Raw genomic sequence first — 43,704 nt, 5'->3', positions numbered from 1 at the left:
CTTGGCGATTCCCCCGTTGACTGACGCTGGCTGCTCGCTTCGCCGGTTACCCGACCTCGGCCATAGCGGGCGCCGGGGCGGCGGTGACCTCGCGGATCGGCGCGCCGGTCCCGTTCCGGCCCGGTGCCGTCGGCCCGCCGCAGCTTCCGTACGGCCCGCGGTTCGCTCAGCCCGCTTTCGCGCCCTACGGCGGATATCAAGCCAAGAAGTCGAACGGCGGGGTGATCGCGGCGGTCGCGATCGTCGCCGTGATGGCGGTCATGGGCGGGTTGCTCATGGTGATCACCATCGCGAACGGCAAGTCGAAACACGTCGCGGACGTCGGCTACTCCAGCTATCCGGCAACCTCCACTTCGGACTACACGACGACCAGCGATACAGCTTCGTCGACGACGACGGCCACCAGTTCGCGTGATTCGACCGGCACGCGCGAGACGTCGGCCGGCTCGACCCGGGAGACGTCCGCCAGCCGCGCCCCGTCCGGCCCGCAGCCGCACCACAAGCTGGCGGACAACCCGCTGTGGCTCGATTCCCAGGTCGGCCTCCCGAACCAGCCGTGCAACCTCTCGCGCTGGGCGAACAACCCGGACGCGGCGGCGGCGTTCTTCGAAAGCGCGCGGCCGTGCCTGGACAGCGTCTGGCAGCAGGTCATGAACTACTCGAAACTGCCGTTCCGGGTCCCGACCGTGAAGTACCCGTCCGGCAAGAACTGGTCGAGCCCGTGCGGTGACGCCAGCGGCGGCTCGGTGGCGGCGTTCTACTGCTCACAGAACGAGACGCTGTACATGCCGTACGAAGGCCTTCAGGTCTCTCAGTACGGCAACCGGCCCGGGGTCTATCTGGCGGTCTTCGCCCACGAGTACGCGCATCACATCCAGGCGCTTTCGGGGATCTCGGAGGCCTACTGGGACGCACGGTACGAAGCGGGCACGGACTCGGCGGCGGGTCTGGAGATGTCGCGGCGCAACGAGCTTTCGGCGCAGTGTCTTTCCGGGACGTTCCTGGGTTCGACGGTGGGGCGCGGCGGCTCGGTCGATCAGGCGATGTACCGCGACGCCTGGCAGACACAGGACCGCGGCGACCACAACGGCGGCCCGCGCGACCACGGCTCCGACGCGCACGCCGTCTCGTGGTGGCAGCACGGCGCGCAGAAGAACCGGATGTTCCAGTGCAACACGTGGGCGGCGAAGTCGGCCGACGTTTCCTGATGCGCGACTGTCCGTGCAGGACCGTGCGGCGGCGGGTTCGCGTGACCAGCGGGACGACACACGTGACTGGACGGACGACACGCGTGACTGGGCGGACGACACACGGTGGCACCCCGGCCGCGCGAGTGTCGTCCGTCTGGCCGCGTGGGTCGTGAGTGGCAACTGTCGTTCTAACGCTCTTTACCACTCACGACCCACCCGAGCGGCGGCTATGCGACGTTGCCGGTCAGCCCGGAGGCGCGAAGGGGTTTTCCGGGGCCGGTTCCGCGGGCGGTTGCGGCTGGGCGACCGGGGCGGGGGCGGCAGGCTGCGAATAGGGCTGCACGGCAGGCGGCCCGTACTGGACCGCCGGCTGCAGCTTCGCCTGGTCCCGTCGCCGCCGCTCGGCCAGCACCGCCGACAGGTACGCCCAGGACGGCACTCCCGGCGGCACCGGCGCGCCGATCGCCGCCGCGACCTGCTGCGCGAGCCCGTACCCGAGCGCTTCGGCCGCTTCGGGGCGAAGCTCGCTCGTGCGGCCCAGGTACTGACGGACGGCCAGCGCGAGATCGTTCGGCAGCCGGGTCAGGTCCAGCTGCGAAGCCCAGTACGCCAGCTGCGGCGGCATCCCGACGTACGGCGTCCGCGCCGCGGGCATGCGTTCCCGGATCACCAGCGTGCCGGCGAGGTAGTCGCCGACGCGACGGCCGTTGGGTGACAGCAGCGACGTGACCACCGCCACGACGCCGAGCATGCCCAGCGCCCAGAAGTCGATGAAGAATCCGGCGAGCCCGCGGACCAGCGCGTGCCGGAACCGCACCGGGCCGCCGTCGGTGCGGACCACCCGCAGGCCGAGCGCCATCTTCCCGAGCGTGCGGCCGCGGCTCAGTGTCTCGAAGATCACCGGGTAGCCGACCATGATCAGCACGACGGTCACCAGGAACAGGGTCAGCGCCAGCGCCTCGTCACCGAACACGGCGACCTGGCTCAACACCAGCATCGTGACGAACAGGACGATCAGCTGGAGGGCGACGTCGACCATCATGGCGAGCCCGCGGCTGGCCAGTTTCGCCGCGCGCACGTCCAGGACGACGGCCTCGCCGGTGACGAGTTCGGACTCTTGTTCCACCCGGCAAGCGTAGTGACGAATAGGCTGGGCGACCAAGGACGATCGCCGGGAGGGCTCCGAGTTGGACGTGGACGTGTTCGTCGCCGCGCACCAGGCCGAATGGAACCGGCTGCGTGACCTCGTCGGCCGCGCCGGGAAGCTCAGCGGCCCGGACGCCGACGAGCTGGTGACGCTGTACCAGCGCGTCGCGACGCATCTTTCGATCATCCGCTCGGTCGCGCCCGACCCGGTGCTCGTGGCGCAGTTGTCCGGCCTCGTCGCGAAGGCGCGCTCGGCCGTCACCGGATCGCACAGTCCCGCCTGGCGCGAGGTCGGCCTGTTCTTCACCCATCGGTTCCCGGCGGCGCTGTACCTGAGCCGTCGCTGGTGGCTGGCGTCGGCGGCGGCGTCGATCGCGGTGATGGCGATCGCGGCGGTGTGGATCGCCGGGGATCCACAGGTGCTCGCGTCGCTGGCCTCGCCCGAGGAGTTCAAGGACCTGACCGCGCCGGGCGGGAAATACGAGACGTACTACTCGTCCGATCCCGCGGGTTCCTTCGCCGCGCGTGTCTGGACCAACAACGCGTGGGTGGCCGCGACCTGCCTGTTCCTCGGCGTGGTGCTGGGCGTCCCGGTGATCTACGCGCTCTGGGCGAACTCCCTGAACCTCGCGATCGGCGCGGCGCTCATGTCCTCCGCCGGACGGCTCGACGTGTTCTTCGGGCTGATCCTGCCCCACGGCCTGCTGGAGCTGACCGCGGTGTTCGTCGCGGCCGGGACGGGGCTGAAGCTCGGCTGGACGGTCATCGACCCGGGACGCCGATCCCGGACGGCGGCGCTCGGCGAGCAAGGGCGATCGGTCGTGGTGATGGCGCTGGGGCTGACCGTGGTGCTGTTGATCTCCGGGGTGATCGAGGGTTTCGTGACGCCGTCGGGCCTGCCGACCTGGGCGAGGATAGGAATCGGAGTAGTCGCCGAGGTCGCATTCTTGCTTTACGTGTTCATTGTCGGGCGTCGCGCCGCGAAAGCGGGCGAAGTGGGTGATGTCGACTGGCGATACGCTGGAGATTCTCGACCGGAAGCGGGCTGACCTGGTTAGCTCCTTTCATGGGGAGAAAACGGTTACGCGCCTTCGCGATCGTCGTCCTGTCCGTACTCGCCTCGACGCTCCTCGTCGGCGCGTCCCAGGCCAGGACCGTGTCCGCGCCGTCGGGCAAGCTGAACTGGGTGGTGAGCGTCGGCGGCTTCCGGACCGACGCCGACCGCAATTACGTCCGCCTCGGCTATCTCGTGTTCAACCCGGCCGACAACACCGTCGCGCACAACTTCTGGACCTGGAGCCAGGCGGGCTTCCCCGTCCCGGTCGACAGCGGCGACGTCTACTACTGCGGTGACTGGGCGCCGGGTACCAATCCCCGCAACAACTGCCCGATCAAGACCGCGCCCGGTTTCACCGGCGCTCCGAACGGTCACTTCACTGGCACCTACGCCGAGAACTCCGGTCAGGTGGCCATCACCTGGACCAGCAGCACCGTCGACGGCACCACCACCGCCGTGAACCTCACGGAGACTTGGGCCGTCTCGGAGACACGGCCCGGTCTCGGACGTCTGCAACTGGCGAGCGACAACTACTCGATCACCAGCGGCATCGCCTACGGCAGCAACGCCTCCCTCGCGCAGACCAGCAAGGCACCGATGAGTTCGGTCCGCGCGACCCAGCGGTCGTACCTGCTCGAAGGGCAGGGCGTGAACCGCCGCGCGATCACGAACTGGACCCGCGGCGGTAGCGGCGCGCTCGGCGTCGGCCCGGGGTGGAACAAGTGCGACGACGGCTCATGCCTCGGGTACGTGCAGTACGACTCCGGATGCGACCCGACCTCCTGTTGCCTCCCCGGCGCCGGATACGAGGCCTGCGCGAAGAAGATCATCGACACCGGCGACAGGCGGTTCTACTACCTGAGCGACGCCTTCGGCGGACGGCGCAACAGCTACGAGTTCTGGTGCGAATGCCTGTCCTACAACGGTTGCTACCTCGGCAACAGTCACGTCCGCCCGCTGCTGCAGGTGATCGACGACGCGGGCGCGTTCCAGGGCTGGGTCGGCGCCGAGGTCAGCCCGGACCGGAGCGGTTCGCGGGATCCGTCGGCTGAGTACTACTCGAGTTTCGCGCTGGTGGCTTAGGTCCGCGTGGGCCGGGTTGGTCGTGAGTGGCGTTTCGGGTTCTAACCCGAAACGCCACTCACGACCAACCCGGCCGAAGCTCAGCAGGTGCAGCTGCCCTCGAAGGTGATGCTGTTCCCGTCCTCCAGGCTCGCGCTGCCGGTGAACCGGATCTCGAACTCGCCCGGTTCGGTCAGCACGATCTTCGGGCTGGTCGCCGAACCGTCGGCGCCGGTCTTGGCCGCCGCCGTCTCGGAGCCGCCTTCGAAGACCAGCACGTTCTTCGGCCGTGCCGCGCGGACGAAGAAGTTCACCGGCACGTCCGCCGCGGGCTGGCCGTTCTCGCCGATCACGCGCACCACGAACGGCTGGCCGGGCGTCTTCGTGGACAGCCGCTGCCCGTTCCCCGACAGGATCGCGAGTGTCCGCACCCCCGCCGCCCAGGTGTTGGACAGCCCCGGTAGCGAACAGACCTCCTGGTACAGACGCGATCCGACGGCGGGCGCCTCCGCGGTCAGGCAGCGCGCGGTCGCCACGTTCGCCAGCAGAACCAGCCCGGGCAGCCCGGCGTTGCGGCGCCACTGCTGGTGGCGGTCCTTGCCGTCGCACGCCACGAGTTTGACGCCGACGCCGTCGACGGGGCTGATCGCCGTCAGGCACTGTCCACTCGCGACATGCTTGTACGACAACGCCGCCTTGTCGTACACCCATTGCGCGTTGGCGTCCTTCGCGTCCGCGAGCGAGAGCTTGCCGTCGGCCGCGGCCAAGGAGACGGTTCCGCCCCCGTCGGCGAGGTAGACGGGCTTCCCGGCGGGCTGCGCGGAAGCGGGTGACACGAGCAGCACCACCGGAAGCACCGCGAGGAACAGCACGAGCTTGCGCAAACCTGGCCCCATCCTGTCGGTCCGGATCTCCTTCCGAGCTAACCGTCCGCGCCCCCGCCCGCCAACCGGCACCACTCCATCGGGTTCAGCCGAACCGCACGTGCGTCTGCCACAGCTTGAACAGATCAAGATCACCGACGACGTCCTCGGCGTCCTCGCGCTGGTAGAGCGCCAGCAACAGATTCGTCAGCGAGCCACGCACGGTCACGGCGGCCCCGCGCCGACCCCGCTCCCAGGTGACGACCGGGCCGTCGAGGCCGAGGAACCACACATGCTCCCCCGACTCGAAACCGACGGACCGGCCGGAACCGAGGATCTCCCGCTTCTCCGGCCTGAACTCGAAATGCAGCGGGAGCGATTCGAGTTCCATCCACTCGTCGATCGCGTCGAGCACGACTTCGGGCGAAGCGCGGAACTCCAGGCCCGCGGCCAGCGTCGCGTCGGCGCGGTGAACCAGCGTCTCGTGGGTGAAACGGCGGGCGTAGAACGACGCGGTCCGGTAGTGGAACGGCACCCAGACTTCGGCGTCAGGCCCCGCGTCCCGCAGCGCCGACGCCAGCGCGGAAGCACCGTCCACCAGCCAAGACGCGGGCAATGGGCCGGAATCGTCGCCGTCCACCCGGCGCACCTGGTCGTCGGGAACCGGCGCCGTCGCCCGGCTCCGGACGATCTCGGCCGCCCAGTGGTGCCCGCCGCCGAGATGCCGCACCAGCGCGCCCAGCGTCCAGCCGGGACAGGACGGCACGGGCGTCGTCAGGTCGGCGTCCGCCAGTTCGGTCGCGAGTAGTTCGGCCTGAGTGACGATCTCCGCGCAGTGCCGGTCGAAATCCATCGTGTCCTCCTGGTGATCGGTTCACCAGGAGGTCGGAGCCGGCGCGCGGCTCTCGACATCAAAGCCGTCCGGCGGCCTTCAGCGCGAGATACCGGTCCGCCAGCCGCGGCGGCAGATCCTCGGGCACGGCGTCGACGACCTCGACCCCGTGCCGGGCCAGCCGCGCGGTGACCTGGCGCCGTTCGGCCAGCACCCGCTCGGCCGCCGCCGCGTCGTAGACGGCTTCCGCGTCGCCACGGCCCGCCGCCATCTCGGCGACCCGCGGGTCCGCAACCGAAGCGATCATCAGCTGGTGCCGCGAAGTCAGCTTCGACAGCACCGGGAACAGTCCTTCTTCCAGCGGTGCCGCGTCCAGTCCGGTCAAGAGGACGACCAGCGCGCGCCGCCGGGTCCGCCGCAGCACCTCCGCGACCATGCCCCGCGCGTCGGTCTCGACCAGCGACGGTTCGAGCGGCGCCATCGCGTTCACCAAGGCGGGCAACAGATCCGTCGATCCCTGGACCGCCGCGTGGACCTGCCGGTCATACGCCAGCAGGTCGACGCGGTCACCCGCCCGGGCGGCGAGCACGGCCAGCAGCAGGGCCGCGTCCATCGCCGCGTCGAGCCGCGGCGCGTCCCCGACCCGGCCCGCCGAAACGCGGCCGGTGTCGAGCACCAGCACCACGTGCCGGTCGCGTTCGGGACGCCACGTCCGCACCATGACATCGGACGCGCGCGCCGAAGCCCGCCAGTCGATCGACCGGACGTCGTCGCCGATCACGTACTCGCGCAACGAGTCGAATTCCGTGCCCTGGCCCCGGATCAGCACCGCGTTGCGGCCATCGAGCTGCTGCAGCCGCGCCAGCCGCGACGGCAGATGCTTGCGGCTGTGGAACGGCGGCAGCACCCGCACGGTCCACGGCACGTCGTGCGAACCCTGCCGGGCGGCGAGCCCCAGCGGCCCGGTCGACCGGACGGTGACCCGGACCGCCGTCCGGTCACCGCGACGGGTCGGCAGGAGTCGTGTGGTCACGACACGGCGTTCGCCCGCGGGCAAGGTGAGGCGGTGCCGGTCCTCCGCGCCGGCGCTGGGCGGCCAGGCGTCGCGGAGCCACGCGCGCACCGGGCGGCCGCCGGGATTGGCCACGGTCAGCGTGACCTCGCACTCCTCCCCCAGCCGCACGGACGTCGCGCCGGACCGCGCGAACTGAAGCCGTCGCACGCTCCCGGCGAGCAGGAGATCCAACACCACCACCAGCAGCAGCACCGCCGCGGCCAGCCCGATCCCGGCCCACGAGGGCAGCAGGAAACCGACCACCGGCGCCGCGAGGAGCGCCAGCAGCCCGAGCCGCCCGGTGACGGCCATCAGCGCGGAACGGGCACGGACGCGAGGACGCGGTCCAGCACGCCGTCGGCGGTCGCGCCTTCGAGTTCGGCCTCGGGCCGCAGGTCGAGACGGTGCCGCAAAGACGGCCGTGCCAAGGCTTTGACGTCGTCCGGGGTGGCGTAGTCACGCCCCGCGAGCCACGCCCACGCCCGCGTCGCCGCCAGCAGCGCGGTCGCGCCACGCGGGGAGACGCCGAGCCGCACGGACGGCATCGACCGCGTCGCCCGGCAGACGTCGACGATGTAGGCGAGCACCTCGGGCCGCACGGTGACCCCGGCGACGGCGCGCCGCGCGGCGTCGAGCTGGGCGATCCCGGCGACCGGCGTGACCCCGGCCGCGCCGAGGTCACGCGGGTCGAAACCCTGCGCGTGCCGGGCGAGGATGCCGAATTCGTCCTCGCGGGACGGCATCGGCATGGTCAGCTTCAGCAGGAACCGGTCCAGCTGCGCCTCGGGCAGCGGGTACGTGCCTTCGTATTCGACCGGGTTCTGCGTCGCGATGACGATGAACGGGTCGGGCAGCGGCCGCGTCTTGCCGTCACTGGACACCTGACGCTCTTCCATCGCCTCCAGCAGCGAAGACTGCGTTTTCGGCGGCGTGCGGTTGATCTCGTCGGCCAGCAACAGGTTCGTGAACACCGGGCCCTCGCGGAAGGAGAACTCGCCGCTGTGCGCGTCATAGACGATCGAGCCGGTGATGTCGCCCGGCATGAGGTCCGGCGTGAACTGAACCCGCGTCGTCTCCAGGTCCAGCGCGGCCGCCAACGCCCGCACCAGCAATGTCTTCGCCACCCCGGGAACGCCTTCGAGCAGCACGTGTCCCCGGCACAGCAACGCGATGATGAGCCCGGTGACGGCCGCGTCGTTGCCCACCACGGCCTTCCCGACCTCGGCGCGCAGGGCGATCAGCGCCGCCCGGGCTTCGGCCGCACCGTCCCGTGTGTCCAAATCGGACTGCTCGCTACTCAAGACCGCTCCACCTCTCGTTCCACGACATCGAGTCCGTCCGCCAGCCGCACCAGTGCGGCGTCATCCGCGGGCGGGTCCCCGTACAACAGCGCGCCGATCTCCGCGGGCGCCCGGCCGGTCCGCGCGGCGACGGATTCCACCAACGCCGCCGGTTCGGCGTCGCGGGTGAGCCCCAGCAACGGCCGGAGCCGCGCGCGGGCCGCCTCACGCAAGGTTTCCCCGGCGTGCGCGGCGGCCTTCGCCTTGCGATACAACCTCGCCCTGCCCTCGGTGGCCTCGGCCGCGCGGACCACGACCGGGATCGGCTCGGTCACCACCGGACCCAGCCGCCGCGAGCGCCACAACGCCAGCAGTACCACCGCGACCCCGGCCTGCAACGCCGCGTACGACCAGCCCGCCGGAATCAGTTCGGACAGCGGCTTCTTCTCGGTCTCCAACGACGGGTCGGCGGGCGTCGGCAGGTACCAGACGAGCCGCTCGTGCTTGCCGAGCATCCGCATCGCCAGTGCCGCGTTGCCCTCGTCGGCCAGCCACTCGTTGGTCAGCGGGGCGGGGGTGCCGAGCACGGTCACCGTCCCTTGTGGACCGGGGACCTCGAGATACGAGCCGCCGTAGCAGTCCAGCGCCCGTGGCTGCGTGGCCGAATACTTCAGCCCGCCCATCGTCGCGCTCCCCGCCGCCACGGGATCCGAGGCCTCGCACTCGGGTGTGCGGGTCTCGATCTCGGCCTGGCCGCTCACCCGCACTCCGGGAAGGACTTCCTCGACCGTGCCCGGGCTCGGCTGCACCAGCACGACGTGCTCGGCGTTCTGCCTGATCTCCGCGAAGGCGCTCTTGGGCACATACTCGGGCTTGGTGATCAAGACCGTCGCGTCCCTCGCGACTCCCTTGGCCTCGGCGGCGGTGCGCACGATCGGGATCTTGACGCCTTCCCGTTCCAGCAACGTCGCCAGCGCGCGGCCGCCGCCGGGCTCGTAGGAACCCGGTTCGAGCGCGCCGGTGGTCTGCTCGCCCTGGAAGAGCACGAGCAGCGTGCCGGTCAGCACGATCAGGAGGACGACCGCGAGCGGGAGCCGCACCCCGCGCCAGATCCGGCGGGCGTCGGGCGAAACCGAGGTCATCCGGCCACCAAGGCGACCGGCCTGGCACGACGGCAGCGTTCGTCCAAATCGGACAGTGACCGATAGCCGTCCGCCGTGGCGGGGATGTCTCCATAGTGGACGTCGTCGAACAGCCGGGCGCCGGCGCGCAGGGGCTCGGCGACGCCGGGAAGCAGCCGTCCGGCTTCGAGGGCGGCCTCGTCGGCGGTCCGCCCGGACTTCTCGTCGAGCAGTGCCCGCTCCTCCAAGGACCGCACCACGGCACGGAACCGCTCACGCACGGCGTCGTCGAAGTCGCCCCGCGCCGCGGCTTCCTCGGCCGCCTTGCGATGTTCGCCGGAAGCCTTGCGCTGCCCGGCGAACACGGCGCGCCCGCTCTTGGCCGAGGTCGCCAAGGGCCCGGACTTCAGCCGGATCACCACGACCAGCACGATCAGCACGACGGCCAGCAGCACCACGGCGAAGATCCCGCCGGGCACGACACCGTCGACCGTTTCGAGGAAGCCCAGCAGTTTCTCGACCACCCAGGTGAACGCCTCGGACAGCCAGCTCGGTTTCGCGGCCTGGTAGGCCTGTCCCGAGAGCTCCTCGGCGGCGCGCAGCCGGGCGGTGTCCCGGTCGATGTCGACCGGGACCTCGGTGAGGAAGCGCGTCACCATGCCTGCGGCGGAGGCGGCGTCTGGATGCCGGCCGCGCGGGCCAGTTCGATGTCCATGCCCTCGCGGCGCATCCGCTGGTCGATGTAGAGGATCACGGTGACCAGCGCGGTGAACGGGCCGACGATCGTCTGGGCGATCACCGTGCCCACCGACTGCAGGATCAGGTCACCGGTCGACGGGACGTAGATCTGGTCCAGGTTGCCGAAGATCGACAGGAAGGCGCTGAAGCTGAACGGGATCGTGATGATCGAGGCCAGGAACGACGAGATCACGTACGCCAGCAACAGGATCCCGAAGACCCGCCAGAACATGCCGGAGACCAGCTTCACCGACCGGCGGAACGCCTCCATCACGGTGCCGCGTTCGAGGATGAACGCCGGGCTGGCCAGCGCCCAGAAGGTGTAGGGGATGATCGCGGGCAGCAGGCAGAAGATCGCCCCGACCAGGATCGCCAGCGTGTAGAGCACGGTCAGCCCGAGCAGCGGCAGCAGCCGGGGCGCCGCCTCCTTCGCGGCCTCTTTGAACGTGACCGGTTTGCCGAGGACGGCCTTGCCCATCAGGACGGTCAGGAATCCGGTCAGGACGGTCGTCCCGAGCAGGGTGGCGACGAGGGTGATGAACGACGTCGCCAGCGTCCCGCCGAGGATGCCGACCATCTGGTTCATCAGTTCCTGATCGGTGGCCGCCGGGCCGAGATCGCGGACCTGTTCGAGGTCGCCGGTCGTGTCGACCAGCAGCAGTCCGACCAGGTTGATGGCCGCGGTGAGCACGGCGGTGACCGCGGCGGCGCCGAAGACCATCCGCCAGTACTTGCGCATGGCCGTGACCGCGCCGTCGAGGATGTCGGTCAGGTTCAGCGGGCGCAGCGGGATGACGCCGGGCCTGCCGAGGCCGACCTTCCAGTTCGGATACTGCTGCTGCGGTGGGGGCTGGTACGACGGCAGCGGAGGCGGCGGCGTCGCCCCGGCGGGTGACTGCCACTGCTGCGCCGCTTGCCCCTGCGGCGGCGTCGGCGTGTCCGACCGCGGCTGTGCCGGTGTATCCGCCTGCGGCTGTGTCGATTCCCCCGCCTGCGGCTTCGGCGTCTCGGTGCCTTCCGGCCCGGACGGTCCGCCGGTCTCCGTCATGCGACAGCCCCTTACCCGTTCACGTTGCTTACGAACACTCTTCCAGAGGGTCCGACACCCAGCCAGAGCTGGGGGGACGACACTGATGGGTGACCGCTCGCCTCACGCTGGATACCCTCTGCAGCCGAGCTGTGGGTGGGGACGCCGTTAGCTCGTTATGCTGAACATCGGACCGGGTGCCCCCGGTTCGCCCCTAGAACCACCGGGACCGACTTGATGACGCAACCGCCCCACGGCCAGTGGCCGCCACGCGGCGCCGTCCAGCCACCGCCGGTGCACGGCCAGCCCCCTGCCCAGTGGCAGGGCGCGCCGCACCACTTCCCGCCTCCGCCGCCGCGCCGGTCCGTTGGCGCGATCGTCGCCATCTGCCTCGGCGCGGTCGCCGTGCTGGTCCTCGGCCTGGTCGCGATCGTTTCACTCAATCGTGACGACTCCGATCACGTAGCGAATGCGGGCTACAGCACCCTCCCGAACACGCCTTCGCAGGCGGGACTGCCGCCGAGCGGGTCTTCGTCGCCCTCGTCGTCGACGGACCCGTTCCCGTCGTCACCGACCAACGCGCCGTCCTCGTCGAGCGGGCCGCAGAAGATCCTCAAACTCGGTGACCACCCGATCCTCCAGGACCCGAACGCCGGCCTGCGGAACCGGGTCTGCACGCTGCCGCAGTGGCAGAGCAGCCAGCAGGCCGCTGAGGCGTTCTTCACCGCGGCGGGCAAATGCCTCGACAACGCGTGGGGCCCGTTCCTCGACGCCTACGACCTGCCGTTCACCCCGCCCGCCCTGCACTTCCCGACCGGGGCCAGCTTCGAAACAGAATGCGGCACCATCCAGGTCGGCATCGCGACGGCGGCGTACTACTGCGAGAACAACCTCTACGTGCCGTTCCGCGGTCTGCAGACCGACCAGTACGGCAACAACCCCGGCGTCTACCTGGCCCTTTTCGCGCACGAGTACGGACATCACGTGCAGGAGGTCGCCGGACTGATGGACGCGGCCTGGCAGAAGATCTACGACGCCGGCCAGAACAGCCCGGCCGGGCTGGAGATGTCGCGGCGCAAGGAACTGCAGGCGCAGTGCTTCTCCGGGATGTTCCTCGGCGCGCACGTCGACCAGGGCGGCACGGTCAGCCGGGACATGTACAACAAGGCCTGGAACGACCAGGAGACCCGCGGCGACAACACCTCGCGCAGCCAGGACCACGGGACGAACGCGCACTACGCGTCGTGGTGGCGGGCCGGTGCGAGCAACAACAGGATCGCCGACTGCAACACCTTCTCGGCTCCTTCGAGCGCCGTTTCCTGAGTCACGAAAGTACGTGAAGGCCCCCTTCATTGCGCTAGACGCCAGGGTCCCGGCAAAGTCGCCTAAGCGCTGGCCGGTACCGCTCTCGGCGAACGGCGGATGGCAGGGGGTTCACCTGGTTTCCATCCGCAAAGGGCGCCGACAGGCGGGTAAAGGTCCGTTTGATATTCATTTGTACGGTTTCCGAGCGGGGTCGTGAGTGGCGATTGTCGTTAGAACGACGGGGGTCTCAAGTACCTACGCGGAGCACGGCTGCGGCTGATCCAACCTGCGTCAGTAGGCACTAGCGGAGTGGTGTGGGCTGAAGGCTCCCTTCACCGAGTCTGACGCGACGAAAGGAGCCTTCGCCCCCGGCCGGCTACGGGAGCGGTGGTTCGGTCGCAGGTGCCGCCTCGTGAGTGTTTTGGGTCGTTAGAACGACCAAAAACACTCACGACCACCCCGGAAAACGCCCAAACCGGGCATGGCAGCCTTGGCGGTGTCCCCTGTGGACGGTCGAGCGATGTGGGGGATCAGTGTGACGAGCCTCCCTTGGTCGCCGCTTGACCAGTGCTTATGCGACTTTGCCGGGCCCCTGGCGCAAGACGCAGTGAAGGGGCCTTCACGTACTTGGAGGTGGGGTGCCGCTCGCCGACGAATGCGGTGCCGTGGGCGATTCCGGCTTGCCCGGTGCGGCCGATCGCGCCAGGACGCCGACTGTGTGGATTTTGGGGCGTTGGATGACCAGAAATCCACACAGTCCCCCATGACCGGTCCGGTCACGACGGGGTGTGTGGAAGTAGGGACATTGAACGTCTCTATTTCCACACACCCCTCACCCGCGGTAACGCTCACGCGCTCTCGACCACGTCGAGTAGCCATAGGAGGCAGCGCGTCGGGTCTTAGCGGCCACTCACGAGCCAGGGATCAGGCCGTCACCGGAACCCGAGGCCCGCGCAACACCAGGAAGACGTACATCCCGCCCGCGAAGCAGCTGAACACCAGCAGCGCCAGCCCGAGCGGCCGCCGCGCGTCGCTGGCTCCGGCCGTCGCGTCGGCCGCGTGCACCGCGATGCCGTCCCCCGAAGCCCCGTCCGGGACGACGACCTCGATGCGCTCGCCCTTGCCGTGTCCGCAGCCGTTGAGCGAGCCCTCCGTCGGCTTGCCGCCGAACTCGAACTTGACCTTCTCGGTGGCTCCGCCGCCCGTGCAGGGCGCGGGCTGAACGACCTCCGCCCGCACGGTCGTCCCCTTGGTCTCGTTCGAGATGCCGAACAGCCCCGGCCCGGCGAACCACGCCAGGAAGATCACCAGCAGGCCGACCCCGGCCGCCACGGCCAGGGAGTTCCACCCCGGGGTGAGCCCTCTGGCGGGGTCCGATCGCTTGCGCACGAACGCCATGCTCCCAGAACCTCGCGGCAAAACACAGGAGCCCGCGAGCGTGGTAGCAAAGCTCCCCTGCTACCGCTCGATCGTCTCCGCCGCGGTCACCTTGCGGATGTACAGCAGCTTGTCCCCAGGCTCGATCGCGTCCGCCTGCGGGGCGTCCACCCGGTACAGCACGCCGTCGCGGACGACACCCAGCACGATGTCCGGCAGATGCCGCGGCGACCCGCCCTCTTCGGACGGCTCCACCGGGCGTTCGGCGATCGCGAGACCGGACTCGGGGGTGAGCAGGTCCTCGACCATGTCGACCACCAGCGGCGTCGACGTCGCCATGCCGAGCAGGCGCCCGGCGGTCTCGCTCGACACCACGACCTGGTTCGCGCCCGATTGCTTCAGCAGGTGGACGTTCTCCGCTTCCCGCACCGACGCCACGATGTGCGACTTCGGCGCCAGCTCACGGGCGGTCAGCGTGACCAGCACGGCGGTGTCGTCCCGGTTCGGGGCGACGACGACGGCGCGCGCCCGCTGGACCCCGGCGACGCGCAGCACGTCGGCGCGGGTGGCCGAGCCGTGCACGGTCACCAGCCCGAGTGACGTGGCCGCTTCGAGGGCCTGCTGGTCGGTGTCGACGACGACGATGTGGTCGGGTTCGACGTTCTCGTCCCCGAGCAGCGCGTTGACCGCCGACCGGCCCTTCGTGCCGAATCCGACGACGACCGTGTGGTCACGCACTTTCGTCCTCCACTTTTGGATCTTGAAAGCCTGGCGGGAGCGCTCGGTGAGCACTTCGAGTGTGGTACCGACCAGGACGATGAGGAAGAGCACCCGCAGCGGGGTGATCACCAGGACGTTCACCAGCCGCGCGGACGGCGTCGCGGGCGCGATGTCGCCGTAACCCGTGGTCGACAGCGACACCGTCGCGTAATAGAGGCTGTCGAGGAACGTGAGCCCGTCGCCGTTCGCGTCGCGGTAACCGTCCCGGTCGAGGTAGACGATCAGCACGGTCGCGAGCAGGGCGAGCATCGCGCCGATGATCCGTTTGAGGATCGACCGCAGCGGGCTGACCGTCAGTTCCGGCATCCGGATCACACCGACGAGCTCGTGGTCCGGGCGGTCGCTCAGCCTGACCGGGAAACGCTTGAGAACCCTCATGCACAGGCTCCGGCCTGGTCCGCGTCACTCACGGTCGGGAGGATAGCCGAAGAACGTTCCGTTCAGCTCGGTATGCGAAGCTCAGGGCATGTCTTCGGATCCTCGACCGTCTCAGCGGCCCGCCCATTTCCTCGCCGGCCTGCTCGGCGCGGCCGGTGTCCTGCACTTCGTCCAGCCGAAACCGTTCGACGCCATCATCCCGAAGCAGCTTCCCGGCTCCCCTCGGGCGTGGACCTACGGCTCGGGCGTGGCCGAGCTGGGCGTCGCCGCCGCGGTCGCCAATCCGAAGACGCGGCGGCTCGGCGGGCTCGCGGCCGCGCTGCTGTTCGTCGTGGTCCTGCCTGGCAACGTGAAGATGGCCGTCGATGCCGACCGCCGGAAGGCACCGAAGCACTGGCGAGCGGCCTTCTGGGCCCGAGTCCCGCTTCAGATCCCGTTGGTGACCTGGGCACTCAAGGTCCGCGACCGCGCTTAGATCGTCGGGACGCTTCGCAGGAGCTGGCGTAGTCCTTCGGCGTCCAGCAGATCCGCCGGGCGGACGGTCTTGTCGTGTTTCACGTAGTGGAACGCCGCCCGCACCTTCTCCACGGGGATGTTCTTCAACGCCGCCCAAGCCAGCCGGTACGCCGCCAGCTGCACGGCCAGCGACTCGACCCGGTCGGCTTCCGGAACGGCGCCGGTCTTCCAGTCGACGACGGTCCAGCCGCCGTCCGCGTCGGCGAACACCGCGTCCATCCGTCCGCGCACCGTCACGCCCACGACGTCCGCCGAGAACGGCACCTCGACCGCGTGCGGCACCCGGTGCGCCCACTCGCTCTTCTCGAACGCGGTCTGCAGCGCCTCCAGCTCGGTGTCGGGTGCCTCGTCGACGTCCGCCGCCCCCGGCAGGTCGTGGATCTCCAGCAACTGCTCACCGCCGAACCGCTGCTCCAGCCAGCCGTGGAACGCCGTCCCCCGCCGCGCGTAGGTGTTGGGGCGCACGGGAAGCGGCCGCCGCAGCCGTTTGGCCAGCGCGGCGGGATCGGCCGACAGCTCGACCAGCTGGCTCACCGAGAGATGCGGCGGCAGGACGACCTGCTGTACCCGGTCCCGCGCCCGCGCCCGCTCCTCCAGCAGCACCTTGGTGTCGGAGATCCAGCCGTCCGGATCGTCCTCTTCCTCCTGCTCGGCATGCTCGGCGTCCTCCATCGCCCCGAGCACCATGTCGACGCCGTTCGTGACGCCCTCGCGCCGCGGCCACAGCGGATCGACCGGCCACCGCGACCGGCGGGAGTCGGCGACCAGCGGGTTCTCGCCGTCGGTCTCGGGCTCGTCGGCCCAGTGCTCGATCCGGCCGACCGAGTTCCCCCGCATCACCTCGCCGATTTCCAGCAAGAACTCCGACGGCCCCTTCGGCCGCGCGCTGCTCTCGTTCCACCAATGGCCGGAGATCAGCATGGTGTGCTCGGAGCGGGTCAGCGCGACGTAGCAGAGCCGCCGCTCCTCATCCGCTTCCCGCGCGACGAAGCCTTCCTCGTGCAGTTCCAGCGCTTCCTGGACTTCCTTGCGGTCCGCACCTTCGGGGATCCGCAGCTCCGGCAGGTCCTCCGAGTCCCCGCGCAACGCGGCGGGCAGCGAGGTCGACGTCCGCAGCCACGACGACGAACGCCGCCGCCCGGGGAAGACCTCCTTGACCAGATGCGGAATCGCGACGATGCGCCATTCCAGCCCCTTGGCCGAGTGCACCGTCAGCACCTGGACCCGATCCGGGACCACCTCCACCTCGCCGGGGGTGAGCCCGTCTTCCGCGTGCGCGGCCGTGTTCAGATAGTCCACAAAGGACAAGAGAGTGGCCGTCGGCGAGTTCTCGGCGAAATCCGTGACGACGTCGGCGAAAGCGTCCAGGTGCGCGCGCCCGGCCGGGCCGGGACGGGCCAGTGACTCGACGTCGAGCAGCATCGTGCGTTCCACGTCGGCGACCAGTTCGGGCAGCGATTGGTCGAGCCGCCGTCGCAACGCCGAGAGCTCGGCGCCGATCTTCCGGATACGCCGGTATCCCTCGGGCGAATAGCGTTCCGGCGTCCCGGGATCGTCGATGGCGTCGGCGAGCCCCGCCTGCTCGACCCGCTCGGTCACCAGCACCGGTTCGTCCACATCGGACTTTCCCGACGGCGGTACCGGCGACGAGAGTTCACCGGCCCGGCGCCACAACGCCGCGAGGTCGGCGGCCGCGATCCGCCAGCGCGCCCCGGTCAGCAGCCGGGCCGCCGCGCTGCCCGCGAGCGGATCGGCGAGCACCCGCAACGTGCTCACCAGATCCGCGACCTCGGGTTCGTCGAGGAGGCCACCGAGACCGACGACCTCCACCGGAAGCCCACGCGCCCGCAGCTCCGCCGCGATCGGCGCCATGTCGGCACGACGACGCACCAGAACCGCCGCGGTCGGTGGCTTTCCGGTCTCCTCCACGGTTTCGAACCAGCGTTTCGCCACCGCGTCGGCCACCCACTCGCGTTCGGCGCGGATGTCCGGCAGCAGCGCGGCGGCGATGTCGGCGGCCCCCGCGCCCTCCAGCGCGCGCAGCCGCGCGACACCGAGGCCGCGTTCCCGCAGCGGTTCCGAGATCTCGTTCGCGAGTTCGAGCACCTCGGGCGGATTGCGGAAACTGGTCAGCAGCCCGAATTCGAGGGCCGGAACGAGCCGCTCACCGTTGTCACGCGGGAAGTCCGTGGTGAACCGGGGCAGGTTCGCCGCGCTCGCGCCGCGCCAGCCGTAGATGGCCTGCGCCGGGTCGCCGACCGCGGTCACCGGCATGGGCGGATGTTCCACCCCGCCGAACAGCGAACGCAGCAGGATCCGCTGGGCGTGCCCGGTGTCCTGGTACTCGTCGAGCAGGACGGCGCCGTAGCGTTCGCGCTCCCCCGCGACCACCGCCGGATAGCTGCTGGCGAGCTGCGCGGCCAGCGACATCTGGTCGGCGAAGTCGAGCGCGCCTTCCGCTCGTTTCCGCGTGTGATACGCCTCGACCAGCGGCAGGAGCGCGAGCCGGAACCGTTGCGCCGTCATGACTTCGGCCAGCTTCTGCGGCAGCGAAGCACGCTGCCCTTTCGCCCTCGGCGCGTTCTCGATGACCTCGCACAGCCAAGACGTGTACTGCGCCAGCCGTTCGGTCTCGACGAGGTGCTCGCCGAGTTCCCCGGCCAGCGCCAGCAACTGCGCCGTCACCGTCGAGGGCACGCGATCGGTGTCGAGGTCGTTGTCCCAAGTGGACACGACGCGATGCGAGAACTGCCACGAAGACGTCTCCGAAAGCAGCCGGACGCCGGGCTGGACGGGCAGCCGCAGGCCGTGTTCGGACAGCAGCCGCCCGGCGTACGCGTGATAGGTGAGCACCGTCGGCTCGCCGGCGGTCACCGTCGCGCGCAGGTCGCCGGTCGGGTCGATCTTGTCGAGCAGCCCCGATCCCACGAGCCGCCGCAGCCGGGTGCGAACGCGTTCGCCGAGCTGACGAGCGGCCTTGCGGGTGAAGGTCAGGCCGAGCACGCGTTCCGGCGGCACGACACTGTTGGCCACCAGCCAGACGACGCGCGCGGCCATCGTCTCGGTCTTGCCCGCGCCCGCGCCCGCGACGACCAGCGACGGCTCGATGGGTGCCGCGATGACCTCGGCCTGCTCGTCGGTGGGGTTGTGCAGGCCGAGCGCGCGGGCGATCTCGCCCGGTTCGACCTGGCGGCGCTGGAGTTCGGAGATCAAGGGCCGGTCACCTGCCTGCCCTCGGGGCGCAGCGGACAGCAACCCCTTGCCGGGCAACGATCACAGTCCGGATTCTCGGTGACGCCGTACTCCGGGCCCGCGGCGGATCCGGCCGCCGAGCGCACCAGTTCGAGCCATTGCTTGCCGCCGTCCTCGTCCAGCGGCGCCTGCTCGCGCTGGGTGGATCCGGTCTTGTTGTTGGACTTCGCGACGTAGACCAGCCGCGCGCCACCGGGTTTCGAACCGCCCTCGACCGCGCCGAGCAATACGGCGAGCTGATACGCGGCCAGCTGCGGATGTTGTTCGGCATCGGCGGCGGAGATCGGGACCTTGCCGGTCTTGATGTCGATGACGACCGGACGGCCGTCCTTGTCCATCTCCACGCGGTCTACGCGGCCGCGCAGGAGCACGCGAACGTCGTCATCGCCGACGGGCAGTTCGACCTCGATGTCCTGCTCGACCCCGGCTTCGATCAGCTCCTTGCGGCTGGATTCCAGCCAGGAGATGAAGTTCCGCAGCATCTGCTCGACCCGCGACCGCTCGCGGCGCGAGAACCACGGCGCCCCGGCGTCGACCCGCACCCAGGCGTCGTCGAGGGCGGCGCGGATCTGCTCGTCGCTGCTGCCGCCGGCGACCGCCTGCGCGAGCCCGTGCACCAGCGTTCCGGTGACCGCGGCGAGCTGCGCGGGGTCACTGCCGCCGTGGCGTTCGATCAGCCAGCGCAACGGACATTTGACCAGAACCTCCACAGTGGACGGTGAGATGCGGATGAGGTCGCCCGGCCCGTGCACGGGTTCGCCGGTGGACGGTTCCAGCAGGCCGTACCAGGTGCCCGGATGCGCGCCCGGCACACCCGCGGAGGCCAGTTTCGCGAGCTGACGTGCCGCCCGCTGCCGCCGTTCCGGGTCGCTCGTCTCGTCGCAGACGACCTCACGCAGCTCACCGACGAGTTCGGCGAGCACCAGCGAACGTCCCGCCGGTTTCATCCGCGAGTCGAGCCCGCCGTCGTCCGCGCCGTTCTCCTCCAGATCGTCGATGAACCGCGAGGGCTGCTCGTCCTCCCCCGCGACCGCGCTGACCAGCAACGTCTTCCGCGCGCGGCTCGCGGCGAGGTAGAACAGCCGCCGCTCTTCGGCGAGGATCGGCGCGGTGGCGGACACCTTTTCGTCGTCGACCCCGGACATGAGGTCGACCAGCCGCTCGACGCCGAGCACGGATCCGCGCAACCGCAGATCCGGCCAGCTGCCTTCCTGGACACCGGCGATCGATACGACCGTCCATTCGCGACCCGCGGACGCGTGCGCGGTGAGCAGCGAAACGCCTTCGCTCTTCATGGCCGCGGGTGCCAGCGTGTCACCCGCGATGTTCTGTGAGGACAGGTAATCCGCGAACGAAGCGACACTCGCCTTCGGCAATCTGTCGACATAACGACCGGCCGCGTCGAAGAGCGCGACGATCGCGTCGAGATCCCGATCCGCCTGCGAACCCAGCGATCCACCACGATCGACCAACCGCAGCAAACGTTGTTCCAGCCCGCTGGCCTGCCACAGATCCCACAGCACCTGCTCGACGCCGTCACCGCGCACCACGGCCTGATGCGCCGCGTGCAGCAGACCGCCGATCCGGCGCATCGGGAGCGACTCGGCCTCGGCGAGGCCGGTGAGAACATCGTTGGCGCGTAAGGCTTCCACCAACAACTCGTCGCTGGACCGTTGTCCACCGCCCGCGAGCTCCAGCCTGCGCAAACCGCGCCGCAGCCGCCTCAGGGCGAGCGGATCCGCGCCACCCAAGGGCGAGGAGAGCAACATCTCGGCGAGGTCGACGTCGAGCAGTTCCGGATCCGCGGCGAGCCGCAGCATCGCCAGCAGAGGACGAACCGCGGGTTGTTTCGCGAGCGGCAGCTCCTCCGTGGCCGAACCGATCGGCACCCCGGCCGCGCGCAGAGCGCGTTGCAGGACAAGGAAAGTACGGGCGGGCGACCGGACGAGCACCGCCATCTCCGACCACGGCACGCCGTCGACCAGGTGCGCGCGGCGCAGCTGATCGGCGATCCAGCTCGCCTCTGAGGCCGGGGTCGGCATCAGGCGCACACGGACGACACCGCCCTCGGCGTCCGGCGCGTCGACGAGTTTGCGCTGCGGCGACGATCCGGGCAGCACGGAACCGAGTTTCGTGACGGCCGTGCGGATGACCGGCGCGAGCCGATGCGCCGTGGTCAGCAGAACCGTGCGCTCGCCGTCCTCGTCCGCGTCGGCGAACAGGCGGGGATCCGCGCCACGGAAGGAGAACACGGACTGATCGGGGTCGCCCGCGACGACGAACTCGTCGGCCGCGTGCCCGATGAGCCGGACGAGCTGGGTCTGCAGCGGGTCGAGATGCTGCGCGTCGTCGACGAACAGGTGCCGGACACGCCGCTGCTCGCGTTCACGCAGGTCAGGGTCGTCCTCCAACGCGAGCAGGGCGGAAGTGACGAGCTCCGCCGCGTCCAGCGCGGGCGCGCTCGCCACACCGAGCGCGTTGCCGCCCGCGCCCTGCAGCAGGGTGACCTCTTCGTACTGGCTCCAGAAGCGCCCGGCCGCGATCCACTCTTCGCGGCCGCGCCGCCTGCCGAGTTCGACCAGATCCTCCGGGCCGAGCCCGCGTTCGGCGGCTCGGAGCAGGAGGTCTCGCAGCTCCTCGGCGAAACCGGGCACGCCCAGCGCGGGGCGCAGCTGCTCCGGCCAGTCGAGCGCGCCTTCCTCGATGTCGCCGGCGAGCAGATCGCGGACGACGACGTCCTGCTCCGCCCCGGCCAGCAGGCGGGGTGGAGGGAGCTCGTCTGCCTGAGCCTCCATCCGCAACAGCGCGTACGCGTACGAATGCACCGTGCGCACGAGCGGCTCGCGGATCGTGCGCGGCAGCGGATCCTCTTCGGGATCGGTGGTGAGCCGATGGGTGATGTCGGCGCGCAGGGCCTCGGCCGCCTTGCGGGACGTGGTCAGGATGAGCACGCTCTCCGGATTCGCGCCCTCCGCGATACGCCGCGACGCCGCCGACGCCAGCAAGGCCGTCTTACCGGTGCCGGGGCCACCGAGGACCCTGCGGAACCCGTCCGGGGCGGCCAGCAGGCGGCGGGCGCCGGAATCCCACTGGAAGGACGGCGTGCCGGTGACCGGCGTGCGGACCAGCCGCGCGTCGGTTCCTGCCGCTGTTCGCCGCCCGTTCACGCCCACGATGGAACCACGCCCCGCCGACACAACCGCGCAGCGGCACGGCAAAGTGGTCCCATGGATGACGAACTGCACGAGCGGGTGCGCGAGGTCATCGCGAGCGTGCCCGCCGGCTCGGTCGCGACTTATGGGGATATAGCGTCGGTTTCGGGAGCGCCGTCACCGCGGCTGGTCGGCCGGATCCTCGGCGAGGACGGCCAGGACCTGCCTTGGCACCGCATCCTGCGGGCCGACGGGACGCCGGCCCCGCATTTGGTCGACGAACAGCTGCAAAGGCTGCGCGCGGAAGGCGTCATACCCGACGGACAACGCGTCGACCTGCGAAAATACCGCTGGCAACGTGATCCCGGCGACGACGCCGGTCCCGGCGCGCTCTTTTAGGTTAGCCTCCCCTAATGAGCTACATCGAGGCGAAGGTGACCGGCGTCAGGCGGCTCACCCCGCATATGAGCAGGGTGACCTTCTCGGGGGCGTCACTGGTGGACCAGGCGCCCGACCAGTACCTGAAGGTGTTCTTCCCGCAGCCCGGCCAGGCGGAACCCGTGCTGCCCGCGCCGCTGAGCGGCGACGAAGTGCTGTCCTGGTACCGGACCTACCTCGCGATGCCCGACGACGTCCGCCCGCCGATGCGCACGTACACCGTGCGCGCGCTGCGGCCGTCCGTGCAGGAGGTCGACATCGACTTCGTGCTGCACGGCGACGAAGGCCCCGCCTCCGCGTGGGCTTCGCGCGCTTCGGAGGGCGACAGGGTCGCTTTCCTCGGGCCGCACGGGCTCTACGACGTGCCTTCGGAGACGAACTGGCAGCTGCTGATCGGCGACGAGACCGCGATCCCGGCGATCGGCGCGATCGTCGAGGCGCTGCCCGCCGGAACGCGAGCACTGGTCTACATCGAGATCAGTGATCGCGAAGACCGGCAGGTCTTCGAAACGCAGGGCACCGTGGAGCTGCACTGGGTGGTGCGCGGTTCCGGCGACGTCGGCTCGGCGGTTCTGGAGGCCGTGCGGAAGGCGGAACTGCCGGGCGGGACGGCCTACGCATGGATTTCCGGCGAGGCGAACATGGTGAAGCTGGTGCGGCGGCACCTCGTGCGGGAGCGCGGGATCGACAAGCGGGCGATCTGCTTCACGGGGTACTGGCGGCAGGGGGTCAGCGAAGAGGCCGCTGGGCGTGAGGCGATGCGGCAGGCGGAGGCTGGGGAGGCTCCGGCGGCCGAGGAGGACTGAGGGGCTTCTCGCGTTGTGTCATGAAAGGGTCGTTCAGGACGTTTTATGTCCTGAACGACCCTTTCATGACATGCGGCACGCCCTGACCTGCGGAGGAGAGCAAGGGACCTTTGCTACCACCTGCGCTCGCCGAAGCCGAAACCCGAAGCGCGCTCAGTGCGGCACCCAAAGCGTCACCCGGGTCCCCCGCCCCGGATGCGAATCGATCGTCCCCCGCCCGCCGACCTCCGCCAGCCGCGCCATGATCGACTGGCTGATCCCGAAGCCCGGCGGCCGGTCCAGCATGCTGAAGCCGGTCCCCTGATCCCGCGCGATGACCGCGACGCCGCCTTCGCACTCCTCGACGCGAAGCACGACCTGTTTCGTCCCGGCGTGCTTCACAGTGTTTCGAAGCGCTTCGCGGACGGCGTCCCGGATGGCGGTCCGGCGCGCGTGCGAGAGGCGGTAGTCCTCTTCGGTCTCGGCGGCGACGAGCTGGGTGCGGAGGCCGTCGCGCGCCATTTCGGTGGCGACCTCGGCGAGATCCGCCGCGAGGCCCCGGGCCGAGGGCGCGTCGGGGCCGGTCAGTTCACGCCGGAGTTCGGCCGCCTGCGCCCGCGCCGTCGCGCGCATCTCCGCGAGCCGTTCCGAAGCGGCGGAATCGTCGTCCGGCGCTTCGAGTCCCATCGCTTCCAACGTCTGGAGCACGGAATCGTGCATCACCCGCTGGGTCCGCAGGCGTTCGGCGCGCTGCCCCCGCCGCATCCCGATGCCCAGCGCGAACCGGGTCCCGACGCCGAGCAGGATCAGGATCCCGGCCGTGGTCACCATCGCCACGACGAGCGCGACCATGCATCCCACCGACCGGCTCAGCGCGAGCGGATGATCGAGCGGGAGCCCGCCGACCCACGTCAGGAAGGCCCGGAACGGCACGGCCGCGATCAGCAGCAGACAAGCCGCGGGCAGCCCGAACGACAGCGTCCACAACGCCACCGTCCCGACCATCCACGTCCACGCGACGTCGATGGCGAACGGCTGGATCTCGGTGGGCGCCGCGGCGGCCACGATCGTCGTCAGCACCACGCCCACGGCGAGATCCGCGTACATCAGCCGTCCGGACGTCTTCGCCCGGATCCCGCGGCCGCGCACCACCCACCACACCGCGAAGACGTTGAGCAGCATCCCGAGGATCGTCGTGCTCAGCACCGGCACTATGCCCGCCGAGCCGTTCGCGACCAGGAAACCGATGTACACCTTCGGAAACGCGGCCACGCGGTAGAAGATCGGGCCCAGCGCCGAGTACCGGATCGCGCGCATCAGCAGCGTGTCCGCGGAGTCCTCGCGATAGCGCCAGTCCGGCACCGAATCCGGGTCGGGTGCTTCGTCGGCCGGGCTGGCGCCCAGTACCGAAGAGCCCTTTCGCAACATCGCGCGCACGAAGGTGACCGATTGAGACTCGGACATCCGCCGCCCTCCCCGCGTCCGATGTGTCGAGCCTGGCAAAGCGGACTTCCCGCGTCAAGACGGCCGAATGCGCAGTTCCGCGACGAGAAGTTTGACCAACGCGCCGAGCCGCTGACGTTCGGGCTGGACGGTCGGCACCCCGGCGGCTTCCAACGGCGCCGCGGTCACCGGTCCGACGCACGCGCACAGCACCGGACCTCGCAGTGCGGCAAGAAGGTCCTCACGGCGCGGGCCCGCCAGCGTGAGCAGGTTCGCCGCGGCGGGAGCGGAAGTGAAGGCCAAAGCGTGCACCCGTCCGGCGATCACGCTTTCGACGAGTTCGTGCACAGGTGTGACGTCCGCGGGCGAAAGCCAGCGATACGGCTGTGCCTGGACGACGTCCGCGCCCGCGTCCCGCAACGACGCGGTGAGCTCGGGCAGCAGGGTGCCGTGCAGCTGGACCGCGACCCGTTCGCCGCGGACCCCGGCGTCCCGCAATCCTTCGAACAGTTCGGCGTTGCTCTCCTCGGGCGCGGAAAACTCCTCCCGGAGGCCGAAACCACGCACCGCGCCCACCGCCTTCGGCCCGCGCGCGAAGATCCGCGACGCCGCCAGCCGCTCCAGCAACGGTTCGCGCAGCCCCCAGCCTTCGGCCGCCGAAAGCCAGCCACGGAATCCGGCGCCCGTGGTGACGGCGGTGAACCCGACCGGCCCGGCCAGCACGGCGTCCGTCGCCGCACGCAGTTCGGTGTCGTCGGGCAGCGGGACGATCCGGATGGTGGGCGCGTGCAGCACCGTCGCGCCCTGCCGGGTCAGCGCGCCGATGAAGTCTTCGGCCCGCCGCTCCGCGGTGATCCCGATCGTGATGCCGTCCAGGTCAGCCATAAACCGCGCCCATCTTCCTGATCTCTTCCGCCAGCCGCTCGCGCAGCTCCGGCGGTTCGAGCACTTCGAGGTTCCCGCCGAACCGCAGGAGTTCGCCGACGGCCGATTCTCCCGGTTCCACGGGCAGTTCCATCGTCAGCCAGCCGCTTTCGTCGGGCTCCGCGGGTGTTTCCCGCAACGCCCGCGCTCCGACCGCTCCGAGGTAGAACGGCAGCAGTATGCGGGCGAACTCGTTCAGCCGCACCACCGCCGTCCTTGAGTACATCCGCTTTTCGAACTGCTCCGACCATTCGTGCCAGTAGCGCGCGAGGTCGAAGTCCGACGGCCGCTCGAAGGTCTCGCCGAGATCTTCGAGTTCTTCCATACGGGAGATGCGGTACGTCCGGTCGGTTCCGTCGCACCGCGCCGCGAGATACCAGTTCCCCGCCTTGAGGATCAGGCCCAGCGGGTCGAGCACCCGGTCGACCTTCCGCTGCCCCCAGCGTTCGTACCGGACCTTGACGCGCCGCCCGTGCCAGACCGCGTCGGCCAGTTCGGACAGTCGCGGCAGGCTTTCGATCCCGCGATGCCAGCCGGGGACGTCGAGGTAGAACCGTTCGGAGATCTTGCTCGCCCCGGCACGCAGCTCCGACGGCATGGCCGCGTGCAGTTTGAGCTGAGCGGCGGCGAGGACCGTGCCGAGCCCGAGTTCGGTGGCCGCGCCGGGCAGACCCGCCAGCGAAAGCGATTGCGCCTCCTCCTCGGTCAGCCCGGTCAGCCGCGTGCGATAGCCGTCGACCAGCTGATAGCCGCCGGTGCGCCCGCGATCGGCGTACACCGGCACGCCGGCCGCGGACAGCGCCTCGACGTCGCGGTAGACCGTCCGGACCGACACCTCCAGCTCGGTCGCCAGCTCCTCGGCCGTCATCCGGCCGCGGTTCTGCAGCAGGAGGAGGACCGACAGGAGTCTGCTCGCGCGCATGAATCCAGTATCCCCTAAAACCTGACACATCCTGACAGGTATGGCTGACAGGGTGAACCCATGAACACGTTCGCCATGAAGAACTGGGAAGAATCCGTCGTCAGCGGCACGGAGGGCGCGCCGCGAGTCGCCTACGCGCACGCCACGCTCGCCTACAGCGGGCTGATCGAAGGCGAGTCGGTCCTCGACTACCTGCTGTACTACGCGGGTGAGGGTTACGACGGCGGCGACACGACCTCTCCCGGCCTCGAACGGATCGAGGGCAGCGTGGACGGACGCAAGGGAAGCTTCGTGATCAAGCACGACACCGGGTTCGACACGCAGGGGATCAGGTCGGCGTTCACGGTGGTCGAGGGCTCCGGAACGGGTGAACTCGCCGGGATCACCGGCAGCGGCACCACGACCGGCGCCCTCGGTGAGCCGACGATGTCGTACACGCTCGACTTTGAGGTGTGATTGCCAGGCACAGCCTGTCCGTTGAGGGTGGCGGCGGGGCGGGGTTCGGGTTAAGGAGGACAGGTGCTCGAGGTCGATCGCGAGCAGGTGCTGGCGTACCGGATCGCCGCGCACGGCCTGCACCGTGAGGAGACGGATCCGGCCGCGGCGGCCGTGTTCGACCTCGGGCTGCAGGATTCCGTGCGGGACACCGCCCTGCTGGGCCTCGCCGCCCGGATCGACGGCGACATCACGCCCGGCGTCTGGGACGACGACCGTTTCGTGCTCGCGTGGACGCATCGTGGCGCGCCGCATTTCCACCGCCGTGCGGAGCTGGACGCGATCCGGGCCGCTCTCGTGCCTCTCGACGAGAAGGACGCGATGGCCCGGATCCTCTGGCAGCGCAAGCAGGTCGACGACGCGGGCATGTCCGCGACGGACGCGTTGTTCACCGCGGCGAGGGCGATCCGCGAGGTCGTCACCGGCGTCCAGACCAAGGGCACGGTGAGCGGCGCGGTCACGAAGCTGATCCCCGACGGCCTGTCGTACGCCTGCCGCGGCTGCGGTGTCGTGCACATCTACGAGCAGTTGATGCGGGTCGCGTCGCTCCACGCCGGGGTCCGGCTGGAGGCGGGCGCGACCCCGGCGACGTTGGCACCACTGGAAAAGCGGGGCAGGCTCAAGACGTCGCCGGACGCCAAGGCGGCCACCCGCGTGGTCGAGGGTTACCTGCGGATCAACGGTCCCGCCGCTCCCGGCGACGCCGCCGCCTACGTCGGGACCACCCGCACCGGGGTCGACGCGATGTGGCCGGACGGCCTGGCCGAGGTCCGCGTCGACGGCAAGAAGGCCTTCCTGCCGGAAGACCGGGTGGCGCTGCTGGAGAATCCGCCGGAGCCGGACGTGGTGCGCCTGCTGCCTCCGCTCGACCCGTTCGTCCAGGCACGCGACCGTGCCGTGCTGGTGCCGGACAAGGCCCGGCAGAAGGAGGTCTGGAAGATCCTCGGCAGCCCCGGCGCGCTGCTGGCCGACGGCGAGATCGCCGGCGTGTGGCGGGCCAAGGCGAGCGGGAAGAAGCGGCTCGACTTCACCATCACCCCGTTCGACGCCCTCCGCCCGGCCGTCCGGAAGGCGGCCGAAGCGGAGGCGGCCCGTGTCGCCGCCGCCCGGGAATTCCCCGGCCACCGCGTCACCTGGTCCTGAACGCGCGGCAAGCACGCATGAGCCGGAACCCGCGGTAGCCGACAGGCTTCCAGGGGCCACAGCGGCCCGCGAACTTGTCCATGGACTTGACTTGCCCGAGTGGGGCAAGTTGCAAGATCGGGCAAGTTTTGGCGACGACAGCGATGTCCACCTGGACCATTGGCCAACAAGGCTGCCGGTGACGTCTCGGCTCATGAGGGCCTTCTTCCCTGCCTTCAGGGGCAGGGCCCCGGCAAAGCGTTCTATTGAGGAGTAAGGCAAACGTGGCCTGATGCCAAGGCGTGTCGCGAAAGCCACTATCGCGACGTCAGATGTCCCGAAAGTGGCTTTCGCGACACGGCCGCTGGGTGGTCGTGAGTGTTTCGGGTCGTTAGAACGACACATGACACTCACGACCCCAAGCGAATCTGCGTGTCCCTTGTGGACATTCAGAGCTGTCGCTCACTCCCTGCACCAGCCGGATCACCACTCATCACGACATGCCGCAGCGCCGGCACAGACCAGGCCACTACGGATGCAGGGGACCGTCTCCGCATGCGATGCGGCGAAAGTCCCCTTCAGCCCCCGTCGACGGCCAGGCGGTAGCCGCGTTTCACCACCGTCTGGACCAGTTTCGGCGTGCCCAAAGAGCTCCGCAGACGGCCGATGGCGGTCTCGACGGCGTGTTCCTCGCCGCCGTCGGGGAGCGCGGAGACCAGTTCCCGCCGGGAGAACACCCGCCCCGGCGATTCCGCCAGCGCCCGCAGCATGGCCATCGGCGCGGGCGCGATGTCGCACCACTGACCGTCGACCAGCGCCGCCTGACCCCGCAGTTCGATACTCCGCCCGCCCGCCGTCAGCCGCGGCGAACGGGCTTCGAGCGCGTCGGACACCGTCCGCGCCAATGCCCCGATCCGCGACCTCGTCGGCTGCACCGTCGGGATCCCGAGCGCGGCCAACGGTGCCGCGGTGATCGGCCCGACGCAGGCCGCCACGACCCGTTTCTCCAGTGCTCCCACGACTCCCGGCAGCCGTCCGGTCCGCTTCGCCACCGCCAGCAGGGACGCCGCCGCGGGCGCGCTGGTGAACGGCAACGCGTCCACCGAACCGTCGAGGACACCGTCCAGCAGCCGGTCCAGCGGCCCGGGATCGGACGGCCCGACCCACCGGTACACCGGCACCTCGATCACTTCGGCGCCCGCGGAACGCAGACTGTCCACAAAGTACGGAAGCGGCTCGCCGTGCAGCTGCACCGCGATCCGCTGACCGTCCACACCGGAATCGAGCAGATGTCTCAGCACCTCGGCGTTGCTCTCCGACGCGGGCGAGTAGTCCTCCGAAAGCCCGGCCGCGCGGATCGCACCCTTGGCCTTCGGGCCGCGCGCGAGCAGTGACGACTTCCCCAGTCTGTCCAGCAGTTCCTCCCCCAGGCCCCAGCCTTCGGCCGCCTCGACCCAGCCGCGGAAGCCGATCCCGGTCGTCGCGACGACGACGTCGACCCGGTCTTCCAGCAGGCGCATGGTGGCCGACCGCAGTTCGGTGTCGTCGGCGAGCGGCACGATCCGGATCGCCGGGCCGTAGCGCACGGTCGCACCCTTACGCACGAACAGCGCGCCGAGCTCGTCAGCCCGTCGCGCCGCCGTGATCCCGATGACGAATCCCGCCAGGGGAAGAACGTCCGTCACGGCGAGAATTCCACCTCCACCACACCCCCGGCGACCCGGACCCGATACGCGGCGACCGAGACTCCTTCGGCATCGAGACAGGCGCCGGTCCGCAGATCGAAGCGTTCCTTGTACACCGGCGAAGCCACCACGGGAACGCCGCCCGCGTCACCGACGATGCCTCGCGAAAGCACCGCCGCGCCGCTGATCGGGTCTACATTGGACAGCGCGTACCACCGGTCGCCGGGGAGCCGGAAGATGGCCACTTGCGTCCCGCCGTCGAGCAGGGCGGCGACACCGGACCATTCGGGGACGGCGCCCGCCGCGCAGACGGCGGTCCAGGTGCGCTCGATCGACGTCGTCACTGTTTCACCTCCGGGATGCCCAGCAGTACTGGTACGTTCTGGTCGCGTTCTCGTCGGAACGAGATCGTCGGATCCGGTGTGCCCGGCGCGTTGACGAACGAGCTGAACTTCGCCAGCTTCTCCGGATCCTCCAGCACGCCGCGCCATTCGTCGGCGTAGTCGCCGACGTGTTTCGCCATCGCCGCGTCGAGGTCCTCGCAGATGCCGAGCTTGTCGTCGACGATCACCGCGCGCAGGTGGTCGAGCCCGCCTTCCATCTCCTCGACCCACGGCGCGGTGCGCTGCAGCCGGTCGGCCGTGCGGACGTAGAACATCAGGAACCGGTCGATCGTGCGGATCAGCGTCTCGGTGTCCACTTCGGACACGAGAAGATCCGCGTGCCGCGGAGTCGCGCCACCGTTGCCGCCGACGTAGAGGTTCCAGCCCTTGTCGGTGGCGATGACGCCGAAGTCCTTGCTCCGCGCCTCCGCGCATTCCCGCGCACAGCCCGAAACGGCCGACTTCAGCTTGTGCGGCGAGCGCAGGCCGCGGTACCGCAGCTCCAGCTCGATCGCGAGCCCGACGCTGTCCTGCACGCCGTAGCGGCACCACGTCGAACCGACACAGGATTTGACCGTGCGCAACGACTTCCCGTACGCGTGCCCCGACTCGAACCCGGCGTCGACGAGCCGCCGCCAGATCAGCGGCAGCTGGTCGACGGTGGCGCCGAACAGGTCGATCCGCTGCCCGCCGGTGATCTTGGTGTACAGCCCGAAGTCCATCGCCACCTGCGCGATCACCATGAGCTTCTCCGGCGTGACCTCGCCGCCGGGGATGCGCGGGACCACCGAGTACGTCCCGTTGCGCTGCAGGTTCGCGAGGAACTTGTCGTTGGTGTCCTGCAGGGTCGCCTGCTCACCGGCGAGGATGTGCCCGTTGCCCAGCGTGGCCAGGATGGACGCGATCGCCGGTTTGCAGATCGCGCAGCCGGTCCCGGTGCCGTAGCGGTCGATCATCTCGCTGAACGTGGTGATCCGGGTGGCCTGCAGGATCTGGAACAGCTCCGCGCGCGACTGCGTGAAGTGCTCGCACAGCGCCTTCGACTGCTCGACACCGCACGCCGTCAGCAGCTTGCCCAGCAGCGGGACGCACGAGCCGCACGCCGTTCCCGCCCGCGTGCAGCCCTTGATCTTGGCGACCGAATCGCAGCCCTCTTCGGTGATCGCGTGCGTGATCGCGCCCTTGGAAACCGCGTTGCACGAACAGATCTGCGCGGCGTCCGGCAGCGCGTCGACGCCGACCGCCGCTCCACCACCGGCCGGGGCGAGGATCGCGCCCGGTTCGGCGGGCAGCGGCCTGCCGACCATCGCGCGCAGGGTGTTGAACTCGCTCGCGTCGCCGACCAGGACACCGCCGAGCAACGTCTTCGAGTCGTCCGAGACGACGAGCTTCTTGTACGTCCCCGCCACGGCGTCGTTGAACGCGACCTCCAGCGCGCCTTCGGTCGCCGCATGCGCGTCGCCGAAGCTGGCGACGTCGACGCCCATGAGCTTGAGCTTCGTCGACATGTCCGGCTCGGGGAACGTGCCCTCGCCGCCGGTCAGCCGCGCCGCGACGATCTCGGCCATCGCGTAACCGGGCGCCACGATGCCGTACACCTTGCCGTCGACGGCCGCGCATTCGCCGATCGCGTACACCGCGGGATCGGCCGTCCGGCAGGTGTCGTCGACCAGGATCCCGCCGCGCGCACCGACTTCCAGCCCGGACGAACGCGCCAGGTCGTCGCGCGGCCGGATACCGGCGGAGAAGACGACCAGATCGACGTCGAGCTCGGTGCCGTTGCCAAGCCGCGCGATGTAGCGTTCGCCGTCCGGTTCGATGGCGTCGGTCGACGTTCCCGTGTGGACGGTCACGTCGAGGTCGGTGATCAGCCGCCGGAGCAGGCCGCCGCCGCCTTCGTCGACCTGCAGCGGCATCAGTCGCGGCGCCATCTCGACCACGTGCGGCGAGAGACCCATGTCCCGCAACGCCTTCGCGGCTTCCAGCCCCAGGAGCCCGCCACCGATGACGACCGCCGAACGACGTCCGCGACCGGGCCGCTGAGCGGCTTCCCGGATGGCGTCGAGGTCCTCGATCGTCCGGTAGACGAAGCAGCCGGGGAGCTTGTGTCCCGGAACCGGCGGCACGAACGGCCGAGAACCGGTCGCGAGGACCAGCGTGTCGTACGGCTGCTCGTGACCCGCTTCGGTGACGACGATCTTGCGCTCGCGATCCACCGAAGCGACGGTGTCGCCGAGCCTCAGCTCGACCAACGGATCACCCGCGTAGTCCGCTCCCTCCAAGGCGAGGGAGGCCGGATCCCAGGTGTCCACATAGGACGTCAGGGCGACCCGGTCGTACGCGGGGCGCGCCTCCTCGGCGAGCACCACGACCTGCCACTGGCCGGCCTTGTCCTCCGCGCGCACGGCTTCGACGAGCCGGTGCGCGACCATGCCATGTCCGACGACGACGAGTTTCCGCATCAGACCTCCGCTCCGGCGAGCGCCAGACCTCGGGTGCTCGCCACCTCCGACTGCTGTTTGCGCAGATACACCGCCCACGTGACGGCGAAGCACAGGCCGTAGAAGACCAGGAAGGCGACGAACGCCGGCACCCCGCTCTTCGTGTCCGCGAACGACTGGCGGAAGGCCAGGTTGATGAACAACCCGCCGAGTGCGCCGATCGCGCCGGCCAGCCCGATCAAGGCGCCGGAAAGCTTGCGCGCCTTGAGCATCTCCAGCGTCTCGTCCGCGCCCTCGCTGATCGCGACCTTCGCCTTGGCGCGGAAGATCGCCGGGATCATCTTGTACGTCGAGCCGTTGCCGATACCCGTGAGCACGAACAGCACGATGAACGCGACGGTGAACAGCGCCAGCGAGTTCGACGTCGAGGCCAGGATCAGCACCACGGTCGCCGCGGCCATGCCGACGAACGTCACGAAGGTGATCTTGCCGCCGCCGATCCGGTCGGCAAGCCAGCCGCCCGTCGGCCGCGAGAACGAGCCGAGCAGCGGTCCGAGGAACGTCACCGCGGCCGCCTGCAGCGGCGTGCGGCCGAACTGGTTCTGCAGCACCAGGCCGAAAGCGAAGCTATAGCCGATGAACGAACCGAACGTGCCGACGTAGAGGAACGACATCACCCACGTGTGCGGATCCTTGACGACCTCGCGCATCGCCTTGGTGTCGCCCTTCATCGAGGCGAGGTTGTCCATGAAGAAGTACGCGCAGGTCGCGGCGACCACGATCAGCGGAATGTAGATGTAGAGCACCACCCGCGGCGCGGTGGCGCCGACGGTGCCGATGACCAGCAGGCCGATCAGCTGGATCGCGGCCACACCGAGGTTCCCGCCGCCCGCGTTCAGCCCGAGCGCCCAGCCCTTGTGCTTCTCCGGGTAGAACGCGTTGATGTTGGTCATCGACGACGCGAAGTTCCCGCCGCCGACCCCGCCGAGCGCGGCGATCAGCAGGAACGTGCCGAGCGAAGTGCCCGGCTCCATCGCGATCGCCGCCAGGATCGTGGGCGCCAGCAGCAACAGCGCGCTGACGATCGTCCAGTTCCGGCCACCGAACTTCGCCACCGCGAACGTGTAGAGCGGCCGCATCAGCGCGCCGATCAGCGTCGGGGTCGAGACCAGCAGGAACTTGTCGGCGGCGGAGAAACCGTACTGCGGGCCCATGAACAGGACCATGACCGACCACAGTGTCCAGACGGAGAAACCGATGTGCTCGGCCAGGATGGAGAACCAGAGGTTCCGCCGGGCGATCTTCTTCCCGGTCTCCTCCCAGAACCGCTCGTTCTCGGGATCCCAGTGCTCGATCCAGCGCTTTCCACGAGCTTCCATGAGGTCCTCCTTGGTGGATGCGTTCGGGTTCACTGGGCGGCCAGCCATTTCGCGACCCCGCTCACGGCGTCCTTGCAGCCGCCGCAGCCGGTCGTCGCGCGGGTCGCCCCGGCGAGGGCGGGGACGTCGGTGGCGCCGCCACGCCACGCTTCGACGAGCCGCCCCTTGGTCACCGCGTTGCAGCGGCAGATGACCGCCGACGCGGGCAGATCGGCCGGGCTCGACGCCGACGGCGCCCCCGGCGGCAGCGAGCGTCCTAAAAGGACAGCGAGCCGGTCTTCGGGCACCGGGGTGCCCCGGTCGTAGAGCTGCGTGATCGTCGCGGCAGCGTCGGGCAGGCCGAGCAGGATCGCGCCGGCCACCCGGTTCTCGCGGACGACGAGCTTGCCGTAGCGGCAGCCCGCCGGGTCGCTGAAGGTGAGCACTTCGGCGGTCGGGTCGTCCGCGCCGGTCATCGTCTCGCCGAGCGCGGTGAGGTCGATGCCGCGTGCCTTGAGCCTCGTCACCGCTTGAGTACCGCGGTACCGCGACGCGGATTTCGCGCCGGTGACCAGATCCGCGACGACGGCGGCCTGTTCCCACGCGGGCTGCACGAGCCCGCCGAACGCGCCGGGATGCTTGGCGCAATCGCCGATCGCGTGGATCCGGCCGTCGCTGGTGCGCAGCAGATCGTCGACGACGATGCCGCCCTCGACGGTCAGCCCGGCGTCCACGGCCAGTTTCGTCTCGGGCCGGACGCCGGTGGAGACGACGATGAGATCGGCGGGAACGTGCGTGCCGTCGTCGAGTTTGAGCCCGTCGCCGCTGACGTAGCGCGCGGCTCCGACACCGAGCCGGAAGGCGACGCCGAGTTCTTCGAGCTTCCTGGTCAGCACCCGTGCCGATTCCGCGTCCAGCTGACGTTCCATGATGTGCGGCATCGGGTGCACGACGGTCACGAGATTCCCGCGTCCGGCGAGACCTCGCGCGGCCTCCAGGCCGAGCAGCCCGCCGCCGAGCACCGCGACCGGCGCGCCCAGCCTGGCGGCGTCGAGAATCCGGGCGCAGTCGTCGAGGGTGCGGAACGCGACGACGTCCGGGCCGGGTTCGAGCCCTTCGACCGGCGGCATCCACGGGTTGGCGCCCGTGGCGAGCACCAGCGCGTCGTAGTCCACAGTGGACCCGTCGTCGAGATGGACCCGCCGCGTGTCCCGGTCGATCGACGTCGCGGAGACACCCCGGCGCAGGTCGGCGCGGGTGCGCGACGGCCATTCGTCGTCGTGCAGCCGGACGGCTTCGGGCCGCATGGTGCCCGCGACCACCGACGAGAGCAGCACCCGGTTGTAGGCGGTGTGTTCCTCCGCGCCGACGACGGTGAGCCGCACTCGCTCGCCCTCGGGGTCGCGGCGCTGGATCTCGTCCGCGAGCCGCGCGCCCGCCATCCCGTACCCGGCGATGACCACCGACCGGGGGCTCACGCGACGACCTCGGCCGGGGCGAGCGCGACCGCGCACACCTTGAACTCGGGCATCCGGCTCGTCGGGTCGAGCGCCGGGTTGGTCAGCAGGTTCGCCCTGCCCTCACCGGGGAAATGGAACGGCAGGAACACCAGGTCGGGGCGCAGCGACGCCACACAGCGGACGCGTGCGACGGTCTCCCCGCGGCGGGAGCGCACGAGCGCGAGGTCGCCCTCGGCCAGCCCCGCGCGGGCAGCGGTGTCGGGATGAACTTCCACGAAGGCCTCCGCCACGACGTCGTTGAGTTCCTTGACCAGGCGGGTCTGCGCCCCGGACTGGTAGTGCTGCAGGACCCGCCCGGTGGTGGCCTGCAAGGGGAATTCCGCGTCCGGCAGCTCGGCCGGGCCGACGTGGTCCACCGGCACGAACCGCGCACGGCCGTCCGGGTGGGCGAAGGAGTCGAGGAACATCCGCGGCGTACCGGGATGCGATTCCGCCGGGACGGGCCAGTAAAGGGCTTCGCCGTCGCGGAGCCGGTCGTAAGTGATGCCCGAGTAGTCGGCGACGCCACCCTTGGACGCGCGGCGGAGCTCGGTGAAGACGGTCTCGGCGTCCGTCGGGAACCGTCCGTCGGGCTGACCGAACCGGCGAGCGAGTTCGGAAAGCACATAAAGATCGGTCTTCGCGCCGGACGGCGGATCGATCGCCTTGCGCCGCAGGAGGATCCGGCCTTCCAGGTTGGTCATCGTGCCGTCCTCCTCGGCCCACTGGGTGACCGGTAGGACGACGTCGGCCATCGCCGCCGTCTCCGAGAGGACGAGATCCGAGACCACCAGGAAGTCCAAAGAGGACACCTTGTCCTGGATGTTCCCGGCGCCGGGCGCGGAAACGACGAGGTTGCTGCCGAACACCATCAGCGCGCTCGGCCCGTCTTCGGTACCGAGCGCCTCGAGCAGCTCGACGGCCGAACGGCCCGGCCCCGGCAGTGATTCCGGCGGCACACCCCAGACCCCGGCGACGTACTCGCGGGCGGCGGGGTCGTCGATCTTGCGGTAGCCGGGCAGCTGGTCGGCCTTCTGCCCGTGCTCGCGACCGCCTTGACCGTTGCCCTGCCCGGTCAGGCAGCCGAAACCGGATCCCTTGCGCCCCGGCAGGCCGAGGGCGAGCGAGAGGTTGATCCAGGCGTTGACCATCGCGGTGCCGTTGGCGTGCTGTTCGGTGCCGCGCGCGGTGAGAACGTAGGCGTTGCGGGCCGCGGCGAGTTTGGCGGCGACGCGCCGCTGGTCCGCGGCGGACACGCCGGTGATCTGCTCGACGCGCTCCGGCCACCAGGCCGCGACCGAGCGCCACAGCTCCTCGAAGCCGTTCGTGCGCTTGTCCACATAGGACTTGTCGAGCAGGCCGTCGGCGACGACGGCGTGCAGGATGCCCTGCGCGAGAGCGAGATCAGTGCCCGGCGCGGGCTGCAGGTGCAGGCCGGCCAGCTCGGCGGTCGGCGTGCGGCGCGGGTCGACGACGATCAGATCCGCGCCCCGCAGGTGCTGAGTGAAGGGCGGCATCGTCTCGGCCGGGTTCGCGCCGATCAGCAACACCGCGTCGGCGTCGGCGAGATCCGTGACCGGGAACGGCATCCCGCGGTCGGCGCCGAACGCCTTGATCCCGGCGGCGGCCGCCGACGACATGCAGAACCGGCCGTTGTAGTCGATCTGCGAGGTGCCCAGCGCGACACGGGCGAACTTCCCCAGCAGATAGGCCTTCTCGTTGGTCAGCCCGCCGCCGCCGAAGACGGCGACCGCGTCGGCACCCTTGGCCGCGCGGATCTCGGTGAGCCGCCGGGCGACGAGGTCGAGCGCCTCCGTCCAGGTCGCGGGCCGGAGTTCGCCGTCGACCCTGATCAGCGGCGTCGTCAGGCGGGACGGCGAAGTGAGCAGCTCCCCCGACGTCCAGCCCTTCTGGCACAGGCCGCCGGCGTTGACCGGGAAGTCGCGCGGGGCGACCCGGGCGCCGTCGAGGCTCATCCCGCACTGCAGGGCGCAGTAGGGGCAGTGCGTGTCCACCGCGGTCACGGTGGGGGCGGCGAGCGGCACGGGCACCTCCTCCAGGCGTCGATAGCGCTTGAAGGTAGGTAGGCCGTGTTACCTGAAAACTCCTGAATGTTTCAGGCGTTTGACATTGCCCGCCGCCGATGGACGTCACACCGTGAGGTCCGGGCAGGTCCGTGAAGGCAACCGATGCCCCCAATGTGGCATCGGAGACGCTCAGCGTCCCCAATGCCACATTGGGGACACTCGACCGCCGACGAGCCGAACCAAACGGTCATTCAGTCGAAATCAGGCAAGATCTCCCCAAGGCTTCGGTGATCCGACACAGCCAGCGAACTCCTCGACACGGCTCCGCCCCCCTTGTCTCCCGGATCGCGCGCGAAAGCCACTTTCAGGACATCTGACGTCCCGAAAGTGGCTTTCGCGACACCTCCCGATGCGGCACAGATCCCATGAGGGCTGAAGGGGCCCTTCACCGCATGCCACGCGGCGAAGGGAGCTTTCACCACGTCACATGCGGCGAAAGGCCCCTTCAGCCACTATGCACCATGTGTATAGACCGTGCGTATACACACTGTGTATAGTCGCCCGCATGTCCATCGGGAACACCCTGCTCGGCCTGCTAGAAGCCGGTCCGAAGCACGGTTACGACCTCAAACAGCTCTACGACAAGCAGTTCCGCCAAGACCGCCCACTGCACTACGGGCAGGTCTATTCGACGTTGAACCGGCTCCTGAAGAACGGCCTCGTCGAGGAGAACGGCGTCGAAGCGGGCGGCGGTCCGGACCGGAAGCGGTACGCGATCACCGACGCCGGCGTCACCAACGTCGAGGAATGGCTGAAGAGCCCGGAAAACCCCTCCGTCTACCTGCAGAACACGCTGTACACCAAGGTCGTGCTCGCGCTCCTGTCCGGCCGCGGCGCCCAGGATCTGCTCGACGCGCAGCGGAGCTCCCATCTGCGCGCCATGCGCGAGCTCACCGCCCGCAAGACCGCCGGAGACCTCGCCGACCAGCTGATCTGCGACCACGCACTGTTCCACCTGGAGGCGGATCTGCGGTGGCTGGAGCTCACCGCCGCCCGCCTCGACGACCTCGCGCGCCAGCTGACGCGCTGATCTGGGGACCACACAGTGGAAACACCGTTGTTACACGGGCTGGGCCTGCACAAGGCCTTCGGTCCGAATCAGGCGCTGGCCGGGGCCGGGTTGACGCTCGAACCCGGCGAGATCGTCGCGGTCATGGGGCCGTCGGGGTCCGGGAAATCGACCCTGCTGCACTGCCTGTCCGGGATCGTCCGGCCCGATGAAGGTCAGGTCTCCTTCCGCGGGCGTGACCTCGCGAGCATGTCCGACGCCGAACGCAGTGCCCTGCGGCGCACCGAATTCGGTTTCGTCTTCCAGTTCGGGCAGCTCGTGCCGGAGCTGACCTGCCTGGAGAACGTCGCGCTGCCGCTGCGGCTGAGCGGGATGAGGCGCCGCCCCGCCGAGCGGATCGCGCGCGGCTGGCTCGACCGGCTGGCGGTCGGCGACGTCGACGACAGCACGCCCGGCCAGGTTTCCGGCGGGCAGAGCCAGCGCGTCGCGATGGCCAGGGCACTGGTCACCGAACCGTCGGTGGTCTTCGCCGACGAACCGACCGGCGCGCTGGACACGCTCAGCGGAGAACTGGTCATGCGCCTGCTGTCCGAGGCGGCGAAACAAACCGACGCCGCCGTCGTCCTGGTCACCCACGAACCGCGGGTGGCCGCTTACTCCGATCGGGAGGTCATCGTGCGCGACGGCCGGACACGGGAACCGGTGGTGACCCGATGACCGGGCGCGAAGACCTGATGCTCGGGTTCCGGCTGGCCGTCGGGGGCGGCCGGGGCTCGATCGTCAGGCTCGTCCTGAGCACGGTCGGCATCGGGCTCGCGGTCGCGGTCCTCCTGATCGGCGCCTCCGCGGGCACCATCAAGGAGAACCGGGACCAGCGCACGTTCGCCGCTTCCGTGCGGAGCGAACCGATCCCGGGCGTCGCGCCATTGGACTACAGCGCGACGACCACCGACTTCCGCGGCCAGGCGATCTCGCTAGTCCACCTGCGGGCCACGGGGTCGAGTTCCCCGATTCCGCCGGGCGTGGACCGGCTGCCCGCACCGGGCGAGATCTTCCTTTCGCCGAAATTGGACGAACTCGTCGCGTCCGACACCAGCGGCCTGCTGCGGCCGCGTCTGCCCGGCAAGCCGGCCGGGCTCATCGCCGCGGAGACCACGCTCAATCCGAACGACCTGGTCGCCTACGTCGGCACGGACGCGATGCGGGACGCACGCACGGTCTACGGCTTCGGCGCCGAGCCCGGTTATCACGAGCTGATCGAAAACGGGATCCTGATCCTCCTGCTGCTCGGGCTCTTCGTCCTCCTCACGCCGGTGTTCATCTTCGTCGGGACGGTCTCCCGGCTCGGCGGCGCGGCCCGGGACCGGCGGCTCGCCGCGCTGCGGCTGGCGGGCTCGTCCCTCGCGCAGTTACGCCGGATCACCGCGGCGGAATCCCTCGTGGGCGCCGCGGCCGGGTTGGTCGCCGGTACCGCGCTGTTCCTGCTCTTCCGCGGCACGGCGGCGAACTTCCAGGTGTTCCGGTTCGGGTTGTATCCGGACGACCTGACGCCGTCGTGGCCGCTGGTGGTGCTGATCGTGCTCGCGGTCCCGGCCCTGACCGTGGCGACGGCCTGGGCGTCCCAGCGGCACCTGGTCGTCGAACCGCTCGGCGTCGTCCGCGAGACCGCACCGCCGAAGCGCCGGTTGTGGTGGCGGCTGCTGCCGGTCGTCATCGGAATCCTGTTGATCGCCCCGGATTTCGGTGTCGCGAGCGAACTCGGCCGCTGGGCGCTGATCGGCGGCGCGGCGCTGCTGCTGGTCGGGATCCCCGCGCTGCTGCCGTGGCTGCTGGAACGCGTCGTTTCCCGGATCAAGGGCGGGCCGCCGTCGTTCCAGCTCGCGATCCGCCGTCTGCAGAGCGACAGCGGGACCCCGTCACGGGTGGTCGCGGGTCTCTGCGTGGTCCTCGCCGGGGCGATCGCGCTGCAGAGCCTCCTGGCGGGACAGGCCGCGATGGAGGCCGATCGCCACGACGACACGGGAGGCCGGATCACCGTCTACGCGGACGGTTCCGTGGCCGATCGGGCGATCGCCGCGGTCCGCACGGTCCCCGGCGCGGCCGATTTCCAGGTGTTGCGTTCGCTGTTCGTCGAGGGGAAGCGCCAGGACGGCATGCTCGTACTGATCGCCGTCGCCGACTGCGCCACGATCGAGGCGACGACCACCGCTACCGGTTGCCGCGACGGCGACGTGTTCGCCGACCCGTCCTTCCTCCACATAGGACAGTCGGCGAAGATCACGGACAACGACAAACGGGAGCAGCCATGGACCGTTCCGGTCACCCCGCGACCGTTCGAGGTGAAGCCATCGAGCGTCACCGAGACTCTGGCGCCACAAGTGCTCGCGACGCCCGCGGCGGCGGCGGGTGTCGACCTGGCCGCGGCCTTGGTCACGGCGACCCTGCGCGGGACGACCGGGAATCCGGACTTCGTCGAACTGGTGCGGAACTCGGTGGCGCCGTACAGCGGGCAGGTCACCGTGGCGGCCTACAAGGGGGAGCGGGCCTCCACCGAGGCCCGGATGTTCGACGACGCGCGGGACATCCTGCTCGGCGGCGCGCTGTTCGTCCTGCTGCTGGCCGGGGTGAGCCTGCTGGTGCTCGCCCAGGAACAGGTCCGTGAACGGCGGCGGGCCCTCGGCGCGCTGTCCGCCACCGGCGTCCCGGTGCGCGTGATCGTCCGGTCCTTGCTGTGGCAGAACGGAATCCCGCTGCTGCTGGGCATCGTGCTCGCGACGGCGACCGGGATCGCCGTCGCCGCGCTGGGCAAGCGGCTGTTCTGGGACGGGCTGTACGTCGACTGGTCCGCGGTCGCGCTGCTCGCCGCGGCGGCCGTCGTGATGGTGCTGCTGGTGACGGCGTCGACGGTGCCGTCCGTGCGCTCGGCGGCGAAGACGGAGAACCTGCGCACCGGGTGACCTACAGCACGGCGCTCACGTCCCGGGCGGCGGCACGAAGTCCGTCGTGCGCCGCCCGGGTCGATCGCGGGTCGAGGGCGTTGGCCGCCAGGCGGAAGAGGACGGCCCGCAGGAGAAGCTGCGGCCATTCGGGGAGATGTGCCCAGCGTTCGAGAAGATCGATGGTGGCGCCGCCCCAGGCCAGCGCGTCGACCGCGACGATCGCGGCGCCCCATTCACCCGGCCGGTAGTACGGCACGAAATCGACGATGCCGGGGGCCGCGTCGCCGTCGAACAGCACGCCGGCGAGCAGCTCCCCGTGGACGACCTGGTCGGGCAGTTTGACCGGTCTTCGTGACCCCGCCAGTACCTCGAACCAGCGGCCGCCCTTGTTCTCGTCGAGGGACATGTCCGCCTCGCCCCAGGCGAGTTTGTCGGCCAGCGCCTCGAGATCGCTGCGCCGTCCCAGGAAATCCGGCCGGGGCAGACCGGCCGTCGCGCGATGCAGTTTGACCGCCGCGTGCACGACCTCGTCGTACCGGTGCTCGGCCGTGCCGGACACGAACCGGTTCGCCGACCAGCCGCCGACCACCCAACGGCCGTCGCTGGACCGGACCGGTTTCGCGACCCGCAGACCCGGCTCGTCGACGGCTTCCAGCGCACGTGCCGTCCACAGGGTCCGGGACTTGTCCACGACCGGCTTGAGCACGAGATCGTTGTAGCGCCAGGAATCGGTGCCGGGCATCGGTTCCGCGTCACCGGTACGTCCGCCGAACGCCGAACAGACGTGTTCCGGAGGGCTCTGAAGGGTGGCACGCACGGCTCGGCACGTTACCCCGTCTTACGTGCCACGAACGAGAAGACGCGCTGGTCTTGAGTAGCGATACTCATGACACGATCGCTTCTGACCTGCCATTCTTCGACCGTGATCCCCCGAACGGCGCAGCGCCGCCTCACCGACGGGCAACTCACCGCCCTCGCGCTCGGTTCACTGTGGCTGCTCGGCACGCTGGGCGCGGTCACCATGGGCCTGTTGCTCCCGCTCGCCGCGTTCCTGCACGTCCCGTGGATCGCGCTGCCGGTTCCGCTCGCGTCGATCGGGATGGTCTACATCGTCGGTCTCGCGGCGCCAGAGGCTTTTCCGGCCGTCGCGAAGCCTTGGCCGCGGCTGGCGTGGGCTTTCGTGGCCGGGGTCTCCGGCGTTTTCGGCGCGATCTTCGTGCTGGAGGTGGCGGAGGCGTTCGATCCCTGGTTCGCGTTGCCGTTCTTCGGGGTGCCGGTGCTGCTCGTCGCGGGTCTGTCCGCGCGAGGACTGGGCGTCCGGGTGGGCGCGGGAGTCCTCCTGGTCGCGCTGGTCGCGGGCGGGATCGCCGTCCCCGCGTCGCTGCCTCCGGACACCGCCGCCCGGCGGCTCGCCGCGACCGGCGTCCCGCACGACCGCACCCTCGCCGCGGATCTCGGCGCTCAGCGGCTCCCGACCAAGACGACCGAAGACTCCGGGTCGCTGATCGTCGAGTACGCGCCTCAGCTGTGGATCTCTCCCGTCTGGACCTTCGCGACTGACGTCGTCGAGAGCTGCGAAACCGCGGTGAAGACCGCTTGGCGCCTCGAAAACGCGACGTGCACCCAGGTCGGCGACGGCGAGTTCGTGCGGCGCGACGCCGAGCGGATCGAGTTCGTCCAGCGCCGTGGCGCGCTGTCGGTGCACGTCGCGGGCAACCACAACTGGAAACCCGAGGAACTACGGGAACTGGCCGGGAAGACCCATCCGCTGACCGACGCCGAGATCATCGCCGCGGTGCCGAAGTCGCGCGGCGGGAACCGGACCGATGTCTTGGCGGGGTTCGCTGCCTTCGTGCGGGCGATCTTCACCGGCCGCTCGATCGGCTACTGACGCTCGGGGGAGCAAGGGACCTTTGCTACCACTCGCGCCTAGGTACATGAAGGCCCCCTTCCTGTACCTAGGTGTACTGCCCCGGGAGGTTGTGAACGGGGAGACACGTAGTCAGATGATCTTGGAATGAGGGAGGGCCTCCGGGTTCGGTGT

At 70.0% G+C, this 43,704-nt stretch carries 35 protein-coding genes; 13 read left to right on the top strand and 22 right to left on the bottom strand.

Features of this window, described 5'->3' with window-relative positions; all coding sequences use genetic code 11:
* Positions 1-83: 83 nt before the first annotated feature.
* The gene (locus ACSMFO_RS38335) at positions 84-1,208 is read left to right on the top strand and encodes a neutral zinc metallopeptidase (RefSeq protein WP_436462327.1); all 1,125 of its coding nucleotides are present in this window, start codon (positions 84-86) and stop codon (positions 1,206-1,208) included.
* A 226-nt stretch (positions 1,209-1,434) separates the two neighbouring features.
* Here the strand turns inward: ACSMFO_RS38335 and ACSMFO_RS38330 are convergent, their stop codons facing one another.
* A complete protein-coding gene (locus tag ACSMFO_RS38330) occupies positions 1,435-2,316 on the bottom strand; it encodes an RDD family protein (RefSeq protein WP_436462326.1) in 882 nt (293 codons plus the stop codon).
* A gap of 61 nt (positions 2,317-2,377) precedes the next feature.
* On the opposite strand from ACSMFO_RS38330, the gene ACSMFO_RS38325 reads away from it, so the two are divergent.
* Both ACSMFO_RS38325 and ACSMFO_RS38320 read left to right on the top strand, forming a co-directional pair.
* Positions 2,378-3,385 (top strand): stage II sporulation protein M, encoded by a 1,008-nt coding sequence (locus ACSMFO_RS38325; RefSeq protein WP_436462325.1) that lies wholly within the window; start codon positions 2,378-2,380, stop codon positions 3,383-3,385.
* A gap of 17 nt (positions 3,386-3,402) precedes the next feature.
* Complete coding sequence (locus ACSMFO_RS38320; RefSeq protein ID WP_436462324.1) at positions 3,403-4,476, top strand: hypothetical protein; 1,074 nt, start codon at positions 3,403-3,405, stop codon at positions 4,474-4,476.
* A gap of 80 nt (positions 4,477-4,556) precedes the next feature.
* On the opposite strand, the gene ACSMFO_RS38315 is transcribed toward ACSMFO_RS38320, so the two are convergent.
* The 7 genes from ACSMFO_RS38315 to ACSMFO_RS38285 all read right to left on the bottom strand — a co-directional run bounded on the left by ACSMFO_RS38315 (position 4,557) and on the right by ACSMFO_RS38285 (position 11,391).
* The gene (locus ACSMFO_RS38315; protein ID WP_073847554.1) at positions 4,557-5,339 is read right to left on the bottom strand and encodes an RICIN domain-containing protein; all 783 of its coding nucleotides are present in this window, start codon (positions 5,337-5,339) and stop codon (positions 4,557-4,559) included.
* An 85-nt stretch (positions 5,340-5,424) separates the two neighbouring features.
* Positions 5,425-6,171 (bottom strand): maleylpyruvate isomerase family mycothiol-dependent enzyme, encoded by a 747-nt coding sequence (locus ACSMFO_RS38310; RefSeq protein WP_436462323.1) that lies wholly within the window; start codon positions 6,169-6,171, stop codon positions 5,425-5,427.
* 58 nt (positions 6,172-6,229) lie between these two features.
* Positions 6,230-7,516 carry a DUF58 domain-containing protein gene (locus ACSMFO_RS38305; RefSeq protein ID WP_038518945.1) on the bottom strand — a complete coding sequence of 429 codons (1,287 nt, stop codon included), beginning with the start codon at positions 7,514-7,516 and terminating at the stop codon, positions 6,230-6,232.
* A complete protein-coding gene (locus tag ACSMFO_RS38300) occupies positions 7,516-8,505 on the bottom strand; it encodes an AAA family ATPase (RefSeq protein WP_360092120.1) in 990 nt (329 codons plus the stop codon). Before ACSMFO_RS38300 ends, ACSMFO_RS38305 begins: the two co-directional genes overlap by 1 nt.
* Positions 8,502-9,626 carry a DUF4350 domain-containing protein gene (locus ACSMFO_RS38295; protein WP_436462322.1) on the bottom strand — a complete coding sequence of 375 codons (1,125 nt, stop codon included), beginning with the start codon at positions 9,624-9,626 and terminating at the stop codon, positions 8,502-8,504. The genes ACSMFO_RS38300 and ACSMFO_RS38295 overlap by 4 nt, the downstream gene beginning before the upstream one ends.
* On the bottom strand, positions 9,623-10,264 hold the full coding sequence (locus ACSMFO_RS38290; protein ID WP_436462321.1) for a DUF4129 domain-containing protein: 642 nt from the start codon (positions 10,262-10,264) through the stop codon (positions 9,623-9,625). Before ACSMFO_RS38290 ends, ACSMFO_RS38295 begins: the two co-directional genes overlap by 4 nt.
* Positions 10,258-11,391: a hypothetical protein gene (locus ACSMFO_RS38285; RefSeq protein WP_436462320.1), complete on the bottom strand. Its 1,134-nt coding sequence runs from the start codon at positions 11,389-11,391 to the stop codon at positions 10,258-10,260. The genes ACSMFO_RS38290 and ACSMFO_RS38285 overlap by 7 nt, the downstream gene beginning before the upstream one ends.
* Positions 11,392-11,607: 216 nt before the next feature.
* On the opposite strand from ACSMFO_RS38285, the gene ACSMFO_RS38280 reads away from it, so the two are divergent.
* Complete coding sequence (locus tag ACSMFO_RS38280) at positions 11,608-12,693, top strand: neutral zinc metallopeptidase (protein ID WP_436462319.1); 1,086 nt, start codon at positions 11,608-11,610, stop codon at positions 12,691-12,693.
* 906 nt (positions 12,694-13,599) lie between these two features.
* Here ACSMFO_RS38280 and ACSMFO_RS38275 read toward each other — a convergent pair.
* Both ACSMFO_RS38275 and ACSMFO_RS38270 read right to left on the bottom strand, forming a co-directional pair.
* On the bottom strand, positions 13,600-14,007 hold the full coding sequence (locus tag ACSMFO_RS38275) for a hypothetical protein (protein ID WP_436462328.1): 408 nt from the start codon (positions 14,005-14,007) through the stop codon (positions 13,600-13,602).
* A gap of 126 nt (positions 14,008-14,133) precedes the next feature.
* Positions 14,134-15,210, bottom strand: coding sequence for a potassium channel family protein (locus ACSMFO_RS38270; RefSeq protein WP_037332041.1), 1,077 nt, complete (start codon positions 15,208-15,210; stop codon positions 14,134-14,136).
* Positions 15,211-15,298: 88 nt separating this feature from the next.
* Between ACSMFO_RS38270 and ACSMFO_RS38265 the strand changes: the two genes are divergently transcribed.
* On the top strand, positions 15,299-15,685 hold the full coding sequence (locus ACSMFO_RS38265; RefSeq protein WP_350580965.1) for a DoxX family protein: 387 nt from the start codon (positions 15,299-15,301) through the stop codon (positions 15,683-15,685).
* Here ACSMFO_RS38265 and ACSMFO_RS38260 read toward each other — a convergent pair.
* Both ACSMFO_RS38260 and ACSMFO_RS38255 read right to left on the bottom strand, forming a co-directional pair.
* Positions 15,682-18,939 carry an ATP-dependent helicase gene (locus ACSMFO_RS38260; protein ID WP_436462318.1) on the bottom strand — a complete coding sequence of 1,086 codons (3,258 nt, stop codon included), beginning with the start codon at positions 18,937-18,939 and terminating at the stop codon, positions 15,682-15,684. The genes ACSMFO_RS38265 and ACSMFO_RS38260 overlap by 4 nt on opposite strands.
* Positions 18,936-22,151: an ATP-dependent helicase gene (locus tag ACSMFO_RS38255; protein ID WP_436462317.1), complete on the bottom strand. Its 3,216-nt coding sequence runs from the start codon at positions 22,149-22,151 to the stop codon at positions 18,936-18,938. Before ACSMFO_RS38255 ends, ACSMFO_RS38260 begins: the two co-directional genes overlap by 4 nt.
* 54 nt (positions 22,152-22,205) lie before the next feature.
* Between ACSMFO_RS38255 and ACSMFO_RS38250 the strand changes: the two genes are divergently transcribed.
* Positions 22,206-22,529 carry an MGMT family protein gene (locus ACSMFO_RS38250; RefSeq protein ID WP_037332048.1) on the top strand — a complete coding sequence of 108 codons (324 nt, stop codon included), beginning with the start codon at positions 22,206-22,208 and terminating at the stop codon, positions 22,527-22,529.
* A gap of 14 nt (positions 22,530-22,543) precedes the next feature.
* A complete protein-coding gene (locus tag ACSMFO_RS38245; RefSeq protein WP_073847547.1) occupies positions 22,544-23,374 on the top strand; it encodes a siderophore-interacting protein in 831 nt (276 codons plus the stop codon).
* Positions 23,375-23,527: 153 nt separating this feature from the next.
* Here ACSMFO_RS38245 and ACSMFO_RS38240 read toward each other — a convergent pair whose 3' ends face one another.
* From ACSMFO_RS38240 to ACSMFO_RS38230, 3 genes are read right to left on the bottom strand one after another with little or no spacing between them, the layout of a single operon-like run.
* Positions 23,528-24,817 (bottom strand): sensor histidine kinase, encoded by a 1,290-nt coding sequence (locus tag ACSMFO_RS38240; protein ID WP_038518965.1) that lies wholly within the window; start codon positions 24,815-24,817, stop codon positions 23,528-23,530.
* A 54-nt stretch (positions 24,818-24,871) separates the two neighbouring features.
* The gene (locus ACSMFO_RS38235) at positions 24,872-25,681 is read right to left on the bottom strand and encodes a uroporphyrinogen-III synthase (protein WP_436462316.1); all 810 of its coding nucleotides are present in this window, start codon (positions 25,679-25,681) and stop codon (positions 24,872-24,874) included.
* Positions 25,674-26,642: a helix-turn-helix transcriptional regulator gene (locus tag ACSMFO_RS38230; protein WP_436462315.1), complete on the bottom strand. Its 969-nt coding sequence runs from the start codon at positions 26,640-26,642 to the stop codon at positions 25,674-25,676. Before ACSMFO_RS38230 ends, ACSMFO_RS38235 begins: the two co-directional genes overlap by 8 nt.
* A 60-nt stretch (positions 26,643-26,702) precedes the next feature.
* Here ACSMFO_RS38230 and ACSMFO_RS38225 point away from each other — a divergent pair, with 60 nt between their 5' ends.
* Both ACSMFO_RS38225 and ACSMFO_RS38220 read left to right on the top strand, forming a co-directional pair.
* Entirely contained in the window at positions 26,703-27,098 is a 396-nt protein-coding gene (locus ACSMFO_RS38225; protein WP_436462314.1) for a DUF3224 domain-containing protein, read from the top strand.
* 63 nt (positions 27,099-27,161) lie between these two features.
* Positions 27,162-28,280, top strand: a complete 1,119-nt coding sequence (locus tag ACSMFO_RS38220) for a DNA glycosylase AlkZ-like family protein (RefSeq protein WP_436462313.1) — start codon at positions 27,162-27,164, stop codon at positions 28,278-28,280.
* A gap of 557 nt (positions 28,281-28,837) precedes the next feature.
* Here ACSMFO_RS38220 and ACSMFO_RS38215 read toward each other — a convergent pair.
* The 6 genes from ACSMFO_RS38215 to ACSMFO_RS38190 are packed head-to-tail and all read right to left on the bottom strand — an operon-like array spanning position 28,838 to position 37,670.
* The gene (locus ACSMFO_RS38215; protein ID WP_436462312.1) at positions 28,838-29,944 is read right to left on the bottom strand and encodes a uroporphyrinogen-III synthase; all 1,107 of its coding nucleotides are present in this window, start codon (positions 29,942-29,944) and stop codon (positions 28,838-28,840) included.
* On the bottom strand, positions 29,941-30,288 hold the full coding sequence (gene nirD / locus ACSMFO_RS38210; RefSeq protein ID WP_038518980.1) for a nitrite reductase small subunit NirD: 348 nt from the start codon (positions 30,286-30,288) through the stop codon (positions 29,941-29,943). Before nirD ends, ACSMFO_RS38215 begins: the two co-directional genes overlap by 4 nt.
* Positions 30,285-32,789 carry a nitrite reductase large subunit NirB gene (nirB, locus tag ACSMFO_RS38205; protein ID WP_436462311.1) on the bottom strand — a complete coding sequence of 835 codons (2,505 nt, stop codon included), beginning with the start codon at positions 32,787-32,789 and terminating at the stop codon, positions 30,285-30,287. Before nirB ends, nirD begins: the two co-directional genes overlap by 4 nt.
* Entirely contained in the window at positions 32,789-34,147 is a 1,359-nt protein-coding gene (locus tag ACSMFO_RS38200; protein WP_436462310.1) for a nitrate/nitrite transporter, read from the bottom strand. The genes nirB and ACSMFO_RS38200 overlap by 1 nt, the downstream gene beginning before the upstream one ends.
* A gap of 29 nt (positions 34,148-34,176) precedes the next feature.
* Entirely contained in the window at positions 34,177-35,604 is a 1,428-nt protein-coding gene (locus tag ACSMFO_RS38195) for an FAD-dependent oxidoreductase (protein ID WP_436462309.1), read from the bottom strand.
* The gene (locus tag ACSMFO_RS38190; protein ID WP_436462308.1) at positions 35,601-37,670 is read right to left on the bottom strand and encodes a molybdopterin oxidoreductase family protein; all 2,070 of its coding nucleotides are present in this window, start codon (positions 37,668-37,670) and stop codon (positions 35,601-35,603) included. Before ACSMFO_RS38190 ends, ACSMFO_RS38195 begins: the two co-directional genes overlap by 4 nt.
* Before the next feature lie 547 nt (positions 37,671-38,217).
* Between ACSMFO_RS38190 and ACSMFO_RS38185 the strand changes: the two genes are divergently transcribed.
* From ACSMFO_RS38185 to ACSMFO_RS38175, 3 genes are read left to right on the top strand one after another with little or no spacing between them, the layout of a single operon-like run.
* Positions 38,218-38,742 (top strand): PadR family transcriptional regulator, encoded by a 525-nt coding sequence (locus ACSMFO_RS38185; RefSeq protein ID WP_038518989.1) that lies wholly within the window; start codon positions 38,218-38,220, stop codon positions 38,740-38,742.
* A gap of 15 nt (positions 38,743-38,757) precedes the next feature.
* Positions 38,758-39,438 carry an ABC transporter ATP-binding protein gene (locus ACSMFO_RS38180; protein WP_436462307.1) on the top strand — a complete coding sequence of 227 codons (681 nt, stop codon included), beginning with the start codon at positions 38,758-38,760 and terminating at the stop codon, positions 39,436-39,438.
* Positions 39,435-41,678: an FtsX-like permease family protein gene (locus ACSMFO_RS38175; RefSeq protein WP_436462306.1), complete on the top strand. Its 2,244-nt coding sequence runs from the start codon at positions 39,435-39,437 to the stop codon at positions 41,676-41,678. Before ACSMFO_RS38180 ends, ACSMFO_RS38175 begins: the two co-directional genes overlap by 4 nt.
* 1 nt (position 41,679) lies before the next feature.
* Here ACSMFO_RS38175 and ACSMFO_RS38170 read toward each other — a convergent pair whose 3' ends face one another.
* Positions 41,680-42,477, bottom strand: coding sequence for a TIGR02569 family protein (locus ACSMFO_RS38170; protein WP_436462305.1), 798 nt, complete (start codon positions 42,475-42,477; stop codon positions 41,680-41,682).
* 105 nt (positions 42,478-42,582) lie between these two features.
* On the opposite strand from ACSMFO_RS38170, the gene ACSMFO_RS38165 reads away from it, so the two are divergent.
* Complete coding sequence (locus ACSMFO_RS38165; protein ID WP_436462304.1) at positions 42,583-43,551, top strand: hypothetical protein; 969 nt, start codon at positions 42,583-42,585, stop codon at positions 43,549-43,551.
* The last annotated feature ends 153 nt before the right edge of the window (positions 43,552-43,704 follow it).

The organism is Amycolatopsis sp. w19 (assembly GCF_051373225.1).
GTDB classification, from domain to species: domain Bacteria; phylum Actinomycetota; class Actinomycetes; order Mycobacteriales; family Pseudonocardiaceae; genus Amycolatopsis; species Amycolatopsis japonica.
This window is presented reverse-complemented; position numbering and strand designations above follow the sequence as displayed.

What these genes read in the sequence shown, in the direction of transcription:
- ACSMFO_RS38240 (WP_038518965.1), bottom strand. Translation starts at nt 24,817, where the DNA reads ATGTCCGAGTCTCAATCGGTCACCTTCGTGCGCGCGATGTTGCGAAAG.
- ACSMFO_RS38290 (WP_436462321.1), bottom strand. Translation starts at nt 10,264, where the DNA reads ATGGTGACGCGCTTCCTCACCGAGGTCCCGGTCGACATCGACCGGGAC.
- ACSMFO_RS38285 (WP_436462320.1), bottom strand. Translation starts at nt 11,391, where the DNA reads ATGACGGAGACCGGCGGACCGTCCGGGCCGGAAGGCACCGAGACGCCG.
- nirB (WP_436462311.1), bottom strand. Translation starts at nt 32,789, where the DNA reads ATGCGGAAACTCGTCGTCGTCGGACATGGCATGGTCGCGCACCGGCTC.
- ACSMFO_RS38230 (WP_436462315.1), bottom strand. Translation starts at nt 26,642, where the DNA reads ATGCGCGCGAGCAGACTCCTGTCGGTCCTCCTCCTGCTGCAGAACCGC.
- ACSMFO_RS38270 (WP_037332041.1), bottom strand. Translation starts at nt 15,210, where the DNA reads ATGAGGGTTCTCAAGCGTTTCCCGGTCAGGCTGAGCGACCGCCCGGAC.
- ACSMFO_RS38225 (WP_436462314.1), top strand. Translation starts at nt 26,703, where the DNA reads ATGAACACGTTCGCCATGAAGAACTGGGAAGAATCCGTCGTCAGCGGC.
- ACSMFO_RS38310 (WP_436462323.1), bottom strand. Translation starts at nt 6,171, where the DNA reads ATGGATTTCGACCGGCACTGCGCGGAGATCGTCACTCAGGCCGAACTA.
- ACSMFO_RS38250 (WP_037332048.1), top strand. Translation starts at nt 22,206, where the DNA reads ATGGATGACGAACTGCACGAGCGGGTGCGCGAGGTCATCGCGAGCGTG.
- ACSMFO_RS38175 (WP_436462306.1), top strand. Translation starts at nt 39,435, where the DNA reads ATGACCGGGCGCGAAGACCTGATGCTCGGGTTCCGGCTGGCCGTCGGG.
- ACSMFO_RS38305 (WP_038518945.1), bottom strand. Translation starts at nt 7,516, where the DNA reads ATGGCCGTCACCGGGCGGCTCGGGCTGCTGGCGCTCCTCGCGGCGCCG.
- ACSMFO_RS38245 (WP_073847547.1), top strand. Translation starts at nt 22,544, where the DNA reads ATGAGCTACATCGAGGCGAAGGTGACCGGCGTCAGGCGGCTCACCCCG.
- ACSMFO_RS38295 (WP_436462322.1), bottom strand. Translation starts at nt 9,626, where the DNA reads ATGACCTCGGTTTCGCCCGACGCCCGCCGGATCTGGCGCGGGGTGCGG.
- ACSMFO_RS38320 (WP_436462324.1), top strand. Translation starts at nt 3,403, where the DNA reads ATGGGGAGAAAACGGTTACGCGCCTTCGCGATCGTCGTCCTGTCCGTA.
- ACSMFO_RS38235 (WP_436462316.1), bottom strand. Translation starts at nt 25,681, where the DNA reads ATGGCTGACCTGGACGGCATCACGATCGGGATCACCGCGGAGCGGCGG.
- ACSMFO_RS38185 (WP_038518989.1), top strand. Translation starts at nt 38,218, where the DNA reads ATGTCCATCGGGAACACCCTGCTCGGCCTGCTAGAAGCCGGTCCGAAG.
- ACSMFO_RS38280 (WP_436462319.1), top strand. Translation starts at nt 11,608, where the DNA reads ATGACGCAACCGCCCCACGGCCAGTGGCCGCCACGCGGCGCCGTCCAG.
- ACSMFO_RS38200 (WP_436462310.1), bottom strand. Translation starts at nt 34,147, where the DNA reads ATGGAAGCTCGTGGAAAGCGCTGGATCGAGCACTGGGATCCCGAGAAC.
- ACSMFO_RS38265 (WP_350580965.1), top strand. Translation starts at nt 15,299, where the DNA reads ATGTCTTCGGATCCTCGACCGTCTCAGCGGCCCGCCCATTTCCTCGCC.